A 56,288-nucleotide genomic window follows, 5' to 3' on the forward strand; every position below is an offset into this window, starting at 1 on the left:
GCCGCGACCCGGGGGAGACGACGACGCGCGGCGTGGGCGAGCTGATCGCCTCTGCACTGGACGCCGGTGCGGAGCGGATCGTGGTCGGCTGCGGCGACTCCGGCACGAGCGACGGCGGTGCCGGGGCGCTCGAAGCGCTCGGCGTGCGCATCCTCGACCGAGACGGTGTGCCGATCACCGCGGGCGGGCGGAATCTCCGCGATGCAGTGCACCTCGATCTCGCGGGTCTTCATCCCCGCGTCGGCGAGGTCGAGATCGTGCTCGCCTGCAACATCCACAACGTCCTGTGCGGACCGCGCGGCGTGGCCAGGGTGTTCGGTCCGCAGAAGGGGGCGACGTCCGAGCAGGTCGAGGAGCTCGCGGACGCCCTCGACGTCTGGGCCGGTCTGCTCGAGGAGCAGAGTCCGTTCGGAGCGGCGATGGATGTGCGCACCGGCGGCGGCACCGGCGCCTCTGGCGGGCTCGGGGCGGGTCTCGCCGCCGTGCTCGGTGCGCGTCTCGCCCCGCGTTTCGAGGTGCTCCTCGACAGCGGGCTGCTGCCCGAGCCCCTCGATGAGCTGATGGCGGTGGCCGATCTCGTCATCACCGCCGAAGGGGCGATCGACTTCCAGACGCCTCGGGGCAAGGTGCCGGCCGAGATCGCGATGCGCGCCAGAGTCGCCGGCGTGCCGGTGCTCGGCATCGCGGGATCGCTGGGTGTCGGCGCGCCGACCGTGCATGACATCGGCATCGACGCGATCGCCTCGATCATCACCGTGCCGATGCCCCTCGAACAGGCGGTGGAACACGGTGAGGCACTGCTGCGCGACGCCGCGGAGCGCAGCATGAGGATGGTGCTGCTCGGATCGGCGATGTCCGCACGTGCGGCCTGAACTCCCGGGAGCCGACCCGCGGCCTGGTTCGCCGCTACCCCTCGGTAGGATCGAGGGGTGGCAGTGAACCAAGATCTGGTCGGCCGGGAGTTCCCGCCGACGGCCCCGTACCTCGTCGGCCGCGAGAAGGTGCGCGAGTTCGCTCGTGCCGTCTTCGCCGACGCCCCGCAGCACACCGACCTGAAGGCGGCCCGCGCGGCGGGCTTCTCCGACGTCGTGGCGCCGCCGACCTTCGCGATGGTCATCCAGGACCTCACGCTCCAGCAGCTCCTGGGGCAGGAGGATTCCGGCATCGTGCTCGCGCGCACCATCCACGCCGAGCAGCGCTTCACCTACACGCGCCCCATCGTCGCGGGCGACGAGCTCACCGCGCAGCTGCGCGTCACCGGCATCCGGATGATGGGCGGCAACGCGATGATCACCAGCGAGGCCGAGATCACCGACCCCGCGGGTGCCCACGTCGTCACCGCCACCAGCGTGCTGCTGGTCGGTGCCGAGCCGAGCGCGGATGAAGGAGAGGCCGCCTGATGGGCTACACCGTCGGAGACGTGCTCGCCGAGCGCACCGTGCACCTCACCCGCGAATCGCTGGTGCGTTACGCGGGAGCGTCCGGTGACTTCAACCCGATCCACTACCGCGATGATGTCGCCGCGTCCGTCGGGCTTCCTGGCGTGCTCGCGCACGGCATGCTCACGATGGGCATCGCCTCGTCGGTGGTCGTCGCGGCGCTCGACCCGGCCACCCGCATCCTCGACTACGGCGTGCGCTTCACCAAGCCGGTCGTGGTCGACCCCGACGAGGGCGCTGACATCACCGTCGTCGCCACCGTGGGTGCCGTCGACGACGAGGCCGCGCGCATCGACCTCAAGGTCACGTTCGGCGAGACCACCGTGCTCGTCAAGGCGCAGCTGCGCATCGCTGTCTGATGAGGGCGAGCTGATGCGGGAGATCGAGCCGGTCCGTCTGGCGGAGCTGACCACGCTGCGCACAGGAGCAGCACCGGAGCGGATGTTCGAGGCGACGACGACGGCGGGTCTCGTCGATGCTCTGCGTGAGACGTGGGCGCGCGGCGACGAGTGGTTCGTCCTCGGTGGCGGCTCCAACCTCTTCGTGGGCGACGAGCCGTTCGAGGGCACGGTCATCCGCGTGCGCACCGAGGGCATCGACGAGCTGCCGTCCCCGCACGCCGGCCGCATCCGTCTGCGCGCGCAGGCCGGCCACGGGTGGGACGACCTCGTCGCCTATGCCGTCGCCCACGGGTATGCGGGCCTCGAGGCCATGAGCGGGATCCCCGGCACGGTCGGCGCCGCCCCCGTGCAGAACATCGGGGCGTACGGGCAGGAGATCCAGGAGACGCTGGTCGAGGTCGAGCTGATCGACGAGTCGACCGGCGAGATCTCGACGGTTCCCGCTGCCGAGCTCGGGCTGGGTTTCCGCACCTCGGTGCTCAAGCATCACCATGGCAGTGTGCCGCTGCGCCGTGCCGTGATCCTCTCCGTGACCGTCGACCTGCTGATCGCGGGCGAGCGTGTGGTGCGCGGTGAGCAGCTGCGTCGGGCACTGGGTCTGACCGATGAGACACCGGTTCCGCTCGGCTGGGTGCGCGAGCGCATTCTCTCGACTCGCGCGTCGAAGGGCATGCTGCTCGACGCGGATGACCCCGACACCCACGGCGTCGGCTCCTTCTTCCAGAACGCGATCGTGACGGCGGCGGTCGCCGGCTCGTTGCCCCCGGAGTGCCCGCGCTGGCCGGTCGCCCCCGATCTGGACGCCGTGACCGTGATCCCGCTGGCGTCTTACGACGGACAGGTGCCGTTGTCGAAGCCCGCGGCGGTCTCCGACGTGAAGGTGAGCGCGGCCTGGCTGATCGAGCAGGCGGGCATCCGCAAGGGGTTCAAGCTCCCGCGCTCCCGCGCATCCGTGTCGACGAAGCATGCGCTCGCGCTGACCAACCGTGGCGGGGCGACCGCGGGTGAGGTCGCCGAGCTCGCCCGGTTCATCCAGAGCAGGGTGCACGCCGAGTTCGGTCTCGTGCTGCAGCCGGAGCCGGTTCTCGTCGGCGTCGAACTCTGAGGCGTCGAACTCCAAGGCGTCGAACCGCAGGACACGTCGGCCGTCGCGGCTACACTCGCGGCATGAGCGGATTGATCCCGTACCTGCTGTTCCCCGGCAACGCCGCGGAGGCGCTGCGTCATTATCGATCGGTGTTCGGCGGTGAGCTCCAGCTGCTCGACTACGCCACCGCGGGGAGGCACGACGGCCCCGGCGATGCGATCGCGCACGGGCAGCTGAGCGGACTGGTCGAGATCGCCGGAGCGGATGCCGGAGCCGATGACGATGCCGTGCAGATGGGCGGCATGTTCCTCTCGTTGCTCGGCACGGCCGACGCCCTCACTCTGACCGGCTGGTACGACGAGCTCGCCGCCGGCGGCCGCGTGATCGACGCACTGCAGAAGCGACCCTGGGGTGACTTCGACGGCACGCTCGTCGACCGTTACGGCGTGCGCTGGCTGATCGGCTTCCGTCCCGAGGACTGAGGTGTCCCGCTGCCGAAGTAGGAACGAGACGACGGCAGGAGGATCAACACGACCGCCGCGGTGGTGACGGCGAGGGCCGCGATGGCGACCCAGAACTCCCAGATCGGGGCTGCTACCGCCGGAACATAGAGCGCGAGCGGGAGCGGGAACAGCAGGGTCGCGTATCGGGCCCACGACTTTCGTCTGATCACGAGCACCGTGATGGTCGCGTAGACGACCACCGGTACGAAGGCGAGCACACTGAGCCACTGACGCGACTCTCCTCCCCAGTACCAGAGGAAGGGAGCGACCGCGAGGGAGAGGAAGAAGACCAGCACGGTCACCGTGATCAGGATGGGGAATGCCACCCGCAGAGTCACTGGCATCCGCTCATACTCCTGCTCGCCGTTCGTCATGCTTCCAGTATCGCTGACCCTCGCCTGAGGGCAGGAGACGTCGTGACGAAGGCCCCTCCCATCTGCAGACGGGAGGGGCCTTCGTCGGGTTCCGCGGGTCAGGCGAACAGACGCTGCAGGCGCTGCACGCCCTCGAGCAGCTGCTCGTCGCCCAGTGCGTATGACATGCGGATGTAGCCGGAGGGACCGAAGGCCTCGCCGGGGACGACCGCGACCTCGGCCTGGTCGAGGATGAGATCGGCGAGTTCGAGCGAGGTGGTCGGGGTCACGCCGCCCCAGGTGCGGCCCAGCAGGCCCTGCACGTCGGGGTACACGTAGAACGCGCCCAGCGGGTTCGGTACGACGAGGCCGTCGATCTTCGACAGCTCCGAGACGATCAGCTGGCGGCGACGGTCGAAGGCCTGGCGCATCTGCTCGGCCTCGTCCTGCGGGCCGGTGAGCGCGGCGATCGCGGCCTTCTGGGCGACGTTGTTCACGTTGCTGGTGAGGTGCGACTGCAGGTTGCCGGCGATCTTGATGGCATCGGCCGGGCCGACCATCCAGCCCACGCGCCAGCCGGTCATGGCGTAGGTCTTCGCGACGCCGTTGACGAGGATCGTCTGGCCGGCGACCTCGGGCACGGCGTCGACGATCGAGGTGGCCTTGACACCCTCGTAGGTGAGGTTCTGGTAGATCTCGTCGCTGATGATCCAGATGCCGTGCTCGAGCGCCCACTCGCCGATGGCCTTGGTCTCCTCGGCGGTGTAGACGGAGCCGGTGGGGTTCGACGGGGAGACGAACACGAGGGCGGTGGTGCGGGCGGTGCGTGCGGCTTCGAGCTGCGCGACCGTGACCTTGTACTCCTGGTCGGCCCCGGCGAAGACCTCGACGGGGGTGCCGTCGGCGAGGCGGATGGCCTCGGGGTACGTGGTCCAGTACGGGGCGGGCAGCAGCACCTCGTCGCCGGGGTTCACCACGGTCTGGAAGGCCTGGTAGACCGACTGCTTGCCGCCGTTGGTGACGATGACCTGGCTCGGAGACACCTCGAGTCCGGAGTCGCGGAGGGTCTTCGCCGCGATCGCCTCGCGCAGCGCCGGGAGGCCGGGAGCGGGCGTGTACCGGTAGCTCGCCGGGTCGGCCAGAGCCTCGGCCGCCGCATCCACGATGAACTGCGGCGTCGCGAAGTCGGGCTCGCCGGCAGCGTACGAGATGACGTCCTTGCCTTCGGCCTTGAGGGCCTTGGCCTTGGCATCGACCTTGAGGGTCGCGGACTCGGCGATGGCGGACAGCTTGCGGGAGAGGGGAGCGCGTTCGGTCACGATTACGAGCGTACTCGGGTCGGTGCGGCAGGAGAGGTGTGGGATGCCGCCAAGATCCGGAGTTCTTTCGGGTTCGGAAGGTCAGTCGGTCGTGAGTCCGTGCGCCTGTGCGACGGCCGGAAGCGTGATGCGTCCGCCCTGCACGTTCAGACCCGCGGCCAGAGCGGCGTCGTCGGCCGCCGCCCGCTCCCAGCCCTTGCCGGCGATCGCCGAGACATAGGGGAGGGTCGCGTTCGTCAGCGCACGGGTCGCGGTCTCGGGAACCGCGCCCGGCATGTTCGCCACGCAGTAGTAGATCGAGTCGTGCACCGCGAATGTGGGGTCGTCGTGGGTGGTCGGGCGCGAGCCCTCGAAGCATCCGCCCTGGTCGATCGCGATGTCGACGAGCACGGACCCCGGCTTCATCGCGGCGACCATGTCGTCGGTCACGAGCTTGGGGGCCGCGGCACCGGGGATGAGCACGGAGCCGATCACGAGGTCGGCGGTCTTGAGCTCTTCGGCGATGTCGTAGCGGCTCGACGCACGGGTCTCGAGGGCGCCGCCGTAGCGGTGTTCGAGCTCGCGCAGACGCGGCAGGGAGACATCGATCACGGTGACCTTCGAACCGAGTCCGAGGGCGTTCGCGGCGGCGTGCTCTCCGGCGACGCCGCCGCCGATCACGACGGTCTTGGCGCGCGGTGTGCCGGCGATGCCGCCGAGCAGCATTCCCCGGCCACCCTGGGAACGCAGCAGCGAGTACGAGCCCATGGTGACCGAGAGGCGTCCGGCGATCTCGCTCATCGGCACGAGCAGCGGCAGGCTGCGGTCGGGCAGCTGCACGGTCTCGTAGGCGACGGCGGTGGTCCCTGCCTCGACGAGGGCCGTCGTCAGCGCGCGGTCGGCAGCGAGATGCAGGTAGGTGAAGAGGGTGAGGTCGTCGCGCAGGAAGCCGTACTCCTGGGCGATCGGCTCCTTGACCTTGATGACCATATCGGCCTCGCCCCACGCGTCGGCGGCGGTGGCGACGATCTCGGCGCCGGCGGCCCGGTAGTCGTCGTCGGTGATGCGCGAGCCGAGCCCGGCCCCGGACTGCACGAGCACCCGGTGGCCCTCGTGCACCAGACGGTCGGCGCCGGCGGGAGTGAGGGAGACGCGGTTCTCGTTGTTCTTGACCTCGGTGGGGACGCCGATCTTCATTGATCCTCCAGGTTCGATGCGGTGCGGCACCCAGGATCGCAGAAACATCGACAGAACAACAGAATCGGTGAAGATGATTCGCGTGATGCGGAAATCCTGAATAATGCTTCGCATGGAGACGACCTCAGAGGCCCCGGAGCCGAACACCGTTCGGGCCCCCGCCCTGGATGCGATCGACGCCAGGATCGTGCAGCTGCTCACGGCCGACGGGCGCATGACGAACGCCGAGCTCGCCGGGCGCCTGGGCGTGGCGCCCTCGACCGCGCACGCGCGACTGCGTGCCCTCGTCGAGCGGGGCGTGATCACCGGCTTCCACGCGAGTGTGGATGAGCGGATGCTGGGCGCCGGACTGCAGGCGATCATCGGTGTCACGCTGCGCCCGAGCGGACGCCGGGAGAGCATCGTGGAGTTCGCCGACCGTGTGCGGGTGCTGCCGCCGGTGATCCAGCTCTTCTTCCTCGGTGGCGACGACGACTTCCTGCTGCACATCGCGGTCGCCGACTCGTCCGAGATGCGCGAGTTCGTGCTGGAGCATCTCTCGGCGCAGAGCAGCGTCGCCTCCACGCGCACGAGCATCGTGTTCGACTACCACCGCAACTCGGTGGCGGCTTCCTTCCGTTGATGTCGCGACGCGGGGTCAGCTCCCGCGGGCGGCGTGGATGATCGTCGCCAGCCGCGCCACAGCCTCCTCGATGAGAGTGTCGTCGAGATCGCCGTAGCCGAGCACCAGGGCCTCCGCCTGCGGATGGACGCACTCGTAGCGGGTCAGGGGACTGAGGGCGAGGCCGATCGCCCTGCCCGTCGCCACGACGTCGGCGGCGACGACCCCGGCGGGCACCGCCAGCACCAGGTGCATTCCCGCGGCGATCCCCGACACGGGCAGCTCGGGCAGTTCGCGCCGCAGTGCGTCGAGCAGGCGCTGCCGGCGGCGGCGGAACCGTGTCCGCGACGACCGCAGATGCCGTTCGAGGTCGCCGCGCGTGATGAACTCCGCGAGCGCGGCCTGATCGACCAGAGAGGGTGGTGTGGCCGACTGCCCAGGAGCGACGCCGGAGGGCAGCAGCATCCACCCGAGTCCGAGCGCGGGCGACACCGACTTCGACAGCGAGCCGATCAGCGCGACCCGCTCGGGGTCGAGGCGCTGCAGGGCGGGGATCGGACGCCGGTCGTAGCGGAACTCGGCGTCGTAGTCGTCTTCGATCAGGAGGCCGTCGTGCTCTCGGGCCCAGCGGATGAGCTCCTCGCGTCGGCCCGGGGTGAGCGCGGCTCCGAGGGGGAACTGGTGTGCCGGCGTGATGAGGGCCGCCCTGGCTCCGGTGCCGGTCGCGATCTCCATCAGCCGCGCCATGTCGATGCCGTCGTCGTCGACCGGCACCGGGATCGGACGAAGGCCGTGCTCTTCGGCGACCGCGCGCAGACGGGGCCAGCTCGGGTCCTCCACGAGGATGTCGCGGTGGCCCCGTCGATGCAGCTCGCGGGAGAGGATGCCCATGCCGTCGGTCGCTCCGTGGGTGATGGTGACGCGCGCGGCGTCGGCGACGGCGTGCCGGGAACGGGAGAGGTAGGCGGCGACGGCGGCGCGTGCGGGGGCATACCCGAGCGGGTGGGAGGCGGCGAGGTCGCGGTCGGGGATCGCGGTGATCGCTGCGCGCAGGGCGGCAGCCCAGCGGGCTCGGGGAGTCGCCCGGAGGTCGGGGATGCCGGGTCGAAGGTCGTACCGCACGGGCGGGGCGACATCGAGGAGTGCAGCGTTGCCGTCCGCACGCTCGGAGAGGCGGGCGGGACGCGTCGGGCCGGGCGCCCGGGCGTGCTGCTTGGCCACCCTCGTCGCGGATCCGGTCCGCGCCTCCAGCACCCCTTCGGCGACCAGCTGTCCGTATGCCTCGGTGACCACCCACCGCGAGACACCGAGAGTCTCGGCCAGGGTGCGGCTGGGCGGCACGGCGGATCCGGGGGAGAGGCGCCCCTCGGCGATCGCTCGACGCAGCGCGGTCTCCACGCGGTCACGCAGGGGCCGTGCGACCGCGGAGCCGCTCTCGACCTCGAGGTCGAGGAGGGTCTCCCACGCAAGAATCGGTCTGGTGTTCTGCATCGTGATTGGAGTGTATCCCCGAGCCGATCTCTCCCTAGCGTGGAGCCATCCTCCGAGAAAGGACCACCATGCAGTACCGCACCCTCTCCGACGGCCGCACCTCGTTCGACGTCTCGACCCTGTGCCTGGGCGCGATGAACTTCGGCACCCGCACCGACGAGGCGACCGCGCGCGGGATCCTCGACCGCTTCGTCGAAGCCGGCGGCACCTTCATCGACACCGCCAACAACTACAGCCTCTGGGCCGGCGGCACCGGTCGCGACAGCGAAGACCTGCTCGGCCGCTGGATGCGCGACCGCGGCAACCGCGACGCCCTCCGCATCGCCACCAAGCTCGGCGCCGCACAGAAGGATCCGTCGAAGCCGCTGTCGAACACCCCGCCGACGAACTTCGAGGGCCTCTCCGCCGAGGTCATCCGGCGGCAGGCCCCGGAGAGCGCCCGGCATCTCGGCATCGATCACATCGACGTCCTGTACGGGCACGTCGACGACATCGAGGTTCCGCTCGCTGAGACGGTCGGGGCCTTCGGCGAGCTTCAACGCGAGGGCCTCGTCGGCATCACCGGCATCTCGAACGTGCCCACCTGGCGTGTCGTGGAAGCACGCGAGGAGGCGCAGCGGCGGGACATCGCGCCCTGCGGTGTGGTGCAGCAGCAGTACAGCTACCCGGCTCCGCGCTTCGGACGGAACAACTTCGTCACCCCAGGCCTGCTCGACTATGCGGCATCCACCGGCACCCCCGAACGGCCGCAGCTCGCCATCACCGTGTACTCGCCGCTGCATCAGGGCGGGATCGTGCGTCTCGACAAGCCGCTGTGGGGCGGCGTCGATCATCCGACCAGCCATACCCGCCGCGCGCTGCTGCACGAGGTCGCGGCGGAGATCGGTGCGACACCGAACCAGGTCGCCCTCGCGTGGCTGCTCGGCGCGGAGGTGCCGGTGATCCCCGTCGTCGGGGTGTCGTCCCTCGCCCAGCTGGAAGAGGCGCTGGGCGCGGCCGATCTGGTGCTCGATGCCGAGGTGCGCGAGCGCCTCGACGCCGAACCGGCCGACGCACGTTGAGTGACCTCGGGGGTCAGGCGCCGTAGGACGCGGGCAGTGCGCAGTAGTCGGCGAACCGCCGCGTCGGGTGCGCGGGGTCGGTCACGTCGACGATCGCACCCGCGACCGTGTGCGGTGGCTCGTCGCCGGCCAGCTGCCACACCGCGTAGTTCCACATGCCCCTGGTGCGCTCGCCGAGCAGAGTCGCCGGTCCGGAGACGAGCAGGATGTCGCCGCTCTTCGGGCCTTCGCGGAACGCGGTGACCACGGAGCGGAGCTCGGCCTCGGCGCCGTCCGGTGAGTGGTCGCGGATGACCGGCTGCCCTGACGCCGTCAGCGCGGCCGCGAGGTCGTCTGCCGCCTGTCGCGAGCGCTCTGCGTCCGCCCCGGCCACCGCGAGCAGTCGTCGGCCGCGCGGGTAGAAGTGCAGGAACTCGGAGGCGATGTCCGCCCAGACGTCGGTCATGCGTCCAGGCTACGCCCGGCGAGGGGCATGGGAGCGGGAAAAAAGGGAGCCCCCGGACCACGGCGGATGCCGCAGTCCCGGGGGCTCCCTCGTCTGCTCAGTCCTCTACTCAGTCCTCTGCTCAGTCCTCATCGATCAGGAACCGGCTGTAGGCGCCCAGTGTGAGGAAGGTGGGGAACTCCTCCTGCAGGGCGACCTCGCGGAAGATCTCCGCCGCGTCGTCATACCGGTCGCCGTGGCTGCGCGTCGCCTGCGCGAGCACCTGGGCCATCAGACCCTCGATGTACTCCGCCGTGATCGGGGTGCCGTCCTGAGTGGTGCGGTCTTGGTGGATCCACTGCCACACCTGCGAGCGGCTGATCTCGGCCGTCGCGGCATCCTCCATCAGGTTGTCGATCGCCACCGCCCCGAGTCCGCGCAGCCAGGCCTCGAGGTAGCGGATGGCGACCGACACGTTGTCGCGCACGCCCTGTGCTGTGATGGGACGGCCGATGTGCAGGTCGAGCAGGTCGCGGGCTTCCACGTGCACGTCATCGCGCTGACGGTCGACCTGGTTGGGGCGGTCGCCCAGCACGGCATCGAACTCCGCCTGCGCCGTGGGGATCAGGTCGGGGTGCGCCACCCAGGTGCCGTCGAAGCCGTCGCCGGCCTCGCGCTTCTTGTCGGCGGTGACCTTCTCGATCGCGCGTGCCGTCACCTCGGGGTCGCGGCGGTTGGGGATGAACGCGCTCATGCCGCCGATCGCGAAGGCGCCCCGCTTGTGGCAGGTCTGCACGAGCAGATCGGTGTACGCCCGCATGAACGGCACCGTCATCGTGACCTCGCTGCGATCGGGAAGCACGAAGCGCGCCCCGCGGCCGCGGTAGTTCTTGATGATCGAGAAGATGTAGTCCCAGCGGCCGGCGTTCAGGCCTGCGCAGTGGTCGCGCAGCTCGTAGAGGATCTCGTCCATCTCGAACGCCGCCGGCAGGGTCTCGATCAGCACGGTCGCACGGATCGTGCCGTGCGGGATGCCGATGTACTCCTCGCTGAACGAGAAGACGTCGTCCCACAGCTTCGCCTCCTCGCTGGACTCCAGCTTGGCGATGTAGAAGTACGGTCCGCGACCGCCGTCGATCAGCGCCTGCGCGTTGTGCAGGAAGTAGAGGCCGAAGTCGACCAGGGAGCCGGATGCCGAGGTGCGACGACCGGCGCGGTCGATGAAGGCGATGTGCTTCTCGGGCAGGTGCCACCCGCGAGGGCGCATCACGATCGTCGGCGTGCGCTCCGCCGTGACGCGGTACTCCTTGCCGGGGCCGGATTCAGAGGCAGGCGATGTGAACGACAGCTCGCCGCGGATGGCGTCACGGAGCGACAGCTGCCCCTCGATGACGTTCTTCCAGGTCGGGCTCGTGGCATCCTCCTGGTCGGCGAGCCACACCCGCGCGCCGGAGTTCAGCGCGTTGATCGTCATCTTCGGGTCGGTCGGTCCGGTGATCTCGACGCGGCGATCCTCGAGACCCGGCCCGGCACCGGCGACCCGCCAGTCGCGATCCTCACGGATGTGGGCGGTGTCGTCGCGGAACTTCGGGTCGTGACCGTTGCCGATCTCGAAGCGACGGCGCATGCGGTCGGCGAGGCGGTCGTGGCGCCGGGAGGCGAACCGGTGGTGCAGCTCGGTGAGGAAGGCGATCGCTTCGGGGGTCAGGATCTCCGCGTAGCGGTCGCGGAGGGGACCGGTGACCTCGATCGCGGGACCCTGCTGGGTCGTCTGGATCGGAGCCGTGGTCGGGGGAGCGGTGGGAGTGGTCATGATCGTGTGTCCTTTGAGTCGTGTCGAGTACTGCGACGAATGCGTCGAGCACCGCGACGAAGAGGGGCCACGCGCCCGGAGGCTCCGCGCGGCGCGCCAGCGCCGTGTGGAGGGGGCGTGGGGATCAGTGGAACTGCGCGGCTTCGGTGGAGCCGGCGAGGGCGAGTGTCGCGCTGTCGGGGTTGAGCGCGGTGGAGATGACGTCGAAGTAGCCGGTGCCCGCCTCGCGCTGGTGCTTGGTGGCGGTGTAGCCGTCTGCTTCTGCGGCGAACTCGGCTTCCTGCAGCTCGACGTACGCGCTCATGGCGCGATCGGCGTAGCCGCGGGCGAGGTCGAACATCGAGTAGTTCAGGGCGTGGAAGCCGGCCAGCGTGATGAACTGGAACTTGTAGCCCAGGTCTGCCAGCTCCTGCTGGAACGTCGCGATCTCGGCGTCCGACAGGTGCTTCTTCCAGTTGAAGCTCGGCGAGCAGTTGTACGCCAGGAGCTTGCCGGGGAACTGCTCGTGGATCGCTGCGGCGAATGACCGGGCGAGCTCGATGTCGGGCTCTCCCGTCTCGACCCACAGCAGGTCGGCATAAGGGGCGAAGGCGAGGCCGCGGCTGATGACCGACTCCAGTCCGGGCCGGATCCGGTAGAACCCCTCGGTGGTGCGCTCGCCGGTGGTGAACTGCTGGTCCCGCTCGTCGACGTCGCTGGTGAGCAGGTCGGCGGCGAGGGCATCGGTACGGGCGATGATGACGGTCGGCACTCCGGCGACGTCGGCCGCGAGGCGGGCCGCGTTCAGGGTGCGGATGTGCTGCTGGGTGGGCACCAGCACCTTGCCGCCGAGGTGACCGCACTTCTTCTCGCTGGCCAGCTGGTCCTCCCAGTGGATACCGGCGGCACCGGACTGGATGAGCGACTGCGCGAGCTCGTAGGCGTTCAGCGGTCCGCCGAAGCCCGCCTCGGCGTCGGCGACGATCGGTGCGAGCCAGTCCTGCGTGGTCTCGCCCTCAGCGTGCTCGAGCTGGTCCTGGCGGATGAGCGCGTTGTTGATGCGGCGCACGACTGCCGGCACCGAGTTCGCGGGGTACAGAGACTGGTCGGGGTAGGTCTGACCGGCGAGGTTGCCGTCGGCGGCGACCTGCCATCCGGAGAGATAGATGGCCTTGAGTCCCGCCCGCACCTGCTGCACGGCCTGGCCGCCGGTGTAGGCGCCGAGCGCACGGACGTAGTCCTCGGTGTGCAGGAGGTTCCACAGATTGTCGGCACCGCGATGGGCGAGCGTGGCCTCTTCGCGGACCGAACCGCGGATGCGGATGACGTCTTCGGCCGAGTAGGTGCGCTCGACGCCGTCCCAGCGGGGGTCGGTGTCCCAGATCTCCTGGAGCTCGGCGGCCGTCTGAACCTGGTCGCCGGCTCGCAGACCGGCGGGGCGGGGCGTCGGGGTGTGGGCGGTGTTCGTCATGGTGTCTCCTCGGTGGATCCGGCGGCTGTGCCGGTGTGGCGTGGTTCCACTGTGCGTGAAGTTCCAAGGGTTGACCGACCGGATGCGAAGAGAAGATCGATGGAAATTCTGTTTCTGTGACAGAATCGGCCGCATGAGCACCATCGACGCTGCAGAAGAGACCGACGCCCTCACGATCGGCCGCCGCATCCGCCAGCTCCGCACGGCGAAGGGCATGACCCTCGACGACCTCGCCTCCGCCGTCGATCGGGCGCCGAGCCAGATGTCGATGATCGAGACCGGGAAGCGTGAACCCAAGCTCACGCAGCTGCAGGCGATCGCCCGGGCGCTCGGGGTCACGATCGACGCCCTGCTGGAGGGCGAGCCGCTCGATGAGCGCAGCGCGGTCGAGATCGCACTCGAGCGGGCGATGAAGGGGCAGACGTTCCAGGCGCTGGGCATCGAGCCGTTCCGCATCGCGAAGAGTCTGCCGACAGATGCGCTGAAGGCTCTGCTCGCCCTGCACAGCGAGATCGACCGGCTCAAGGATGAGCGGGCCGCGACACCGGAGGAGGCCCGGCGGGCGAACGTCGAGCTGCGGCACCTGATGCGTCGGCAGGACAACCACTTCGCCGACCTCGAGGCGAAGGCCGCCGAGATCCTCTCCGCGGTCGGTCATCCGGGTGGTCCGCTGACCCAGCGCACGGCGTCCGAGATCGCGGCCTACCTGGGCTTCACCCTGCACTACGCGCCCGACCTGCCGCAGACCACCCGGAGCGTCGCCGACCTCGCGAACGGCAGGCTCTACCTGTCGAGCAGCGTGCCCGCGAAGGGCGATGCCCGCACCGCGGTGCTGCAGGCTCTGTCGAGTCGCATCCTCGGGCACTCCGAGCCGCGCAGTTACGCCGAGTTCCTGCGTCAGCGCGTGGAGACGAACTACCTCACCGGTGCGCTCCTCATCCCCGAGGCGCATGTGGTCCCGGCGCTGAAGGATGCCAAGCAGCGCCGGGCGATCTCGATCGAAGACCTGCGTGACGCCTACTCGGTCTCGTATGAGACGGCTGCGCATCGGTTCACGAACCTCGCGACCCGGCACCTCGACATCCCCGTGCACTTCCTCAAGGTGCATGAGTCGGGCACGATCACCAAGGCGTACGAGAACGACGACGTGAACTTCCCCACCGACCGTCTCGGGGCCATCGAGGGGCAGATGTGCTGCCGCCGGTGGACCTCGCGCGTGGTGTTCGATGAAGACGACCGCTTCAACCCGTATTACCAGTACACCGACACCGGGAACGGCACGTACTGGTGCACCGCCCGGGTGGAGTCGTCGAGCGAGGGGCTGCACTCCGTCAGCGTGGGCGTGCGCTTCGACGACACGAAGTGGTTCGTGGGGCGCGACACCTCGCATCGGGGCGTCTCGAAGCACTCGGTCGAGGTGTGCTGCCGCCGGGCGCCGGCCGACCTGGAGGACCGCTGGCGAGACAACTCCTGGCCGAACGTGAAGACCCCGCGCACGCTGCTGGCGACCCTTCCGACCGGGGCCTTCCCCGGCGTCGACACGACCGACGTGTACGAGTTCCTGGAGGCGCACGCACCGCGCTGAGTGTGGACGGGGTGTCGCGTCGACCGACGTCGAGCGCAGGGGGTTGAGCGAACACCGAACGCCTGTTAGGTTTTCGCGTGTGGAGTGGCTCCGGTCAGCGGCGCCCGTTCTCGATGAGGAGACGCGATGAAGCGATGGATGAGCACACTGGCCACGGTCGGACTGGTCGTCTCAGGCCTGGCCCTGGCCGGACCTGCGGCGGCGGGAGGCGGCCGTCAGGGCGACGCCGAGCTCACGCGCTGGGCGCAGGACACCTGGGGCTCCCTCGTGGCGATGACCGATGAGGAGACGGGCCTTCCGGCCGACAACATCACCGGCGACCTGCAGACCCCCAGCGCATACACCTCTCCGACGAACATCGGCGGATACCTGTGGTCGACCGTCACGGCGCGAGACCTCGGCATCATCGGCGCCGACGAGGCGCGCAGCCGCATGTCCGCCACGCTCGACACCCTCGAGGGGCTCGAGCGCAATGACGCGAGCGGCATGTTCTACAACTGGTACTCGCCGACGACGGGGGAGAAGCTGACGACCTGGCCCGACTCCGGCGATCCGGTGTATCCGTTCCTCAGCACGGTCGACAACGGATGGCTCGCCGCCGCCCTGCGCATCGTCCGCGAGGCGGACCCTGCGCTCGCGGTGCAGGCCGACGCCCTCTACGACTCGATGGACTTCGCCTCGTTCTTCGACCCCGCCGGCGCTGCCGGTCTCCCCGCCGGCACGAACCGCGGCGGCTTCTGGGACGAGGTGCCGCCGGAGTGCAGCGTCGCGGCGCCGATGTACAACGGATCGGGCGAGACCGCGTATTACACCTGCCACCACTACGACACGACGGTGAGCGAGAGCCGCATCGCGACCTATCTCGGCATCGCCAACGGGCAGATTCCCGCGACGGCGCTCTACGGCACGCACCGCACGATGCCGCCCGGCTGCGACTGGGCCTGGCAGGAGCAGCTCCCCCAGGGGAAGTACCGCACCTACGACGGCGTCGAGGTGTGGGAAGGCGCGTACAGCTATGACGGTATGTCGTTCGTCCCCAGCTGGGGCGGCAGCATGTTCGAGTCGCTGATGCCCGACCTGCTCGTCCCGGAGTCGAAATGGGGTCCGAAGTCGTGGAAGCTCAATCATCCGATCACGGTCGCCGTGCAGAAGCAGCATGGACTCGACGAGGCCGGATACGGATACTGGGGCTTCTCGCCCGCGAGTGATCCCTTCGGCGGATACGCGGAATACGGCGTCGACATCGCGGGCATGCGGTCCGACGGCTACACGTCCGACGTGGAGAAGACCGACGTCGATGTGGATCGTCCGGGCTGTGCGGCAGGCACGAACCCCGCTCCCGAGTTCGGCGACGGCGTGGTCACGCCGCATGCGGCCTTCCTCGCGCTGCCCTATGACCGCAAGGGCGTGCTGCGCAACCTCGAAGGCATCGAGGGCGACCTCGGCGCCTATGGCCCCGGTGGGTTCTACGACGCGGTCGCCGTGAAGAGCGGCACGATCGCCGAGCGCCATCTCTCGCTCGACCAGTCGATGATCATGGCGGCGATCGGCAACGAACTCACGAAGGATAAGCTCAAGGACTACTTCGTGGATCGCGAGATGGAGAAGCTCCTGCGCCCCGCGATGCGACAGCAGGAATTCAGCTCGTCGTGGGGTGCGGGTGGCAACGGCCACCAGGGCTGAACCGCCGCTTCCCTCGACGAGGGATGGGAGTGGGCAGTGGGAACGGACGGCCAGCCGACAGCGGGTCGTGGCCCCCGTGGCTCCTACGCCACGGGGCAGGCGCGACGGCAGGCGATCGTCGACGAAGCGCTGGTCGTGTTCTCCCGGACCGGATTCCACGGCGGGTCGCTGCGGGAGATCGCGAAGCGCGTCGGCGTGACGCCTGCCGGCCTCCTGCATCACTTCGCCGACAAGGAGGAGCTGTTCGCCGAGGTGCTGCACCAGCGCGACGAGAAGGTACGAGCGGCCGCGGGCGATCCCGCGGAGCACACCCTCCTCGAGCAGGCGAAGAGAGTCGTCGCCCACAATCAGACCTCGCGCGGCCTCACGTCGTTGTACGCGATCGTCTCGGCCGAGGCGACCGATCCGGAGCATCCGTCGCACGCCGAGTTCGCCGCCCGCTACCGGGCCCGAGCTGACGAAGCCGTGGAGATCCTCCGCCGTGGGCAGGAAGCCGGTGAGGTGCGCGACGACATCGACCCCGCGCTCGCCGCGCGCCTGATCAGCGCCGTCATGGACGGGATCCAGCTGCAGTGGCTCCTGGACGAATCCGTCGACATGGTCCCGCTCTTCGACGAGTTCGTGCGCCGCTACCTCTACCCTGCCGACCCTCCCCGGCCCTGACGGCTCCCGCTCCGCCCGCGCTCCCGCTCTGTGTCGCCGGGTGCACGACTTCCTGCCGAGTGCACGGCTTCTCGACGTCGACAAGCCGTGCAATCGGCGAGTTCGCGTGCACTCGACGCTCGTCCGACGCCGCTCCGTGTCATGCGGGTCGTCAAAAGTTAGTTTGATCTTGCTTAGTCAATCTTGACTATGTTACTTTCATCGAGCCATCAACGACGAACGGCCGAGAAGGGACCCTCATGGCTACTTCCTCTGCGGAAACCCGATTCCGCATCACTGCCACCCTGACGTGCGTTCTCGCCGCCACGCTGACGCTCGGAGCATGCTCCGCGCAGACGCCAGGCGGCGATACCGCCCCCACGAGTGCGAGCGACACCGACGCCTGCAAGCGGAATCAGGATGCCGGCACCATCACCTACATCTCCGGCTACGGCTACTCCGCCAGCGCCGGCCAGCTCGACGTGTTCCTCGCCGAGGAGCTGGGCTACTTCGACGACCTGTGCCTCGATGTCGAGATCAACGCCTCCGGGGCGAACGGGCAGCAGCTCGTGGCATCGGGTCAGGCCCAGTTCACCGCTCTCGGTTCTGCATCCGACGTGATGCTGGCGGCGGCGAACAGCAAGAACCTCACGGCGGTCGCCACCTACGGCACGACCCCGCCGTTCTCGATCTTCGGCAACGAGAAGCTCGAGAGCCTGAAGGGCCTCGAGGGCGGATCGCTCGGATACTTCATCAACCTGACGCCGATCGCCTCGGCCATGCTCGACGAGGCCGGCGTCGACGTCTCGAAGGTCGAGATGGTCAAGATGACCAACTACGACCCCACGGTCGTCGTCCGCGAGCAGGTCGACGCGATCGTCGGCTACGCCTCCAACCAGCCGCAGTCGCTCAAGGCTCAGGGCCTGCCGTTCAGCGAGTTCCTCCCCGCCGATCTCGGCGTCGAGGGTACATACAACGTGATGGAGGTGAATTCCCGATTCCTCGACGAGCACCGCGAGGTCGCCGCCGACTTCATGCGGGCGAGCCTCAAGGCGCTGCAGTACTGCCTGGACGAGTCGGATGCCTGCATCGACAAGCTCGCGAAGCTGGCCGAGGACAGCGGTCAGGGCGCAGCGTTCCCCCGCGACCAGCTCGCCCGCACGTGGGAGGTGGAGTCCGCGTGGGTGCGCGAGAGCGCCGGCGGGAACCCCGGCGTGCAGAACGAGTCGATGTGGGAGCCCGAGCACGCCCTCGTGAAGAAGTACGGCGACGTCAAGGAGCTGCCCGCGATCGCCGACATGATGGACGCCGACCTGGTCGCCGACCTCTACGACGGCGACACCCTGATCTGGCAGGAGAAGTGATGACGGTCGCACACGGCGCCGGCGTCGAGGTCAGGAACGTCTCGAAGTCGTTCGGCGTCGACGGCGCGAAGGTCACCGTGCTCGATGATGTGAGCCTGACGATCGGAATGGGCGAGTTCGTGTCGGTGATCGGCCCGAGCGGCTGCGGCAAGTCCACACTGCTCAAGGTCGTCGCCGGCCTTCTCGACGCCGACTCCGGAAGCGTCACGATCGACGGAGAGAGCGTCACGGCGGCTTCGCGCGACAAGAAGATCGGTCTCGTGCCGCAGTCGCCCGCACTGCTGCCGTGGAAGACGGTGCGCGAGAACGTCGAGCTGCCGGTGCGGATCAACGCCAAGGCCAACACCGGGCGAGCGCTGCGCGACCCGGAGGAGCTGTTGTCGACGTTCGGGCTCGGACAGGCGATGAAGAAGTACCCCGGTCAGCTCTCGGGCGGCATGCAGCAGCGCGCCGCGATCGCGAGGGCCTTCGTGTTCGACCCGGCCATCATGCTGATGGACGAGCCGTTCTCGGCGCTCGACGAGATGAACCGCGACCTGCAACGGATCGCGCTGCTGGAGTTCTGGCAGTCAAACCGCAAGGCCGTCATGTTCGTCACGCACTCGGTGCCGGAGGCGATCATGCTCTCCGACCGCATCGTGGTGATGGCCGCGCACCCGGGGCGCATCGCCCAGGTGATCGATGTGAACCTGCCGCGGCCGCGCACCGAAGAGGCCTACGCGACGGACGAGTTCCGCGAACTGGAAGCAGTCGTGCGCGGTGCGCTGCGCGCGCAGACGGAGAAGGCCCATGTCTGAGCTGACGATGAGAGACACGACCGCGACCCTCGCGACCGCCCGCCTGAAGGCCCAGCCACGCCGGGGAGTTCCTTCCTGGCTGCGCTGGGGAGCGTGGGGACCCACGTTGATCACCTTCGTGATCGCCGCGCTGCTCTGGCAGGTGGTGGCCTGGACCAACCCGTACGTGCTCCCGACGCTGGAGGCGATCGGCGCGAGCCTCGTCGACGACGCCGGCATGTACTGGTCGAACTTCCTCGTCACGCTGCTCGAGGTGGTGGTCGGCGCATCGGCCGGCATCCTCGCCGGATTCCTGCTGGCGGTCGTCATGGCGGAGTTCCAGATCATCGAGCGGGCGGTCATGCCGCTGGTCATCATCGTGATGGTGACCCCGATCGTGGCGATCGCCCCGGCACTCGTCGTGGCGTTCGGCTTCGGCATGGTGCCGAAGTTCATCGTGACGGGGCTCGTGGTCTTCTTCCCGATGCTCGTGAACTCGCTGGCGGGTCTGCGCGACGTCGACCAGAAGGCGATGGACGTCTTCAAGACGCTGCACGCCTCGCGATGGGAGATCTTCCGCGAGCTGCGTTTCCCCGGCAGCATGCCCTACGTGTTCGCCGGCCTCCGCATCGCCCTGCCGCTCGCCGTGGTCGGCGCCGCGGTCGCCGAGTTCGTCGCGGCGGGACAGCAGGCCGGTCTCGGTTCGCTCGTCACCACCTCGGCTGCACAGGCGAACCTGGCCGTCACCTGGGCCAGCATCGCCCTGCTGTGCCTGCTCGGGGTGCTCCTGATCATCGTCCTCGCCCTGGTGCGCAAGCGCGTGCTGTGGTGGAGCGACGGCGAGGTCACGGCCAAGGGCTGACGCGGCATCCGCATCCCGGGACGGGCACCCCCCGACCCGTCCCGGGGTTCCTCCGGCGTGCCCGGAATCACTGCAGCAACACCAGAGAACCACCCACAAGGAAGGCACCCGCACATGACCGATCAGAACACCGTCAAGCAGCTGCGCCTCGGCCTCTTCGAGAACGCCCAGGCGAACGACTCCGGCACCGCGACCTGGCGGCACCCCGACAATGGGCGCTATCTGTTCGACAAGCTCGAGTACTGGCGCGACACCGCGCGCATGGTCGAGGACGCCGGGTTCGACTTCCTGTTCCTCGCGGATGCCTGGGGCTGGGCCGACGTCGCGGGCGAGCGTCCGGACATCTGCTCGGTCGAAGGCCTCGACCTCCCGCGTCTCGACCCGGCGATCATCCTCGCCGCCCTCATCCCCGAGACGACGCGCCTGGGACTCGTGGCCACCGGCTCGACGCTGCTCGAGCCCCCCTACTCCTTCGCCCGCCGCATGGCCACGCTCGACATCCTCTCCGGCGGTCGCATCGGCTGGAACGTCGTCACCACCGGTACCGCCGACACGGCGGTGCAGGGCTTCGGCGTGCCGATGGTGGGTCACGACGAGCGCTACCTCATGGCCGACGACTTCATGGAGGTCGTCTACAAGCTGTGGGAGCAGGCGTGGGAGGAGGGCGCACTGGAGCGCGACAAGTCCGGCCGCTTCGCCGACCCGTCCAAGGTGCACCGCATTGCGCACGACGGCCCCTACTTCCGCTCGCACGGCTACGGCAACACCTCGCGCTCGCCGCAGGGTACCCCGGTGCTGTTCCAGGCCGGGGCTTCTCCCGCGGGCCGTGAGTTCGGCGGCAAGCACGGCGAGGCGATCTTCGTCGGCAGCGGCTCCGTCGAGCAGCTGCGTGCGCACTCGTCGGCGATCCGCGAGGAGGCCGTCAAGAACGGCCGCGGAGCCGACGAAGTGAAGATCATGTCGGCCTTCGCTGCGATCGTCGGCAGCACGGAGGAGGAGGCGCGGCGCAAGTACGCCGAGGTCGCCGACGCGCAGAATCCCGACGTCACGGTCGCCTCGTACGCATGGTTCACCGGCCTCGACCTCTCGGCCTATGCGCCGAGCACGCCGATGGCGGAGCTGAGCACCGAGCTGTCGCAGACCCAGGTCGCGCGCTTCGCCGACAAGACCGTCGGCGACGTTCTCGGAGACTGGCACGCGCACGGCGTCGGCGCCCGCCCGATCGTGGGCACCCCCGAGCAGGTGGCCGATCGGATGATCGAGCTCGCCGATGGCGCCGACCTCGACGGATTCCTGTTCGCCCCCGTCATCCCGCCGGCGTCGACGGTGGACTTCATCGAGCACGTGCTGCCGATCCTCAAGGAGCGCGGCGCGATCGTCGAGCCCTCATCGGAGCCGCAGTCGCTGCGCGAACGCCTGATCGGCACGCCGACACCGGCGCTCGCCGACTCGCACACCGGATCGCAGTACCGGCGGATGATGTCGCGTGTCTGACACCCTCACCGGTGTCGCCGTCGTGGGGAGCGCGAACCTCGATCTCGTGGTCGAGGTCTCGCGCCCTCCACGTGTCGGCGAGACCCTGCTCGGTCGGGCCGGCGGCCGCTTCTCCGGGGGCAAGGGGCTGAATCAGGCCGTCGCCTCCGCGCGCAGCGGGGCTCCGACCCGGTTCTGCGCGGTGATCGGAGCGGACGAGGCCGCCGACGTGCTGCAGCAGACGCTGGAGGATGCCGGAGTGGCGGCGGCCCTGCGCCGCAGCGCCGCCGCTCCGACCGGCGTCGCCCACGTGCTGGCGTTCGACGACGGAGACAACAGCATCATCGTCGCGGCCGGTGCGAACGCCGAGCTCGACGCGGATGACGCGGTCGCCGGGATCGCGGGCGCGGCGGTCGTGCTCGCGCAGCTGGAGGTTCCGCTCGCGAGTGTCGCAGCGGCGCTGCGCGCGGGTCGGACGGCCGGAGCCCTGACGATCCTGAACGCTGCGCCCGCACATGCCGGGGCGGTCGAGATGCTCGGCGACGTCGACGTGCTGGTGGTTAACGAGACCGAGTGCACCGAACTCGGCGGCATCGACCGGCTGCACGCCGCCGGTGCCCCGGTCGTGGTTCTCACCCGGGGTGCTGGGGGAGTGGTGCTGCATCGCGCGGGGAGCGATCCTCTGCAGGCCGACGCGTTCCGGATCGATCCGGTGGATACGACCGGCGCCGGCGATGCGTTCTGTGGAGCGTTGGCCGCCGCGCTCGCCCAGGGAGAAGCAATCGAGACGGCGCTGATCCGGGCCTGTGCGGCCGGCGCCGTGGTGGCGCAGCATCGGGGTGCGACGACGTCGGCCCTGTCGCGCGCGTCGATCGACGCGCTCGTCTCGTCGCGCTGACCTCAGGCCGAGGTGCCCGCCTCGGCCGACGCTACGCCCTCGGTCGTCTCGCCGGCGAACGTGTACTCTCCACCACGCAGACGTTCCAGCAGGTCGAGCAGCCACTGCTTCTCGGCCGTGAGGCGGGCTGTGGAGAGGTCGAAGATCTCCCGCACGTACTTGGGTGTCGTCTCGGACCGCAGCGTGTCCTGCACGTCGAAGCCGTTCTGCGTGATGATCGCGTCGCTCTTGATGAGGCGGTGCTCGAGGCCGGCGATCACCTCCTGCCGGCTCAGAACGAACATGAACGAGGCGACGGTCATGATGGCCTGGGTGTCGAAGGCTGCGACGTTCCAGAGGTTCTCGCGCAGCATGCGCTGCAGTTCGACCTCGCCGGCCGGGGTGATGCGGTAGGTCGTCCGCGCCGGGCGCTTGCCCTCGGCCTCGGTGCCGCTCTCGGCGATGTAGCCGTCGACCTCGAGGGCGCGCAGGGCGTTGTAGATCGATCCGGGTTGGATATGCGCCCACTCGTCGACGTGCCAGGTCATGAGTTCGCGACGGAGGAAGTACCCGTGCACGGGCTGGAACTGCTTCACGGCGCCGAGGACGACGAGGCGGGTGGTCGACATGCCCCTCATGCTAACGGCTGGCCTTCGCCTTTCCTGTTGTTTGCATGATCAAAATTGCCTATTATCAAAACTAGTCAAAGTTGACTAACGAAAGGAAGCCGAAATGACGACTGTCGTGACCGACGCGCTGACGAACGATGCGCTCCCGCGCGACCTCGCCCTCCGCCGGGCCTTCTCGGTGTACCCGACCGGCGTCGTGGCCCTGGCTGCGCACGTCGACGACCGTGCCGTCGGAATGGCGGTCAACTCCTTCACCTCGATCTCGCTCGAACCGGCGCTGGTGGCCATCAGTGCCGCCCGTACGTCGAAGACCTGGCCGGTGCTGCGCACCGTGCCCGAGCTCGGCATGAGCGTGCTCGCCGCGCACCACGAGCCCCTCAGTCGCTCGCTCTCGGCGAGGGAAGGCGACCGGTTCGGCGGCCATGAGTGGCGCCGCACCGATGGCGGAGCCGTGTTGATCGCGGACGCAGCGCTCTGGCTCACGTGTCGCCTGCACGGCACGTTCGACGGCGGCGACCACGAGATCGCGCTGTACGAGATCGCCGACATCACGCTGTTCGACGACGTCGAGCCGCTGGTCTTCCATCAGAGCCGCTACCGCTCGATCGCCGCCCCCGAGAGCGCGTGAACGCGTCGCCGCCGGGGACGATCGTCGGACTGGTCGTCCCCGGCGACGGTCGGGGTCGCGAGCTCGGCTTCCCGACGGCGAACCTGGCGCTCGACCACGAAGATCTGCCCGACGACGGGATCTACGCGGCGTGGGTGCGGATCGACGATGACCCGAGGCGCCGTGCGGCGAGTGTCAGCGTCGGGATGAATCCGACCTTCGACGGCGATCGCGAGCGACGCGTCGAGGTGCACCTGCATGATGTGGATCTCGACCTGTACGGTCGCCGATTGGCTGTGGCACTCGTCGCCCGTCTGCGCCCGACCCTGCGCTTCGACGGCGTCGATGCGCTGATCGCGCAGACCGCGGACGACGTCGTCCACTGCCGACTGCTGCTCGCCGGTCGCGCGCAGACCCACAGGCAGCCGGATCCGGACGAATAGTGCTTCAGCGCTGGGCGTCCGACGCGCGTCCGATCACCCGCTCCCACCATCGGCCGTTGACCGCGCTCTCCGCTGTGCGGGCATAGTGGGTGAGGAGGACGGAGTACCAGATCGCGTCGGCGGCCGCTCCGTTGACGATCTCGAACTCTTCCTGCAGCAGTGATTGTCGCTGTTCACGGCTCTCGGCCCTGCGGAGGCGATCCGCCAACGAGTCCTGGGCATTTTCATCATGGACCCATGTCAGGAATGCGGGGTCGATCGCGCGCAGATCTCGAGGGAGCCAATCGCTGGGTCGTCGATGCGCGGCACCTCGCGCGATGCTGATGCGCACGGCCGCGGGTACGGGGCGCAGGTCGTGGATGAGCCGCGTCGCGGACGCCGGAGAGAGCCGAAGGAGAAGCCCGAGGCCGCCGGCATCGGCAGCGGCGGCGACTTCGCGTTCAAGAGCTTCCAGCTGGCTCTGCGACTCGAAGAAGAGGTCGTGCCACTGCTGCAGCGGTTGTACGGCTCTGCCGATACCACGGAACAGCGTAGGTGTCTCCTCGATCCGGACCCGACCATGGTCGATGCGCAGGGCCTCACCGGTTGCCCCGGAATCGCTCAGCGCCCGCTCGAGGAGCAGACGCCGATGCTGTGCCAGCAGGTGCAGGCAGCCGTTCGTCGTGAAGCCGAGCACGTCCGCGGCCCGAGCTGTGGTGAAGCGCGCGTGAACGGCTCGCTGGTATCGGAGGGCTCGCATCGCGCTGCGTGCACGGATGAGTCCTCCGGAGAAGAACGCCGCAGACACGATCAGCAGCGTCGCGATCGACGCGACATCGCCGATCGACGGGGTCGGGAGGTCCGCGTCTCCGAGAAACGAGGCGGTCAGGTGGCGCCCGTCGACCAGCTCCCAGGCCAGCAGGAACAGGAGGACTCCGAAGATCGGTCGGGTGAGGCGCAGGGGCGATCGAGCCAGGGCTCTCAAGCCGCGGAAGAGCGTGAAGAGATTGCGGATTCGAGGAGACGGCTCGAGATCATCGACCTCGCCCGGGCGAAGGGTCTTCGCCTGGTCCTCGACGACCCAGGAGAGGCGCGTGAATGCGCGACGCCACACGAACGCGACGATCTGAATCGCGGCGAACGAGATCCCCGCCGCGACCACGAAGTTCCACGGGCGGGTGAAGCCGAGGAAGTCAGCGACGGCCAGCAGCGGTGCGGACACGGTCGATGCTGCCTCGCTGATCCACTCGATCACGTTGCGAAGCCAGGAGAGCGGAGCCATCTCGCCATTGTGCCGTGATCGCCGGTATGGCGAGGACGGCGACCTGAGCGCATCAATCCCTGGCGGTCTGCAGGATCGTCCAGAGCTCGGCGCGGGCGGGGAAGGTCGACAGGTCGACGTCGAGCAGCGCTCCCGCGTGGGCGATGCGGGAGCGCAGAGTGTGCCGATGCACTCCGAGCGCGACCGCGGCGGATTCCGCTTTCGCGTCATGCTCCAGCCAGGTGCGCAGCGAGCGTTCGAGCTCGGCGCCGGTGCGGGCGTCGTGCTCGCGCACCGGGGCCAGGCGCGATTCGGCGACGAGGCGCGCCTCGTCGGTCGCGAGGGCCGTGAGGATGCTCGACCCGACGGTGTCGGAGTAGCGGGCGATCCCGTGGGTGCCCTGCTGACGCAACGCCGTGAGTGCCTGCGCGTGCGCCCGGGCGAACGAGTCGTACCCTTCGGGATCGGAGACGCCGATGCGGATGCCGAAGCGGGCGGCGACCTCGTCGAGCAGGGCCTCGTCTCCGGCTGAGACGCACATCGTCACCCCGTCCTCGGATTCGGCGAGGAAGATCGAGGTCCCGTGCTCGGCGCGGTGCCGCTCCCACCAGTCGGCGAGCGGCCCTGCCGGCGCGTCGGCGGCGACGGCCACGAGCACGGGTGCGGTGGGCAGGCTGCCCAGCACCCTCCTGGCCAAGGTGGGGTCGTCGGCGAGGAGCGATCTGAGGAGCTGTGCGTGCAGGCGACGACGGCTGCGGGCGAGCTGCTCGCTCTGCTCCATCGCGAGTCCTGCCATGGCGATCACCGAGGTCACGACCGACCGGGCTTCGGGATCGAGCGTATCGACGGCGAGGGCGATGACGCCCCGCAGATGCCCGCCGCGGCCGACCGTGAACAGCATGAACGAATGGTCTTCGATGCTGAGCGACTGCCCCGCCTCGAGTCCACGGGTCAGGATCTCCACCGCGCGATTCCCGAGCTCGTCGAGCACACGGGCCTCCACCGTTTCGCGAGGGTGGGAGAGGGTGAGCGCTCCGGCGGCGTCGAACATCCCGGCCCAGACGCCGATTCGCCGCCCGAGTTCGGCGATCGTCGCATCGAGGCCGTGCGGTCGGAGGGCGGCGAGAGCGAGGGCACGCTGCGTGTCGAGGGCCCAGGACCGTCGGGCATACGCCTGAGCCGCGATCGCCTCGGAGTGCGCGCGGGCGACGGCGATGAACGGGGTGCGGTACGGGACGGCGAACAGCGGCATCCCGTGCGCGGCGCACGCGTCGACGAGCTCTTCGGGGATGCCGGACCGGTGCACCTCGGTTCCGAATCCCAGACCGATCACCCCGCGGTCCGCGAGCCGCCCGACGTACGTGTCGATGCTGACGGCTTCGTCGAACTGGGTTCCGGTGGTCAGCAGCGCCAGGTCTTCGGACAGGAACGGGGTGGGGTCGGCGAGATCGGAGCTGTGCACCCAACGCAGCGGGCGGTCGAGTGCCCCATCGGGGATGTCGCCTTCGCGGGGGATCAGAGAGAGCCCGAGATCGCGACGCTGCAACAGGGCGCGCAGGGTCGGCTGGGCGGTGACGACCACGGTGACCTCCGGCGAGTTGTACGAGCGGGCGATTTGCTTCTCCAGATTGTACAGACCGGTGAGTGCAGCCGGCTCGGTGGCCGCCGTACGCTCGCGAACATGGCACTCCTCGACACCGCAGCCCCCGCAGTCCCTCTCGGCGGACCCGACCTCCCCCAGGAGCGTCGTCTGGTCACGGATCTTCCCGGCCCCCGTTCCGCCGAGATCCTCGCGCGCAAGGCGGATGCCGTGGCAGCGGGCGTCGGACACACCGTTCCGGTCGCCGCTGTCGCCGCCGGTGGTGGCGTCGTCGTGGACGCCGACGGGAACTCGCTCATCGACCTCGGCTCCGGCATCGCCGTTACCACCGTCGGCAACGCGCACCCCAAGGTCGCCGCGGCCGTCGCCGCTCAGGCCGCGCAGTTCACCCACACCTGTTTCATGATCTCGCCCTACGAGTCGTACGTCGGCGTCGCCGAGGCGCTCAACCGCGTGACCCCCGGTGACTTCGCCAAGAAGAGCGCCCTGTTCAACTCGGGCGCCGAGGCGGTCGAGAACGCGATCAAGATCGCCCGCAAGCACACCGGTCGCCAGGCGGTCGTCGCCTTCGACCACGGCTACCATGGCCGCACCAACCTGACCATGGCGCTCACCGCCAAGTCGATGCCCTACAAGAGCGGTTTCGGCCCCTTCGCGCCCGAGGTCTACCGGGCGCCGATGTCGTACCCGTTCCGCGACGGACTCGATGGACGTGAGGCCGCGGCCCGCGTCATCCTCCAGCTCGAGAAGCAGATCGGCGCCGACAACCTGGCCGCGGTCATCATCGAGCCCATCCAGGGCGAGGGCGGCTTCATCGTCCCCGCCGACGGGTTCCTCCCCGCGATCGTCGAGTGGTGCCGCGCGAACGGCGTCGTGTTCATCGCCGACGAGGTGCAGACCGGATTCGCCCGCACCGGGCACATGTTCGCGAGCGAGATCTTCGGCATCGAGCCCGATCTGATCACCACGGCCAAGGGCATCGCCGGCGGCCTCCCGCTCGCTGCGGTCACCGGTCGCTCCGAGATCATGGACGCCTCGCACTCGGGCGGCCTCGGTGGCACCTACGGGGGCAACCCCATCGCCTGCGCCGCAGCCCTCGCCTCGATCGACGTGTTCGAGAACGACGGCGTGATCGAGCGGGCGCGCGAGATCGGTACGATCCTCATCGACCGCCTCACCGCGATCCAGCAGAACGACCCGCGCGTCGGCGACGTCCGCGGCCACGGTGCGATGATCGCCGCCGAGTTCGTCGACCCCGAGACCAAGGCGCCGAACGCCGCTCTCACGGCCGCCGTCGCCAAGGCGTGCATCGCGCAGGGTGTCATCGTCCTCACCTGCGGAACCTACGGCAACGTCATCCGCTTCCTCCCTCCGCTCTCGATCGGCGACGACCTGCTGAACGAGGGACTCGACATCGTCGCCGCCGCCCTGGCCGCCGCCGCCGCCGTCAGGCCNNNAGCGCCCCCCCCGACCCCCTGTCCGGTCGCGACCCCAATCGGGGGATTTCGGGTCGCGACCGGCACTACTTCCCCCAACGAAGGAGTTGCAGATGTCTGAGATCACCCGCGACGTACTCATCATCGGCGCCGGAGCCGCAGGGCTCACCGCCGCGAACGACCTGCGCAAGGCCGGCCTGTCGGTCGCCGTGCTGGAGGCCCGCGACCGCGTGGGCGGACGCCTGTGGACCGACGTCATCGACGGCGCCATGCTCGAGATCGGCGGTCAGTGGGTCTCGCCCGATCAGGATGCGCTCAAGGACGCCATCGAAGAGCTGGGCCTCGAGACCTACAGCCGCTACCGCGAAGGCGACAGCGTCTACGTCGGCCCCGACGGGAAGACGCACCGTTTCACGGGGGAGATGTTCCCCGTGTCGCCGGAGACCGAGGCCGTGATCGCCCGGATCACGGGCATCCTCGACGCCCTGGTCGCCGAGATCGACCCCGATCAGCCGTGGGCGCACCCGAACGCCGAGGAGTGGGATTCGATCACCTGGGACGCCTGGCTGCGCTCGCAGACCGATGACGACGAGGCCGTGCGCAACCTGGCCTTCGCCACGGGATCGGCGATGCTCACCAAGCCCACGCACTCGTTCTCGCTGCTGCAGTCGCTGCTGATGGCCGCATCCGCCGGTTCGTACTCGAACCTCGTCGACGCCGACTTCATCCTCGACAAGCGCGTGGTCGGCGGTCTGCAGCAGGTGCCGCTGCGTCTCGCCGAGCGCCTGGGCGACGACGTGCTGCTGAACCAGCCGGTCCGCAGCCTCGAGTGGTCGGACGCGGGGGTCGTCGCCACCACCGACGAGCTCACGGTCCGCGCCCGCCACGCGATCCTCGCGCACGCGCCGGTGCTGTACAGCCGTATCTCCTTCGATCCGCCGCTGCCGCGTCGTCAGCACCAGCTGCACCAGCACCTCTCCATGGGCTTCGTCATCAAGGTGCACGCGGTCTACGATCGTCCGTTCTGGCGCGAGCAGGGTCTCAGCGGCACCGCGTTCAGCCCGTACGAGCTGTCGCACGAGGCGTACGACAACACGAACCACGGCGACGAGCGCGGCACCCTGGTGGGCTTCGTCTCCGATGCCAACGCCGACGGCGTGTTCGAGCTCTCTGCCGAGGAGCGCAAGGAGCGCATCCTCGAGTCGCTCTCGCACTATTACGGCCCAGAGGCCAAGAACCCGGTCGTCTACTACGAGAGCGACTGGGGCAGCGAGGAGTGGACGCGTGGTGCCTATGCCGCGAGCTTCGACATGGGCGGCCTGCACCGTTACGGCGCGGACCTGCGCACGGCGGTCGGCCCGATCCACTTCGCCTGCAGCGACATGGCCGGAGCCGGGTACCAGCACGTCGACGGTGCGATCCGGATGGGACACCTCGTCGCATCCAACATCGTCGATGCGAGCCGCGAGTCCGGCGCTGTCGAGAGCAGCAGCTGATGACCGGCTCGGTCGTCGTGGGGTACACGGCGACGGATGCGGGAGCGGATGCCGCGGCGCTGGGCGCGCGCATCGCCCGCAGCCTGGGCGCGACCCTGCACCTGGTGATCGTGCTGCCGAACGAAGGAACACGCAACGCCGCGGTGCCGCCGGAGCGCGCCTATGAGGAGCACATCCGGTCGCAGGCCAGGAAGTGGCTCGCCGACGCCGTCGTCCGGCTGCCGCAGGAGTTGACCCGCAGCGGTCATGTCCGGTTCTCCGAGTCGTTCGCCGAGGGGCTCATCGCCGCCGGCGAGGAGTTCGGCGCCCGGGTGATCGTGATCGGCGCGGCGGGCGGGGGCATCTTCGGACGCCACCGGCTCGGCAGCGTCGCCTCCGAGCTGCTCCATTCTTCGACCATCCCGGTCGCACTGGCTCCGGTGGGCACCGCCCAGCAGGACGACCACGTCATCCCGCGCGTGACCGTCGCCGTCGGGTCTCGGCCGGGCGCCGACGCGCTGCTCGACGAGGCTGTCGCCCTCGCCGGCGACAGCGGCGTCGACCTGCGTCTCGTCTCCCTCGTACCGTTCGACGTGCCGCCGGGGCTCGATACGGGCGCGATCCGCACGGTCGGTGACGACCACGGACAGGAGGTCCTCGCGATGGCGACCGAGCTTCTCCCGGACGGACGCACCGCCGCCGTCGAGAAGGCTCCGGGCGACACCGTCGAAGATGCGGTCGCGAACCTCTCCTGGCTTCCCGGCGAGGTGGTCCTGGTCGGCTCCAGCAGGCTGGCGCAGCCCCGTCGTCTCTTCCTGGGCTCCACGGCGGCGAAGATGCTGCACGAGCTGCCCGTCCCCATGATCGTCGTCCCGCGCACCCGCAACGAAGCAGGAGAACGCTGATGAGCAGCACCAACCGGGCGACGGAGCCCGAATCCGGTGTCACGACCGGGATCTCCACCAAGGGCCTGAGCGCCGGAACGGTCGGCCTGATCGGCGCGGTCGTGATCGGCATCTCGTGCATCGCACCCGCCTACACCTTCACCGCCGCCGTCGGCCCTGTGGCCTCCACGGTGGGGTCGCAGATCCCCGCGATCATCCTGGTCGGCTTCATCCCGATGCTCCTGGTCGCCTTCGGGTACCGCGAGCTCAACAACCGGATGCCCGACTCCGGCACCTCGTTCACCTGGGCGGCCCGCGCCTTCGGTCCGTGGGTGGGCTGGATGGCGGGCTGGGGCCTGGTCGTCGCCACGATCCTCGTGCTGTCCAACCTCGCGGGCATCGCCGTCGACTTCCTCTTCCTGCTGATCTCGCAGATCACGGGCAACCCCGACATCGCCTCCCTCGCGAGCGTCACCTGGATCAACATCGGCGTGTGCCTGCTGTTCATGCTCGGGGCGACCTGGATCTCGTACCGCGACATGCAGACGACCCAGAAGCTGCAGTACTGGCTCGTCAGCTTCCAGATCCTCGTCCTGCTCTTCTTCGCCGGTGCGGCGATCGTGCAGGCCGTCAACGGCAACGGCTTCGACTACCAGCCCTTCGACCTGAACTGGTTCAACCCGTTCGCGATCTCGTCGTTCAGCGCCGTCGCCGCCGGACTCTCGCTGTCGATCTTCATCTTCTGGGGCTGGGACGTCACCCTCACCATGAACGAGGAGACCAAGGACCCGGAGAAGACCCCGGGTCGCGCGGCCACCGTCACGGTGCTGATGATCGTCTCGCTCTACCTGCTGCTCGCGGTGGCGATGATCATGTTCGCCGGTGTCGGCACCGGTGCGCTGGGTCTCGGCAACGAGGACATCCAGGAGAACGTGTTCTTCCACCTCTCCGGCCCGATCCTCGGCCCGCTCGCCTTCCTGGTGTCGCTCGCGGTGCTGACCAGCTCGGCGTCGTCGCTGCAGTCCACGTTCGTGGGACCGGCGCGCACGCTGCTGGCGATGGGGCACTACGGCGCCCTGCCCAAGTCGTTCGCGAAGGTCAGCCCGCGCTTCTTCACCCCGGGGTACGCGACCATCATCTCCGCCATCGTCGCGTCGGCCTTCTACGCCGTGATGCGCGTCGTGAGCGAGGACACGCTGTGGGACACCATCCTCACGCTCGGCATGATGATCTGCTTCTATTACGGGATCACCGCCTTCGCGTGCGTCTGGTACTTCCGCAAGCAGTGGTTCGACTCGACGAGGAACTTCTTCTTCACGTTCCTCTTCCCGCTCGTGGGCGGTGCGATCCTCGCGGTGCTGTTCTTCACGACGCTGATCGACTCGATGGACCCGGCCTACGGCTCGGGTTCTCAGATCGGCGGCGTCGGCATCGTCTTCATCCTCGGAATGCTGATCATCGGCGTCGGCATCGTCGTCATGGTCTGGAACGCCATCAGACGGCCGGCGTTCTTCCGCGGTCAGACGCTGAGCATCGACGCACCTCCCAGCCGACGCACGCGCTCCTAGCCCTCCTCACAGAAAGAGAATCATGAGCACTCAGACCGAACAGGCGCTCCTGGACAGCATCCCCACCGGCCTCTTCATCGGCGGTGAGTGGATCGACGGCGAGACCGGCGGCACGTTCGACGTGCAGGATCCCGCGACCGGTGCCGTGATCCGCACCATCGCCGACGCGACGCCCGCAGACGGCATCCGCGCCCTCGATGCGGCCGTCGCCGCGCAGGACGCGTGGGCCGCGACGGCTCCGCGCGTGCGCAGTGAGATCCTCCGCCGGGCATTCGACCTCGTGCAGGAGCACAAGGAGGACCTGGCGCTGCTCATGACGCTCGAGATGGGCAAGCCGCTCGCCGAGGCGCGTGGCGAGGTCGGTTACGGCGGTGAGTTCCTGCGCTGGTTCAGCGAGGAGGCCGTGCGCATCAGCGGCCGCTACGGCATCAACCCCGAGGGCACCGGTCACATGGTCGTGTCGCAGCGCCCGGTCGGACCGTCGTTCTTCGTGACGCCGTGGAACTTCCCGTTCGCGATGGCGACACGCAAGATCGCTCCCGCACTCGCGGCCGGCTGCACCGTGGTGATCAAGCCCCCGGCACTCACGCCGCTGACGACGATGTACTTCACGAAGCTGCTCGAAGAGGCCGGCCTTCCCGCCGGTGTCGTCAACGTCGTGCAGACCTCGAAGTCGAGCGCGCTGTCGGCGCCGATCATCGCCGACCCGCGTCTGCGCAAGCTCTCCTTCACGGGCTCGACCGAGGTCGGACGCAAGCTCATCGCCCAGGCGGCGGAGGGCGTGCTGCGCGTGTCGATGGAGCTCGGCGGCAACGCCCCGTTCGTGGTGTTCGACGACGCCGACCTCGACAAGGCCGTGGACGGTGCGCTGGCCGCGAAGTTCCGCAACATCGGACAGGCCTGCACGGCGGCGAACCGTTTCATCGTGCACAAGGACGTCGCGGGCGAATTCGCCAAGCGTGTCACCGAGCGCGTCAACGGCATGAAGATCGGCCGTGGCACCGAAGAGGGCGTGGCGATCGGACCGCTCATCGACGCGGATGCGGTCGCGAAGGCCGGCGAACTCGTCGACGATGCGGTCGGTCGCGGTGCGACGCTGCTCGCAGGTGGCAAGGCTGTGGAGGGCACGGGCACGTTCTACGAGCCGACCGTGCTGACCGATGTCGTCGCGGGAAGCGCGATCCTGCGCGAGGAGATCTTCGGACCGGTGCTCGCGATCGCGACCTTCGAGACCGAGGAAGAGGCCGTGCGCCTGGCGAACGACACCGAGTACGGACTCGTGTCGTACGTCTTCACTGAGAACCTGCAGCGCGGTCAGCGGATGATCGACGGGCTCGAGACCGGCATGATGGGTCTCAACGTGGGCGTTGTCTCGAACGCGGCCGCACCCTTCGGCGGCGTCAAGCAGTCCGGCGTCGGCCGCGAGGGCGGCTTCGAGGGCATCCACGAGTACCTGTCCACCAAGTACACGCTGATCCCGGTCTCCTGATTTCCGATGCGGGGCCCGCGCGTCGGGCCCCGCACCACCACACGAGAGGACATGTCATGACCGACTACGCCGTCATCAACCCCGCCACCGGAGAGACGCTGGCGTCCTTCGACACGTTCACGGATGCCCAGATCGATGAGGCGGTCGCCGCCGCCGACGAGGCCCACCGCGAGTGGTCGCGCTCGTCGACGGTCGCCGAGCGCGCGGCCCTCGTCCGGCGTGCCGCCGAGCTGCACCGCGAACGCCGCGAAGAGCTCGCCGACATCTTCGTGCGTGAGATGGGCAAGCCCCGCGAGGCCGCCCTCGGCGAGGTCGACTTCGCCGCCGACATCGCCGAGTACTACGCCGACCAGGCGGAGTCGATCATGGCCGACCAGCCGATCGCGATCCTGGGGGAGGGGTCGGCCATCATCCGCCGTTCCTCGCTCGGCCCGCTCGTCGGCATCATGCCGTGGAACTTCCCGGCGTACCAGATCGTGCGCTTCGCCGCTCCCAACCTGATCGTGGGCAACACGATCCTGCTCAAGCCCGCCCCGCAGTGCCCGGAGTCGTCGACCGCGATCGAGAAGATCTATCACGATGCCGGATTCCCGAAGGGCGCCTACCAGAACGTCCTCGCGACGAACGAGCAGATCGCGACGATGATCGCCGACCCGCGCGTGCAGGGCGTCTCGCTCACCGGATCCGAGCGCGCCGGTGCCGCGGTCGCCGAGATCGCCGGACGCAACCTCAAGAAGGTCGCACTCGAGCTCGGCGGCTCCGACCCGTTCATCGTGCTCTCCACCGACGACCTCGACGCCACGGTGCAGGCCGGCGTCGATGCGCGCCTCGACAACAACGGGCAGGCCTGCAACGGCGCGAAGCGCTTCATCATCGTCGACAGCCTGTACGACGCCTTCGTCGAGAAGTTCACGGCGGCGATGGCGGCCGTCGAGGCGACCGATCCCATGCTCGACGACACGGTCCTCGGTCCGGTGTCGTCCGAGACGGCTGCGGTCAACCTGCAGAAGCAGATCGACCAGGCGGTCGAGCAGGGAGCGACGCTCCTCACCGGCGGCACCCGTGACGGCGCGTTCTTCGCTCCGACCGTGCTGGCTGACGTGACGCCCGAGATGAACGTCTACCGCGAGGAGCTCTTCGGCCCCGCCGCCGTCGTCTATCGCGTGGCGGATGAGGACGCGGCGGTCGAGCTCGCGAACGACACCACCTTCGGTCTCGGCTCCTACGTCTTCACGACGGATGCCGCGCAGGCCGAGCGCGTCGCCGACAAGATCGAGGCGGGCATGGTCTACGTCAACCTCGTGCTCGCCGACAGCCCCGAGCTGCCGTTCGGCGGCGTCAAGCGCAGCGGCACGGCCCGCGAACTGGGTCACCTGGCCGCGGACGAGTTCGTCAACAAGAAGCTCATCCGCATCGGCTGAGCGCACGACGAACGGCCCCTCGCAGAACGCGGGGGGCCGTTGTCGCATCCACCACCGAATGCGGGACGGATGCCCTGTCGGTGGGGACATCGAGTGGGAGACAATGGCGGCATGAGCGCGCACACCGACCCCATCGAGATGCTGACCACCGACCGGAGCCGGGAGCTGCTCGGCACGCAGGAACTGGGAAGACTCGTCACCCACGTCGGGGACACGATCGACATCTTCCCGGTGAACTACGTGGTCGACGGCGACGGCATCCTGTTCCGCACGGCGCCAGGCAGCAAGCTGTTCGAGCTGACGGTGAACACCGACGTGCTCTTCGAGGTCGACGATCATACCGACACGGACGCCTGGAGCGTCATCGTCCGCGGGCACGCGACCGCTCTGGAGGCGGATGCGGACGTGCACCGCGCGGATGCCGCGGGCCTTCGCCCCTGGATCCCCACCCTCAAGCGCGTCTACGTGCGCATCGACCCGACGTCGGTCTCCGGGCGGGCGTTCCGTCGCAGTGCAGAGCCGGACCGGGATGGTGCTCAGGAGTACTGAGCGCCACTCGTCGCCCTCAGGCGGAGAAGAGCTTCAACTCCTCGGGAGTGAAGTAGTTCTGGGTCACGTCCGTGATGCGCACGAGGTACTTTCCCCGCTTCCCGTCGATCGAGACGACGGTTCCGACATTGCCGGTCATCGTCGGTCCGGTGATCTGCACGGTGTCTCCGATGGCGAAGTCGCTCATTCTGCATCCTCTCGTCGTGCCGTGACCCCGGATGCGCCGGCGAGCGTCTCGGCTTCTTCTGATGCTTCGAGGCTAGATCGCGCGTCGAAGCGGCGACAGTGTCGGATGTCGGCAGTTCGAGTGACATCTGTCACGGTCGTCCGACGAGCCTCAGCCCCGTGCCTCGGGCGTAGGGTCGAAGCATGGCAAACGTCGCTGAGAACATCGTCAAGACTCTGCACGCCAACGGGATCGACCGTGTCTACGGCATTCCCGGGGACTCGCTGAACGGCTTCACGGATGCGCTGCGCAAAGACGGCACGATCCGATGGGTGCATGTGCGGCACGAGGAATCCGCCGCGTTCGCCGCCGCCGCCGATGCCGCAACCACCGGCGAGCTCGCCGTCGTCGCCGGATCCTGCGGGCCCGGGAACCTGCATCTGATCAACGGCCTCTACGACGCCAACCGCTCACGCGTTCCCGTGCTCGCGATCGCCGCCCACATCCCCACCACCGAGATCGGAACCGGATACTTCCAGGAGACGCATCCGCAGGAGCTCTTCCGCGAGTGCAGCGTCTACGTCGAGTACGTCGCCGATCCGAAGCAGATGCCGCGCCTGATGGAGATCGCCATGCGTGCTGCCATCGAAGAGCGCGGGGTCGCGGTGCTCGTGATCCCCGGTGACGTCGCCCTGGCAGACATCGCCGACGACCGTGCCGTCGTGATCGAGCGCACCCGCCCGGTGGTCGTGCCCAATCCGGCGGAGCTCGAGAAGGCGGCGACGCTGTTGAACGCCGCGAAGAAGGTCACGATCCTCGCCGGAGCCGGCGTCGAGGGCGCGCACGACGAGGTCATCGCGCTCGCCGACACACTGGGTGCTCCCATCGTGCATGCGCTCCGCGGCAAGGAGTTCATCGAGTACGACAACCCCTTCGACGTGGGGATGACGGGGCTTCTCGGCTTCGCTTCGGGCTTCCGGGCCATGGAGGCCGCCGACGCGCTGCTGGTGCTGGGCAGCGACTTCCCGTACGAGCAGTTCTACCCCGACAACGCGACGACGATCCAGGTCGACATCCGTGGTGCCCAGCTCGGCAAGCGGCATCCGCTCGATCTGGGGCTGGTCGGCGATGTGCGTGCCACGGCGGACGCACTGCTGCCTCGACTGGCGCGCAAGGACGACCGTACGCACCTCGACGATGCCACCGCGCACTACCGCAAGACTCGCAAGAAGCTCGACGAGCTGGCGGTGCCGGCCAAGGGCAAGCGTCCCATCCACCCGCAGTACCTCGCCCGTCTCCTGGACGAATACGCGGCCGACGCTGCGATCTTCACGGCCGACGTGGGGTCGCCGACCGTGTGGGCGGCGCGATACCTCTCGATGACCGAGAACCGGCGACTGATCGGCTCGTTCACGCACGGCTCCATGGCCAATGCGCTGATGCACGGCATCGGGGCCCAGGTCGCACACCCCGACCGTCAGGTCGTGGCGCTCGCGGGTGACGGCGGCCTCTCGATGATGCTCGGCGAGCTGCTGACCCTGACGCAGAACAAGCTGCCCGTGAAGACCGTCGTGGTCAACAACTCATCGTTGAACTTCGTCGAGCTCGAGATGAAGGCCGCCGGCTTCGTGACGTACGGGACGGGGCTGGACAACCCCAGCTTCGCTGCGATCGCCGAGGCGATGGGGATCTTCGCACGCCGGGTGGAGCGGAGCGAGGACCTCCCCGACGCCGTCCGCGAAGTGCTGGCCCATGACGGTCCCGCTCTGCTCGACGTGGTCACCGAACGGCAGGAGCTCTCCATGCCGCCCGCGATCGAGGCGGCGCAGGTCAAGGGCTTCGCGCTCTACGCGATCCGCACGGTCATGTCCGGGCGCGGCGACGAACTCCTTGATCTCGCGAAGGCCAACTGGCGCCAGCTCTTCTGAGACGGCGCCCCAGCGACGGCGCCGTCTCGCCCGCCCGGCGCTCAGCTCTCCAGGCGCGCGCGGATCTCGGCGGCTTCGCCGTGACGGCCGAGCGCCTCGAGCACGTTGCCGAGCTCGAGGGCCGACACCTGCAACAGCGGCGGGTGTCCGACCGCGTGCTCGATGGCGCTGCGGTAGACCGGGACCGCGTCTGCTGAGCGCTCGTTGCCGGCGAGCACCCGCGCCGCGAACAGCTCCGAGCCTCCGGTCGAGCCCAGGTCTCCGAGCGCTGCGAAGCCGTCGGCCGCGGTGAGAGCAGCCGAGACGGCTTCATCGACACGGCCGAGCTCGGCCAGCGCCCGTGCGCGCGAGTCGGTCACATCGGCGAGCAGCCACTCGGCCTCGTGCTGCTGCGCGAGGGCGGCGACCTCGTCGAAGAGCCCGAACGCCCGCTCATCGCCGCGTCCGCCGTAGGCCTGGCCGAGACTGTGCAGAACCTCGGTGAGCGCGCCGACGGCTTCGGGCGCGCGCCGTACGATCTCGGCGGCGGACTCGAGCAGGGCGATCGCATCGTCGTGCTCGTCGAAGCGCGCGAGGATCTTGGCCTGCTCCGTCATCGACATCGCCTGGTCCGCGTGCTCCTCGGCCTGCCCGAACAGTTCGGAGGCATAGCCGTGCGCACCGACCGACTGACCGAACTCGCCCGCGGCGCTCAGGGCGCGCGCGAGCATCGACACGGTCATGGCGCGCGAGCCGGCGGGGACGTCGGCCTCCTCCTCGCGCTGCAGCACGTCGCCGAACAGCTCTGCGGCTTCTTCTGCATCGCCGACACGCAGCATCGCGCGCGCGAGACGGAAGTCGAGTCCGGTCGTGTCCGCTCCGGCTTCGTCTCCCAGGCGCGCGGCGAGGCGGTAGCGCGAGACGGCTTTCTCCGGCTCGTCCGCGTCCTCCCAGAGGGCTCCGGCAAGCAGGTGCGCGTCACCGAGCGCGCGGGTCGCTCCCAGTTCGGCGAGCAGGCGGCAGGCCTCGTCGGCATCGGCCGCGCCCTCCAGGTATGTGTTCCCGCCGCCGCGCACGCGTGCGCGGGTCTGCAGCGCCTGGGCCCGGTGGCCCGCGCTGAGGTCGTCCTGAGCGAGGAAGCGGTCGAGCAGCGCGCTCCCCGCTTCGAGGTCGCCCTTGCTCAGCACGGCCGAGATGGCCAGCAGCGTCGTGGTGTTCGTCAGACGGGTGTCCTCGGCCTCGGCGAACGACCGCGCCGCCACCTCGGCGTGATCGAGCGCGGCGTCGGGTTCGCCGGACTGCAGGTGCAGGGCGGCGCGGCTGATCGCGAGGTCGCCGCGCGTCCAGGCGGGGAGATGCTCGGAGGCGCCGATCTCCTCCTCGAGGGCGGCGGTCGTCTCCGGGGTGTTCAGCCCGAACGTCGCGAGGCCGAGACGTTCCTCGAGATCGGCCTGCACATCGCGACCGGCCGCACGCAGTGCGGCGACACGCTCCGGGAGGAGCTGCAGAGCCTCGTCGGCGCGATCGAGGGCGATCAGGATGCCCAGGCGCATCGAGAGCAACTGGGCGCGCTTCGCGGGGTCCTCGACCTCGAGAGCCCGGGGCAGGGCCTCGAGCGTCTCGTGCTCGGCGCCGAACTGGGCGAGCTGCATCGCCCGCTCGAACCATCCGTCCGCGTCGACCGGTGTGGTGGTGGGTGCCGCGGCGACGAACGCGTCGGAGCGGATCGGAACGTCGTACCGCTCGTCCGCCAGCGCCCGCATCCGTTCCAGGCTGCGGGCGTGCCCGTCCGTCCCGTCACGCTCGTCGAAGCCCGCTCCGATCCGCTCCGCAGCGGTCCATGCGGCTGCTGCGAGCTCGGCGGCGCTCCAGGTGCCGTCGTGCTCGCCGAAGAACGGGACGAGGGCGGCCGACTCCGCGCCGCGCACGGGAGTGTCGCCGTGTCCGACGGCCGTCACCCGGTCCAGCGCCACGGCGAGGGCCGCGAGAGCCGCGAAGTGGGCGTCGACGTTCAGGCCGTCGTGCGCGAGCCAGGAGATGTGCTTCTCGACCAGTGCGAGCGCGCGCGCCTCGTTGCCGGTGAGGGCTGCGAACACGATGTTGTTGGCGACGATGCGAAGGTTGTCGGGGTTGTCCTTGGCCAGTCGGTAGCTGCGCAGATGCGCGGTCTTCGCCTCGTCGAGGCGTCCGGCACGCAGGTAGGGCAGGAGCACGCGCGAGAGGGCGTGCTCGGGCTCCTCTCCACAGGAGAATCCGCCCTCGATCATCTCCTCGACGAGCACGATCGCCTCGGCGTCGCGGTCGGTGTCGGCGAAGAAGCCCGCGATCTGACTGCGTCCACAGGCGTCGCAGTGGCTGTGGTCGTCGCGCGGCGTCGCCTCCAGCTGCACGCGCAGCGCCTCGGCCTCGTCCATGCGACCGGCGTCCCAGGCGTCCTCGAAGCGCGCGGTGAGCACGCCGCTGACGCCGAGCCCCGCGGCGCGGTAGTGCGACTCCATGTCGTCGAGCACGGCGGCGATCTGCTCCTGCGAGAACGCGGGGGAGGACCGCAGCGACGAGGCCATCCACTTGAACTGCCACATCAGATCGGCTCCGCCGTTGTCGAGATCGGCCGGGAAGCGCTGCGGGTCGGCATCGTGATGGGCGAGGCACCACGCGAACGAGTTGAGCATCACGTCGGTGGCGCCGTTCATGTTCGCCGACGCGGTCTGACGCATCCGAGCCTCGTACTCGAGCCGCTCGTCGCCGATCTCGATCGCCAGGGCGACGGCCTCGGAGACCAGCGCCTGCTCTGCGGGCCCCCAGGGGGTGCGATCGATCTCCTCGATCAGCTGCTGGAAGCGCTTCTTCGGACGTGCCATGGAGGGGACCTTTCGGTGGAGAGTCAGCGGGCGTCGCCGAAGGGGATGGTGTCGCCCTCCAGACCGGCCGAGAGTGAGACGAGGTCGGCGAGGGCGCTGGTCATCAGCGTCCGGTCGGCGTCCGCGAGCGGATGGTGCCCGGCGAGAAGCGCCTGGATGTAGAGGAGCTGCACGGTGCGCGCGAAGACGGCGTCGTCCTGCACACGCACCAGGGCGCGCACGACCCGATTGGACCAGTTCAGGCACAGGCGCGCGCGCAGATCGTCGTCGCGGGCGGATGACAGGGTCTGGTCGATGCGATCCAGCACACCGCCCCAGAGGGCCCCGGTGACGCCCTTGGTGCGTCCGCGGTCGATCGCCCGCAGCACCTCGGGGTCGGCCACGTAGAGCCCGGCCAGATCGGGGCGGTCGATCGACCGGACGACCACGGAGCAGTCGGATGCGGCGAGCACGGCACCGGCGCGCGCTTCGAGGGCGACGGCCGCATCGCGGTCGTCGAGGGGTGGCGGATCGAGACGATCGAGTTCGCCCGTGACATCCACCTTTTCGACGGAGACGTGCGGGTAGAGGTCGGGCAGCATCCGGATCAGATCGGCGTCGTAGAGGTAGCCGCCGTTGACGAGCACCTCATCGGAGGGGGAGATGCCGGCCACCTGGCGGAATTCGTCCACGCTCTGCGCATAGCGGATGTGCGGGTATCTCTCGACGAGGTCGCCGACCCGCACCGTGCCGTGCGTCGTCTCGACCGTCAACCAGCGGGAGATGAAGTGGGCGAGCTCCTCGTCGTGGCGCACCAGGGATTTGAGGCCGACCTCGTGCACGGCGACGAACTGCGCGAGACGATGGGGTTCGCGCAGCCCCAGCTCGAGCACCCAGCGGCGGATGCCGGCGCCCAGCTGCTCGCGCACGCGTTCGAGCGCCGCGTCCTCGACGAGCGATTCCCTGCTCGCGGTGGGAGCGAGGCCGGTGGAATCGATCACGGCGCGCACGAAGAAGGCCCAGTCGGGGAGCACATCGTCGACGCGCTCGGAGAGCAGCATCCGTCCCAGGTACATGCGCGTGGCCTGGCGTGCACCGGGAGGAGGGGCGAACGGCAGTATGTACGCGAGGCCGCGCGTGCCCGTCGCGGGCTCGCTCAGCTCGATGACGTCGAGCGGACTCGCGCCGAGGAGATCCCGACCGTAGCCGACCGCCGCTTCGGGGTCCTGCGCGGCGTCGAGGAACGGAGCGTCTCGGGTGATGTCGATGTCGCCGGCGGCGGCGTCGATCGTGACGCGCACCGGCAGGAACTCCCCGAACGTCGTCGCCAGCTCGTGCACGGCGGCGGGGCGCAGCAGCTCGTCGGCGTCGAAGCGCGGGACGAGGTGCACACTGGTGCCGATCGGCAGCTCCTCGTCGATCTCGGCCACCTGGAACGTGCCGTCGGCACTGCCGGTCCACTCGACCGAGGCGCCGCCGCGGGCGCTGCGCGAGCGGATGACGATCGTGTCGGCGACCATGAAGCAGCTGAGCAGACCGATGCCGAACTGCCCGAGGTAGTCGCTGCGGGGGAGGTCGAAGATGTCCCGCTTGGAGCTGCGGCCGACCGTCGCCAGCAGATCGGCGACCTCCGTGGCGGTCAGCCCCACGCCGTCGTCGCGCAGCACGAACTCGCCGGTCTCGGCGGTCAGCGGAGTGATCCGGATGCGGCCGCCGCCACCGTCGACCTCGCGGCGGGCGGTGATCGCGTCGCGGGCGTTCTGCAAGAGCTCTCGCAGGTACACGCGAGGACTGGAGTAGATGTGCCGGCTGAGCAGATCGACGACTCCGCGCAGATCCACCTGGAACTGCTGCACTTCAGCGCTCACCGGCGCTCCCTCCTCCTGCATACGCTCGCTGAGCCTAACAAGAACACGCCATCGCGATCCCGGTTCGGCGCGACCGGATCGATGCCGTATGCTTGTGGGGCAGTTGTTGTCTGCATTCTTTCGCCATGCCTGGGGTCTTCCGATCGCGGCTACGGTGGCAGAGTGGGGAGAACACCCCGAGACCTCCCGGTCTCTAGGGCGGTAGCTCAATTGGCAGAGCAGCGGTCTCCAAAACCGCAGGTTGCAGGTTCGATTCCTGTCCGCCCTGCGCGTCAGCGCAACGCTGACACACGAAAGGTACATTCAGGATGGATCAGGACGAACCGCGCGGCGAGGTCGTCGCGGCCGGCGCCACCCGCGAGAAGAAGGGCAACCCCTTCTCCCGGTTCTTCGGGAGCATCGCCCTGTTCATCCGCCAGGTCATCGCCGAGCTCCGCAAGGTCGTCACCCCGACTCGCAAGGAGCTGTTCAAGTTCACCGGGGTGGTGCTCGTCTTCGTGATCATCGTCATGGGCATCGTCTACGGCTTGGACTTCGCCTTCGGGCTCTTGGCGCACTGGGTGTTCGGAATCCCTGGCTGATGACCCCCGCGGCTCGCGCCGCAGCTATGGAGAAAACAACGTGTCTGAACGATATTCCGACGACGCCGACTGGGCGACCGCCGCAGAGCAGTCCAGCGAGGAAGACGAGGCCCAGGAGGGCAACGTCCTCGCTGAGGAAGAGCTCTCGGTCACCTCGGCCGAACACGTCGCGGTCCACGTCGAAGATGAGGACGGCGAAGAGGATGACACGGCTGACATCGACATCGACATCGACGACCCGGAGGCGGACGCGATCGTGAACGACGCTCTCAACCTGGACGAAGCGGCTGAGTCTGAGGCTGCCGCTGAGGTCCTCAACGAATCAGTGGCCGAAGAGGTCGCCGAGCAGGAGGCGGAGGCGGCCGACGAGGTCACTCCCTACGACGGTCCCGAGCTCGGCGCCGACGACGCGCAGGCCGACGAGGACTCCTCGACGGACGAAGACGACGAGGACGCCGAGGAAGACCCGTACGAGGCCTTCCGCATGGACCTCCGCATGCTCCCGGGCAAGTGGTACGTCATCCACTCCTACGCCGGTTTCGAGCGCAAGGTGAAGGCCAACATCGAGCAGCGCAAGTCGACGCTCGAGGTCGAGGACGAGATCTACCAGGTCGAGGTCCCGATGGAAGACGTGGTCGAGATCAAGAACGGCCAGCGCAAGATGGTCACCCGCGTGCGCATCCCCGGCTACGTGCTGGTGCGCATGGAGCTCACGGAAGACACCTGGTCGGTCGTGCGGCACACCCCGGGTGTCACCGGCTTCGTGGGCAACGCCCACAACCCGACGCCGCTGCGCTTCGAAGAGGCCTTCAACATGCTGAAGTCGCTCGTCGAGGTCAAGGACGTCCCCACGGCCAAGAACATCGCGTCGAAGGGCGGCGTCGCCGTCGCTCGTCCGCTGCCGGCCGAGGTCGACTTCGAGGTCGGCGAGACCATCACGATCAAGGAGGGCTCGTTCGCGGGTCTTCCCGGTTCGATCAGCGAGATCAAGCCCGAGAGCGGCAAGCTCACGGTCCTCGTCTCCCTCTTCGAGCGCGAGACCCCGGTGGAGCTGTCGTTCGACCAGGTCACCAAGATGGTCTGACACCCCAGCCTCACGAGAACGGCCGTCCCTCTCGGGGCGGCCGTTCTTGCGTCGTGCAGGCGTCCGTTGCGCCGCTGAGCGGCCGTGGCCCGCAGGACTCCTCCTGATCGGGTAGACTTGTGTGGTTTGTGCGACGCTTCGGCGTGCGCGGAGACGACCACGTTCCGGAACCGCCGGATCTGTGGGAGAAGCGGATGCTCCGGCATCCGATTCGATGAAAGGAAAGAGAATGGCACCGAAGAAGAAGGTGACCGGCCTGATCAAGCTTCAGATCAACGCCGGTGCAGCCAACCCGGCGCCGCCGATCGGCCCCGCGCTCGGTCAGCATGGCGTCAACATCATGGAGTTCTGCAAGGCGTACAACGCCGCGACCGAGTCGCAGCGCGGCAACGTCATCCCCGTCGAGATCACCGTCTACGAGGACCGCAGCTTCACCTTCGTCCTGAAGACCCCGCCGGCTGCGGAGCTCATCAAGAAGGCCGCCGGCGTCCCCAAGGGCTCCGCGACCCCGCACACCGTCAAGGTCGCGAAGATCACCAAGGACCAGGTCCGTCAGATCGCCGAGACCAAGCAGGCCGACCTGAACGCGAACGACATCGAGGCCGCGATCTCGATCATCGCCGGCACCGCCCGTTCCATGGGCATCACGGTCGAGGGCTGAGGAGAATAATCATGGCTACCAAGTCCAAGGCTTACAAGGCTGCCGCCGAGAAGATCGAGGCAGACCGTTTCTACACCCCCACCGAGGCCGTCGCCCTCGCGAAGGAGACCGGCTCGACGAAGTTCGACTCGACCGTCGAGGTCGCGCTGAAGCTCGCCGTCGACCCCCGCAAGGCGGACCAGATGGTGCGCGGCACCGTCATCCTGCCCCACGGCACCGGTAAGACCGCCCGCGTCATCGTCTTCGCCACCGGCCCCGCGGCCGAGGCTGCGATCGCCGCAGGTGCCGATGAGGTCGGCGGCGCCGAGCTCATCCAGAAGGTCGCCGATGGCTGGACCAACTTCGACGCCGCTGTCTCCACCCCGGAGCTCATGGGCCAGGTCGGTCGTCTCGGAAAGGTGCTCGGACCGCGTGGTCTGATGCCGAACCCGAAGACCGGTACCGTGACTCCGAACCCGGCCAAGGCCGTCGAGGAGATCAAGGGCGGAAAGATCGAGTTCCGCGTCGACAAGCACGCCAACGTGCACTTCGTCGTCGGCAAGGCATCCTTCACCGCAGAGCAGCTGAACGAGAACATCGGCGCAGCGCTCGAGGAGATCGTCCGCCTCAAGCCGTCGAGCTCGAAGGGCCGTTACATCCAGAAGGGTGCGGTGTCGACCACGTTCGGCCCCGGCATCCCGCTGGACGTCAACTCCATCTGAGTCTGACTCTCTGAAACGCCCCCGGGTTCGCCCGGGGGCGTTTCTGCGTCCTGCTGGCGCGAGAGTGGGGTGGGGCCGCGAGAGGGCAGGCCAGCCCCGCGAAACGCAGCGTCATCGGATGCGGCGAACCGCCGAGCGCCACGTACTGTGGGGGAGTTCCCGCGTCGGTCGCGTAAACTCGCACCGCGCTTCACACCCCAGGAGGGTTCATGTCTCGTCGTCTCATCGCCGTCACCGCACTCGTCGTCGCCGCCGCAGCCCTGACCGCCTGCAGCGGGTCGAGCACGCCCGCGAGCACCTCGGGCAGTGGCGAGAGCTCCGCGAGTTCGGAGTACGGTCTCGCGAAGGACGGCACGCTCACCGTCGGAACCGAGGGCACGTATCGCCCGTTCAGCTTCCACGGCGACAACGGCGCCGGCGAGCTCACCGGATACGACGTGGAGATCATCGAAGCCGTCGCCGACAAGCTCGGCCTCGAGGTGAAGTTCGAAGAGACCCAGTGGGATGCGATCTTCGCGGGCCTCGACGCCGGACGCTTCGACGTGATCGCCAACCAGGTCACGATCAACGACGAGCGTGAGGCGAAGTACCTCTTCAGCACGCCCTACACGGTCTCGCCCGGCGTGATCGTCGTGAACGAGGATGACGACTCGATCTCGTCGTTCGCCGACCTCGAGGGCAAGACCACCGCACAGTCGCTCACGAGCAACTGGAACGACCTCGCCACCGAATCGGGTGCCAAGGTCGAGGGCGTCGAGGGCTGGGCGCAGGCCGTCGAGCTCCTGCGTCAGGGCCGCGTCGATGCGACCATCAACGACAAGCTGACGTTCCTCGACTACGAGACGACCAACAGCCCGACCGGTCTGAAGATCGCCGCCGAGACCGACGATGCCGGCGAGCAGGCCTTCGCGTTCACCAAGGACAAGGAAGCGCTCGTCACGGCGGTCGACGGGGCGCTCGACGAGCTGCGTGCGGACGGAACTCTGGCCGAGATCAGCAAGAAGTACTTCGGCGAAGACGTCTCGCAGTAATCGATGGAGAACCCCTGGCAGCTGTTCCTCGACTCGCTCGGGCCGATCGCCTGGGCGGGGCTGACGGCGACGGTGCCGCTCGCACTGGCATCGTTCGCGCTGGGACTCGTCATCGCCATCGGCATCGCGCTGATGCGGATCTCCGTGAACCCGATCCTCTCTGGCGTCGCGCGGTTCTACATCTCGGTGATCCGGGGGACGCCGCTGCTGGTGCAGCTGTTCGTGATCTTCTACGGCATGCCGTCGATCGGGATCACGATCGATCCATGGCCGAGCGCGATCATCGCGCTGTCGCTCAATGTCGGCGGCTACGGCGCCGAGGTGGTGCGTGCGGCCATCCTCTCCGTCCCGCAGGGGCAGTGGGAGGCCGCGTACACCGTGGGGATGAACCGCACGCGCACGCTCACGCGCATCATCCTGCCGCAGGCGGCGCGGGTGTCGGTGCCGCCGCTGTCGAACACGTTCATCTCCCTCGTGAAGGACACCTCGCTCGCGTCGCTGATCCTCGTGACCGAGCTGTTCAAGGTGGCCCAGCAGATCGCGTCGACGACCTACGAGTTCATGGTGCTCTACCTCGCCGCGGCGCTGGTCTACTGGGTGTTCTGCCTGGTGCTGTCGTTCGGACAGAGCGCCCTCGAGAGGAGGCTCGACAGTCGTGTCGCGCACTGACAACACTTCAGAGGCGCTGCTCACCGCCCGTGGCCTGCACAAGAGCTTCGGTGACAACGAGGTGCTCCGCGGCATCGATCTGACTCTGCACCGTGGCGAGGTCGTCGTGCTCATCGGCCCCAGCGGCTCGGGTAAGACGACCGTGCTCCGTGCGCTCAACGGGCTCGAGACACCGGACGCCGGCACGATCGTGGTCGCGGGCGGGCCGGAGATCGACTTCGCGCCGGAGGCGAGGCCTTCGCCCCGCGTCCGGAAGCAGAAGCGGCTCGCGCTGCGCGACCGCTCGGCGATGGTGTTCCAGCACCACAATCTCTTCCCGCACCTGACGGTGCTCGAGAATGTCATCGAGGGGCCGTGGCGGGTGCAGGGGCGTCCGAAGGCCGAGGTGGTGGCCGAGGCGCTCGCGCTGCTCGACCGGGTCGGTTTGGCCGACAAGGCGGATGCCCGCCCGCACCAACTCTCCGGAGGACAGCAGCAGCGCGTGGGAATCGTGCGCGCGCTCGCGCTCAAACCCGACCTGCTGCTGTTCGACGAGCCGACCAGTGCGCTCGATCCGGAACTCGTCGGCGAAGTGCTGCTCGTGATCAAGGAGCTCGCGGACGAGAACTGGACCATGGCGGTCGTCACCCACGAGCTGAGCTTCGCGCGCGAAGCCGCCGATCACGTGCTGTTCATGGACGGCGGCGTCGTCGTGGAGCAGGGGCCGCCGGCCGAGATCTTCAGCGCGCCGAAGCACGAGCGCACGAAGCGTTTCCTCACCCGCATCATGCGTCCGCTCGACGGCGTCTGATCGCGCTCGGTCCTCGCCCTGCGCGTCGATCGGTGGCAGGATGCCCTCGTGGGAACCATCGACGACTACCTGGCAGAGCTCACCACGGCGGATCGTGAGGCGATCGATCGGGTCTACGCGGTCGCGCGTCAGGAGGCGCCGGAGTCCGAGCAGGGCAAGGGCTACGGCATGCCCGCGCTCGTGCACGGCGGCAAGCCGCTGCTCTCGGTGATGCGCGCCAAGAAGCACATCGGCATCTACCCGTTCAGCCCGGATGCCGTCGCGGCCGTCGCGGACGATCTGGAGGGGCATCCCGGCGTCAGCGTCGACAAAGGCACCATCCGCTTCCAACCCGAGCATCCGATCCCACGCGCCGTGCTCGAGAGCCTCGTCCGCGCTCGGCTCGCGCAGATCGACGGAGCCTGAGGCCGCGTCAGGCACCCAGCACGGGCAGCACGAGGCTGATCGCGATCGCGATCATGATCACGGCGATCACGGCGTCGAGGATGCGCCACGACCGCGGGGTGCGCAACCAGCGCCCCAGATAGCGGGCGCCGAACCCCAGCGCCGTGAACCACAGGATGCTGGCGGCGATCGCCCCGCCCGCGAACAGCCAGCGCTCGTCGCCGTGGGTGGCCGCGATCGATCCGAGCATCAGCACGGTGTCGAGATACACGTGAGGGTTGAGCCACGTGAGTGCGAGGGTGGTGAGGACCACGGGCGCCAGACGCGTGGCGGTGAGCGTGGGGGTCGAGCCGCCCTCGCCCGATGCCGACGCGGGGACGTCGGCGGTGTCGACGTCGAGCTCTTCTCCGCCGCGCCAGGCCCGGCGTGCAGCCAGGATGCCGTAGGCCAGAAGGAACAGTGCGCCCGCCCATCGTGCGACGAACACCAGCCAGGGGGCGGCGGAGATCACGAAACCGAGTCCGGCGACACCGGCCGCGATCAGAGCCGCGTCGGAGAGGGCGCAGATGATCACGACGGCGAGGACGTGCTCGCGGCGGATCCCCTGACGCAGCACGAAGACGTTCTGCGCGCCGATGGCGACGATGAGGGAGAGACCGAGGCCGAGGCCGGCGAGAACCGTGAGCATGGATACAGCCTAGGAACGGCCGGACATCAAGAGAAGCGAAGATTTCTACCGAACCATTAGCATCGCTGATGTGCGAATCGATCCCGAACTCGCGGCCACCCTCGCCGCCATCGTCGACGAGGGGACACTGGATGCCGCCTCGAGGCGACTGCAGATCACTCCTTCCGCGGTGAGTCAGCGGTTGAAGACTCTCGAGCAGCAGCTGGGGCGCATCCTGGTCGTGCGCACCAAGCCCGCACGGCTGACGCAGGCGGGGGAGGCGGTCGTCCGTCTGGCGCGGCAGGTCGCTCTGCTGGAGCATGATGCGCTGGCCGGCGTGGGTATCGACGAGGCCGGCGCCGCGCGCAGGATCAGCATCCCCCTCGCGGTCAACGCCGACTCGATGGCGACCTGGTTCCTCACTCCGCTCGCGCGCCTGTCCGCCGCGCACGACATCGACTTCGACCTGCACCGCGATGACCAGAACTTCACCGCACGTCTCCTGGAATCGGGAACGGTGATGGCTGCCGTCACGAGCGAGGAGTCTCCGGTCTCCGGATGCTCGGTGTCACCGCTCGGGGTGCTGGAATACCGGGCGATGGCCGAGCCGGGTTTCGCGGCGCGCTGGTTCCCGGACGGGCCGACCTCGACCGCGCTGGCCGCAGCCCCGTTCGTCGACTTCGACCGGAGGGACACCCTGCAGCACGAATGGCTTCGGGCGATGGCGGTCGCGCAGGAGGGCGTTCCGCGGCACTACGTTCCCGCATCCCATGACTACGCTCTCGCCGTCACCCTGGGGCTCGGTTGGGGGATGGTGCCGTTGTTGCAGGAGTCGGCTGGGCTCGTGCCTTTGGGGGGACCGACCCTGCGCGTGCAGCTCTATTGGCAGCAGTGGAACCTGCGCTCGGAGTTGCTCGACACGATCGCCGTGGAGGTCGCCACCGAGGCCCGGCGTGTGCTCGGCGGCGCCCCGATCATTCGGCGGCGGACGAACCCGGCGTCACGCCCGAACCGAGGGCGTGCAGCAACCGGGTGAGGTTGCCGATGTCGGTGAGGCTCCACTGCTCGAGCGTGCGCAGCAGCAGGCCCTCCTGCGGCAGTCGAGCCGCTGACAACCGCTCCGTGCCGAGGGGCGTGAGCTCCAGGAGGGACGAACGGCCGTCGGCGGGGTCGGCGGTGCGTTCGATCAGACCGAGTTCCTCCAGCTCGCGCACCGTGCGGCTGACCTGTCCCTTGTCCATGAGCATCCGCTCGGACAGCGTCGACACGGTCACCCGTTCGCATCGGGCGATCGTCGTGAAGATCTTGTAGGCGCCGGGCAGCAGACCGGGGCTCACCCGATGGGCGTTCTCGGTGATGACGCGGCGGAAGTGCGTGATCAGCTCACTGAACTCCGCCTCGAGGGCGCGGACCGCTTCGGCCCGCGCCTCCGGGGTGTCGGCGTCGTTCTCAGCGTCGGGCATCGGAGGCGCCGTCTCCACGGTCACCGGCGCGGTCGACGACCGTCACGGTGCCGGTCGTCGGGGCACCGGAGAGCGCAGTCGCGTCGGCGATCGCCACGTCGACCGCGCCGTCGACGCTGTCGTCGACGGGCTTCTTCTTCGCGGCGTCCGCCTGGGCGCGCTCGGTCGTGGTCATCGTCGTCAGCGGTCGGTTCGGCAGGAACAGGATCGCGATGAGGCTGATCACCGCGAGCGGGATGCCGATCAGGAACGCGTGCGAGATGGCCTGGGCGTAGAAGTCCTCGATGATCGAGCGCACCGGTTCGGGGAGGAGGCGGACCTCCGGCAGCGTTCCGCTGGAGAGCTGTGCGGCGACTTCGGCGCCCTTGTCGCCGAGCTGGGCGATCGCTGCCCCGATGCGCTCCTTGCCGTCGCTGAACAGACCGGTGAGGCTGTTCGCGAGCACGGCGCCCATGACGGAGACGCCGATCGTGCCGCCGAGGCTGCGGAAGAAGGTCACGCCCGAGCTCGCGACGCCCATCTCGCTGGGCTTCGCGACGTTCTGCACGATGAGCACGAGATTCTGCATGGTCATGCCGACGCCCGCGCCCATCACGAACATGTAGATCGAGACGAGGACGAAGTTCGTGTCGTAGTGCAACGTGGACAGCATCACGGAGCCCGCGATCAGCAGCACCGACCCGAGGATCAGGTAGCCCTTCCACTTGCCGAAACGGGTGACGAGCTGGCCGATGACCATCGACGAGATCAGGAGGCCGGCCATCATCGGCAGGGTCATGAGCCCGGCCTCGGTCGGCGTCGCACCGCGGGAGAGCTGCATGTACTGCGCGAGGTACACCGAGGTGCCGAACATCGCGACGCCGATCGAGATCGACGCGAGCACCGAGAGGGTGAAGGTGCGGCCGCGGAACAGCGTGAGCGGGATGAGCGGCTCGCGCACCTTGAGCTCGACGATGATGAAGGCGATGGCCGAGACGATGGCGCCGCCGACCATGAGCACGGTCTCGGTGCTCCACCAGTCGAACGTCGAGCCGGCGTTGGTGATCCAGATGAGGATCAGCGAGACGGCGGCCGACAGCAGCACGATGCCGACGTAGTCGATCGACACCTTGCGGGTGCGCTCGGTGCTGATGTGCAGAGTCTTCTGCAGGATGATCAGTGCGGCCACGGCGAAGGGGAGGGCGACGAAGAAGTTCCAGCGCCAGTTGGCGACGTCGGTGATCCATCCGCCGAGCAGCGGGCCGCCCACGGTGGCGACAGCCATCACGGCACCGAACAGACCCATGTAGCGGCCGCGCTCGCGCGGGCTGATGATGTCGGCCATGATGACCTGGCTGAGAGCGGCGAGCCCACCGCCGCCGATGCCCTGGATGGCGCGGAAGGCGATGAGGGTGTTGGTGTCCTGCGCGAATCCGGCCGCAGCGGTCGCTCCGACGAAGACGATGATCGCGATCTGGATCAGCAGCTTGCGATTGAACAGGTCGGCGAGCTTGCCCCAGATCGGGGTCGAGATCGCGGTGGTGAGGAGCGTCGCCGTGATGACCCAGGTGTAGGCGGCCTGGTCGCCGCCGAGGTCGTGCACGATGACCGGCATCGAGGTGGAGACCACCGTGGTGGCGATCATCGAGACGAACATGCCGAGGAGGAGGCCGGTGAGGGCTTCGAGCACCTGGCGATGCGTCATCTTGACGGGGGAATCCGTGGTCATGCGTGACCTTTCGCAGAAGGGTGGTGGAGATGCTGCGACAGCTCTGGCGCGCACGAGATGGTTGAACTGCGTCAACTATACGCCGATCGTTGATATACGTCAACGATCTTCGAGAGGGATTCGGATCTGCGCGGGATGAGCGAATGTCGTGCGCGAAATCGCCTTGTTCTGCGGATGAGGCGGGGAGAGGATGGCGCAAACGCGCGGATGCGGGGTCGTTGAGGGGCGACCGGACGACAGGCATTCGCGTGGTTCACGAATTCCTGAGGGGGAAGCGACATGGCAACCAAGGCAACCCAGCGCAAGGTCCTGGCGGTACTGGCCGGTGGACTCGTGCTCGGCATCGGCACCGCAGTGACGCTCGCGGTCTGGAACGACTCCGAGTTCGCGAACGGCACGTTCACCGCGGGCGCATTCAATCTGCAGGGGTCCACCGACGGCACCGCGTACGCCGACCACAACTCCGCCGGCACCGCGGCGACTCTCGCCTTCACCCTGCCGGCGGGGCTCGTGGGCAACATGTCGCCGACGAGTTCGGTCTACGCCGGATTCTGGGTGCGCCTCGCAGCCGGCACCACGAGCGGAGCGAACCTCGTCGCCGACGGCACGACGGCCGACCCCGCCGCGAGTTCGAACACCGGTCATCTGTCGTACTCGATCTACCAGCTCGCACCGGGCGCCGCGTGCAACGCGGCGAGTGCCACGGGTACGCCCATCGCGACCGGAGCGACGCTCGATGTGCAGACCGGCGTGACGCAGGTTCCGCTCACGGCCGGCGGCACCTCGGCCGTGCCCGGCACAGCGGTGCAGCTGTGTTTCAAGGTGACGGCGGATGCGTCGCTCACGCCGAGCCTGGTGACCAACGCCACCTGGAAGTTCACGGCCACGTCGACGAACTGAGCATGTGATGGTCACCCGCAGAGATGTGCGGGAGAGGCGGCAGCTGCGCTCCCGTCGGCTGAGAGCCGTCCTCGCGGGCGGGCTCGTGCTCGGCATTGGCGTCGCCGCCACCCTCGCCGCCTGGAACGACTCCGAGTACGGATCCGCCAGCTTCACGGCCGGGAGATTCGACATCGTCGGAGCGGTCGACGGTTCCACGTTCTCGAGTCACGCCACCACGGGCGCGGCGGCGACCCTGAACTTCCAGCTCGCGCCCACCGCGATGGCGCCGGGGAACGCGACGTATGCGCTGTTCAGCGTGAAGACGGCGAACCCCTCGGTGGCGGGAAACCTCCAGCTGACCGCGGGAACACCCGGCGGCACGGGGCTCGCGACGTATCTCACCTACGGTGTGCGCACGATCGCGGGCACCACCTGCAACGCGACCACGTACGCGGCGGGGACGGCCGTCGTCGCGGACGGGTCGGCGCTCACCGCCGGGGGTTCGGGGACGCAGGCGGTGACGGCGAACGGTGCGGCTCAGGTCAACTACTGCTTCGCGGTCACCCTCCCGACGACGGCCCCGAACGCCGCGCAGGGACTCACGATGACGCAGACCTGGCAGCTCCTCGGAACGTCGTCGTAGGCGCGGATGGCAGGGAGGAGGACGAGATGACGACCCCCATGACGCGAAGGAGCCTGCGCGAGAAAGAGACGTCCCTCGCCGCGGTCGAACCCCACGCGACCGCGGCGAGGGTACATACCGGCATGCGGCCGGGGCGTGTGATCGGCGACGCGCTGCTCTGGATGGCCGCGGTCGCCGGTGCGATCTGCATCCTGCTCGTCGTGCTCGCCTTCACGGCGCAGATCACGCTCATCATGTTCCGCACCGGGTCGATGTCCCCGACGATCCCCGCGGGCTCCGTCGCGGTGGTGCAGCGCGTCCCGGCGACGGAGATCGAGGTCGGCGACGTCGTGACCGTCGACCGCGAAGGGGAGCTGCCGGTGACCCACCGCGTCACCACGATCGTCCGGGGAGCGAGCGCGGATGAACGCGTGATCACGATGCGTGGCGACGCGAACGCCGCAGACGATCCCTTCCCCTACCCGGTGACATCGGTGCGGAAGGTGCTGTTCTCCGTTCCCGGTATCGCGCTCGTCGTCGCGGGCATGGGGAACCCGATCGTGCTGGGAGCTCTGACAGTTGCGGCGACGTCGCTGGTCGTCTGGGCGTTCTGGCCGCGCGGGCAGCATCGGTCCGGGCGCGATCCCGACGGGAACGGGCCATGAGGCGCGCGCTCGCCGTCGTCCTGCTCGCCGTCCTCGCGGTCACGATGCCGGTGGTCACGATGCCGACGGCCGCGTGGGGCGCGCCGACGACGCAGATCATCCAGGGGTCGGTCCTGCGCCTCGTCTCGATCGCGGACTGGACGGCAGCCGGCAGCCTGCTGCCGGGACAGCCGGTGGAATGGGACATCGCGGTGAGTGCCGATGCCCCGGATCCGGGGGTCGTGCGGATCGCGGTCAGCGCGACGGGTGATGCACAGCTGCTCCTCGACGTCTCCCTGTGCCTGCAGGAATGGACCGACGCCGGATGTCCCCATGGTGCCGCCACGCTTCGCACGGCGTGGAGCATCCCGCGCGACGGGGTCGAGATCCCGCTCGCACAGGTCGCCGACACCGAGACGGCGCATCTTCGCCTCGCGATCTTCCTGGATCCCTCCGGGGGTGCGGGCGCGGGCAGTACCGATGTGCGCGTGCACGCGCAGGGGGCGGGCGAGACGGTGATCGTGGGGTCGGACGGCGGCCTCGCGACGACGGGGCTGCCACCGGGCATGCCGTGGGCGGTCATGGCCGGCTCGGCGCTGGTGGCGTCGGGCATCGCACTCGCGGGTCGGCCTCGACGCGCGACGTCAGAGACGCGGAGTCGACGATGAGGCGGCCGACGCGCGCACGCATCCTGGCAGGGGCCCTCGGCCTCGTCGTGCTCGTCGGCGTCGCCTCGACGCCCGCTGTGCAGGTCACCGACGCCGCATTCACCGACAGCGAGTATGCGACGCGCACGTTCACCGCAGCGACCCTGGCCACCCCCGTGGTCACCTCGTGCACGGTGACGAGCTTCCTCGGCACGTTCACCGGCTTCACGATCACGTGGACATCGCCCTACCTGACCGTGCAGCAGCGGCTGTCGATCAACAACGTCGTCGTCGACAACAGCAACGTTACGCAGAGCGGATCCGGCCCCTACACCTACTCGTCCACGATCAGCTCCGGATTGCTGAACACGCTGCTGGGGAGTCTTCTCGGATCGTCCAATGCGGTGAAGGTCGAGACGATCTACGCCGGAACGTCGTGGGTCTCACCGGCCGCGACACGCACGCTCTCGGTCGGTGGTCTGCTCGGTCTCGGTGGCAACAACACCTGCACGTGAGGCCCGGCTCGGCCCCGGCGGGGGTCGGATCAGTCGGCGAGGGCCAGCGCGCGGAACGCGTCGCGTTCACGGAGCTGCTCGCGCCGGCTCGCGGCGGCATCCATCACCCGGCTCGGAACCTGCTGGCCGGTGGTGCGTCGGTAGAGCTCATCGATGAGGTCCGTGGCGAGGCCGACGAGCTTCGCGATCTCGCGGTCGTCGCGGTCGATCCACACGCAGCGCGGCTCATCGTGGATCGGGGCGAAGTCGACGTGCTCTTCCCAGACGAACAGGGTCCGCTCGGCGCCGAGCACGTGCTGCTGCCACCACACCTGACGGAGGTAGGTGCGCGGGATGCCCCGGAACGCCTTGTTCGTGGTCTTGATCTCGGCGAGCTTCACGCGTCCGTCGGCGTCGACCGCGATGCCGTCGGGGGTGGCCAGGTGCCGGTGCTCGACCTCGGCGCGGAACAGTGCGGAGGAGGGGAGGATGCCATGGGTGGCCGCGACCCATGCCGCGATCTCGGGCTCGCGTCGTCGACCATGATCGGTGTAGGCGTTGCCGCCGAAGCGGGGTCCGCCGCCGAGCTTGGAGTCGGCCGCGCGGGCGATCGACTTCTCCGAGGTGAGACCTGCCACGTCGGTGGCCGTGATGCCCCGCGAGCGGGCTCGCAACCATGCCACGCGGTCGCGGGAGTCCGCGACGATGCGTGCAGAGAGTTCCGGTGTCACCCTTCGAGCCTAACCCCGCGCGCCGAC

56 protein-coding genes and 1 tRNA gene are annotated in these 56,288 nt (G+C 68.9%); 40 read left to right on the forward strand and 17 right to left on the reverse strand.

Annotation, left to right across the window (positions count from 1 at the left end):
• From B2869_RS01220 to B2869_RS01240, 5 genes are all read left to right on the forward strand, one after another.
• On the forward strand, positions 1-872 hold an 872-nt coding region (locus tag B2869_RS01220), incomplete at its 5' end, for a glycerate kinase (protein WP_292761776.1).
• Between the two features lie 57 nt (positions 873-929).
• On the forward strand, positions 930-1,400 hold the full coding sequence (locus tag B2869_RS01225) for an FAS1-like dehydratase domain-containing protein (RefSeq protein ID WP_017829180.1): 471 nt from the start codon (positions 930-932) through the stop codon (positions 1,398-1,400).
• The gene (locus tag B2869_RS01230; protein ID WP_292761778.1) at positions 1,400-1,798 is read left to right on the forward strand and encodes a MaoC/PaaZ C-terminal domain-containing protein; all 399 of its coding nucleotides are present in this window, start codon (positions 1,400-1,402) and stop codon (positions 1,796-1,798) included. The genes B2869_RS01225 and B2869_RS01230 overlap by 1 nt, the downstream gene beginning before the upstream one ends.
• Positions 1,799-1,811: 13 nt before the next feature.
• Positions 1,812-2,945, forward strand: a complete 1,134-nt coding sequence (locus tag B2869_RS01235) for a UDP-N-acetylmuramate dehydrogenase (protein ID WP_029258933.1) — start codon at positions 1,812-1,814, stop codon at positions 2,943-2,945.
• Between the two features lie 62 nt (positions 2,946-3,007).
• Entirely contained in the window at positions 3,008-3,409 is a 402-nt protein-coding gene (locus B2869_RS01240; protein ID WP_029267361.1) for a VOC family protein, read from the forward strand.
• Here B2869_RS01240 and B2869_RS01245 read toward each other — a convergent pair.
• From B2869_RS01245 to ald, 3 genes are all read right to left on the reverse strand, one after another.
• A complete protein-coding gene (locus B2869_RS01245) occupies positions 3,367-3,804 on the reverse strand; it encodes a hypothetical protein (RefSeq protein ID WP_029267359.1) in 438 nt (145 codons plus the stop codon). The genes B2869_RS01240 and B2869_RS01245 overlap by 43 nt on opposite strands.
• 98 nt (positions 3,805-3,902) lie before the next feature.
• Positions 3,903-5,102, reverse strand: coding sequence for a pyridoxal phosphate-dependent aminotransferase (locus tag B2869_RS01250; RefSeq protein WP_292761784.1), 1,200 nt, complete (start codon positions 5,100-5,102; stop codon positions 3,903-3,905).
• A gap of 81 nt (positions 5,103-5,183) precedes the next feature.
• Positions 5,184-6,278 (reverse strand): alanine dehydrogenase, encoded by a 1,095-nt coding sequence (ald, locus tag B2869_RS01255; RefSeq protein ID WP_029267355.1) that lies wholly within the window; start codon positions 6,276-6,278, stop codon positions 5,184-5,186.
• Positions 6,279-6,381: 103 nt separating this feature from the next.
• Between ald and B2869_RS01260 the strand changes: the two genes are divergently transcribed.
• A complete protein-coding gene (locus B2869_RS01260) occupies positions 6,382-6,900 on the forward strand; it encodes an Lrp/AsnC family transcriptional regulator (RefSeq protein ID WP_292761787.1) in 519 nt (172 codons plus the stop codon).
• Positions 6,901-6,915: 15 nt separating this feature from the next.
• Here B2869_RS01260 and B2869_RS01265 read toward each other — a convergent pair whose 3' ends face one another.
• Positions 6,916-8,370, reverse strand: a complete 1,455-nt coding sequence (locus B2869_RS01265; RefSeq protein ID WP_292761790.1) for a PLP-dependent aminotransferase family protein — start codon at positions 8,368-8,370, stop codon at positions 6,916-6,918.
• A 68-nt stretch (positions 8,371-8,438) separates the two neighbouring features.
• Between B2869_RS01265 and B2869_RS01270 the strand changes: the two genes are divergently transcribed.
• Complete coding sequence (locus B2869_RS01270; protein WP_292761793.1) at positions 8,439-9,431, forward strand: aldo/keto reductase; 993 nt, start codon at positions 8,439-8,441, stop codon at positions 9,429-9,431.
• A gap of 13 nt (positions 9,432-9,444) precedes the next feature.
• Here the strand turns inward: B2869_RS01270 and B2869_RS01275 are convergent, their stop codons facing one another.
• The 3 genes from B2869_RS01275 to aceA all read right to left on the reverse strand — a co-directional run bounded on the left by B2869_RS01275 (position 9,445) and on the right by aceA (position 13,118).
• The gene (locus tag B2869_RS01275) at positions 9,445-9,876 is read right to left on the reverse strand and encodes a hypothetical protein (RefSeq protein WP_292761796.1); all 432 of its coding nucleotides are present in this window, start codon (positions 9,874-9,876) and stop codon (positions 9,445-9,447) included.
• A gap of 121 nt (positions 9,877-9,997) precedes the next feature.
• Positions 9,998-11,668, reverse strand: coding sequence for a malate synthase A (gene aceB, locus B2869_RS01280; protein ID WP_292761799.1), 1,671 nt, complete (start codon positions 11,666-11,668; stop codon positions 9,998-10,000).
• 124 nt (positions 11,669-11,792) lie between these two features.
• Positions 11,793-13,118 carry an isocitrate lyase gene (gene aceA, locus B2869_RS01285; protein ID WP_029258926.1) on the reverse strand — a complete coding sequence of 442 codons (1,326 nt, stop codon included), beginning with the start codon at positions 13,116-13,118 and terminating at the stop codon, positions 11,793-11,795.
• Between the two features lie 133 nt (positions 13,119-13,251).
• Between aceA and B2869_RS01290 the strand changes: the two genes are divergently transcribed.
• The 8 genes from B2869_RS01290 (at position 13,252) to B2869_RS01325 (ending at position 22,401) form a co-directional block, all read left to right on the forward strand.
• Complete coding sequence (locus tag B2869_RS01290) at positions 13,252-14,703, forward strand: XRE family transcriptional regulator (protein WP_292761801.1); 1,452 nt, start codon at positions 13,252-13,254, stop codon at positions 14,701-14,703.
• A gap of 138 nt (positions 14,704-14,841) precedes the next feature.
• Positions 14,842-16,386: a glucoamylase family protein gene (locus tag B2869_RS01295; protein ID WP_373695398.1), complete on the forward strand. Its 1,545-nt coding sequence runs from the start codon at positions 14,842-14,844 to the stop codon at positions 16,384-16,386.
• A gap of 36 nt (positions 16,387-16,422) precedes the next feature.
• Positions 16,423-17,049 (forward strand): TetR/AcrR family transcriptional regulator, encoded by a 627-nt coding sequence (locus B2869_RS01300; protein WP_292761807.1) that lies wholly within the window; start codon positions 16,423-16,425, stop codon positions 17,047-17,049.
• Between the two features lie 239 nt (positions 17,050-17,288).
• The gene (locus B2869_RS01305; RefSeq protein WP_292761810.1) at positions 17,289-18,392 is read left to right on the forward strand and encodes an ABC transporter substrate-binding protein; all 1,104 of its coding nucleotides are present in this window, start codon (positions 17,289-17,291) and stop codon (positions 18,390-18,392) included.
• Positions 18,392-19,189 (forward strand): ABC transporter ATP-binding protein, encoded by a 798-nt coding sequence (locus B2869_RS01310; RefSeq protein WP_136024938.1) that lies wholly within the window; start codon positions 18,392-18,394, stop codon positions 19,187-19,189. Before B2869_RS01305 ends, B2869_RS01310 begins: the two co-directional genes overlap by 1 nt.
• Positions 19,182-20,030 carry an ABC transporter permease gene (locus B2869_RS01315; RefSeq protein WP_292761819.1) on the forward strand — a complete coding sequence of 283 codons (849 nt, stop codon included), beginning with the start codon at positions 19,182-19,184 and terminating at the stop codon, positions 20,028-20,030. Before B2869_RS01310 ends, B2869_RS01315 begins: the two co-directional genes overlap by 8 nt.
• Positions 20,031-20,144: 114 nt before the next feature.
• A complete protein-coding gene (locus tag B2869_RS01320) occupies positions 20,145-21,524 on the forward strand; it encodes an NtaA/DmoA family FMN-dependent monooxygenase (protein ID WP_292761822.1) in 1,380 nt (459 codons plus the stop codon).
• Positions 21,517-22,401, forward strand: a complete 885-nt coding sequence (locus B2869_RS01325) for a ribokinase (RefSeq protein ID WP_292761825.1) — start codon at positions 21,517-21,519, stop codon at positions 22,399-22,401. The genes B2869_RS01320 and B2869_RS01325 overlap by 8 nt, the downstream gene beginning before the upstream one ends.
• A 2-nt stretch (positions 22,402-22,403) precedes the next feature.
• Here the strand turns inward: B2869_RS01325 and B2869_RS01330 are convergent, their stop codons facing one another.
• Positions 22,404-23,009 (reverse strand): PadR family transcriptional regulator, encoded by a 606-nt coding sequence (locus B2869_RS01330; RefSeq protein ID WP_029267343.1) that lies wholly within the window; start codon positions 23,007-23,009, stop codon positions 22,404-22,406.
• Between the two features lie 103 nt (positions 23,010-23,112).
• Between B2869_RS01330 and B2869_RS01335 the strand changes: the two genes are divergently transcribed.
• Together B2869_RS01335 and B2869_RS01340 are read left to right on the forward strand one after the other, a co-directional pair.
• Positions 23,113-23,637 (forward strand): flavin reductase family protein, encoded by a 525-nt coding sequence (locus tag B2869_RS01335; RefSeq protein ID WP_292761829.1) that lies wholly within the window; start codon positions 23,113-23,115, stop codon positions 23,635-23,637.
• Positions 23,634-24,059, forward strand: a complete 426-nt coding sequence (locus tag B2869_RS01340; RefSeq protein WP_292761832.1) for a riboflavin kinase — start codon at positions 23,634-23,636, stop codon at positions 24,057-24,059. Before B2869_RS01335 ends, B2869_RS01340 begins: the two co-directional genes overlap by 4 nt.
• A 4-nt stretch (positions 24,060-24,063) precedes the next feature.
• Here B2869_RS01340 and B2869_RS01345 read toward each other — a convergent pair whose 3' ends face one another.
• Together B2869_RS01345 and B2869_RS01350 are read right to left on the reverse strand one after the other, a co-directional pair.
• Positions 24,064-25,320, reverse strand: coding sequence for a hypothetical protein (locus B2869_RS01345; protein ID WP_292761833.1), 1,257 nt, complete (start codon positions 25,318-25,320; stop codon positions 24,064-24,066).
• A 52-nt stretch (positions 25,321-25,372) separates the two neighbouring features.
• Positions 25,373-26,881 carry a PucR family transcriptional regulator gene (locus B2869_RS01350; RefSeq protein ID WP_292761836.1) on the reverse strand — a complete coding sequence of 503 codons (1,509 nt, stop codon included), beginning with the start codon at positions 26,879-26,881 and terminating at the stop codon, positions 25,373-25,375.
• Between the two features lie 99 nt (positions 26,882-26,980).
• Here B2869_RS01350 and gabT point away from each other — a divergent pair, with 99 nt between their 5' ends.
• The 7 genes from gabT to B2869_RS01385 all read left to right on the forward strand — a co-directional run bounded on the left by gabT (position 26,981) and on the right by B2869_RS01385 (position 35,721).
• Positions 26,981-28,456, forward strand: coding sequence for a 4-aminobutyrate--2-oxoglutarate transaminase (gene gabT / locus B2869_RS01355; protein ID WP_292761839.1), 1,476 nt, complete (start codon positions 26,981-26,983; stop codon positions 28,454-28,456).
• The gene (locus B2869_RS01360; protein WP_021201075.1) at positions 28,449-29,831 is read left to right on the forward strand and encodes a flavin monoamine oxidase family protein; all 1,383 of its coding nucleotides are present in this window, start codon (positions 28,449-28,451) and stop codon (positions 29,829-29,831) included. Before gabT ends, B2869_RS01360 begins: the two co-directional genes overlap by 8 nt.
• Complete coding sequence (locus B2869_RS01365; RefSeq protein ID WP_021201074.1) at positions 29,831-30,715, forward strand: universal stress protein; 885 nt, start codon at positions 29,831-29,833, stop codon at positions 30,713-30,715. The genes B2869_RS01360 and B2869_RS01365 overlap by 1 nt, the downstream gene beginning before the upstream one ends.
• Positions 30,715-32,262 carry an APC family permease gene (locus B2869_RS01370; protein ID WP_029258915.1) on the forward strand — a complete coding sequence of 516 codons (1,548 nt, stop codon included), beginning with the start codon at positions 30,715-30,717 and terminating at the stop codon, positions 32,260-32,262. The genes B2869_RS01365 and B2869_RS01370 overlap by 1 nt, the downstream gene beginning before the upstream one ends.
• A 22-nt stretch (positions 32,263-32,284) precedes the next feature.
• Positions 32,285-33,751 carry an NAD-dependent succinate-semialdehyde dehydrogenase gene (locus B2869_RS01375; RefSeq protein WP_029258914.1) on the forward strand — a complete coding sequence of 489 codons (1,467 nt, stop codon included), beginning with the start codon at positions 32,285-32,287 and terminating at the stop codon, positions 33,749-33,751.
• Between the two features lie 56 nt (positions 33,752-33,807).
• Positions 33,808-35,172, forward strand: a complete 1,365-nt coding sequence (locus B2869_RS01380) for an NAD-dependent succinate-semialdehyde dehydrogenase (protein WP_021201071.1) — start codon at positions 33,808-33,810, stop codon at positions 35,170-35,172.
• Between the two features lie 111 nt (positions 35,173-35,283).
• Entirely contained in the window at positions 35,284-35,721 is a 438-nt protein-coding gene (locus tag B2869_RS01385; protein ID WP_029258912.1) for a pyridoxamine 5'-phosphate oxidase family protein, read from the forward strand.
• Between the two features lie 16 nt (positions 35,722-35,737).
• Here B2869_RS01385 and B2869_RS01390 read toward each other — a convergent pair whose 3' ends face one another.
• Positions 35,738-35,908, reverse strand: a complete 171-nt coding sequence (locus B2869_RS01390) for a hypothetical protein (protein WP_167255625.1) — start codon at positions 35,906-35,908, stop codon at positions 35,738-35,740.
• A gap of 182 nt (positions 35,909-36,090) precedes the next feature.
• Here B2869_RS01390 and poxB point away from each other — a divergent pair, with 182 nt between their 5' ends.
• The gene (gene poxB / locus B2869_RS01395; RefSeq protein ID WP_292761850.1) at positions 36,091-37,815 is read left to right on the forward strand and encodes a ubiquinone-dependent pyruvate dehydrogenase; all 1,725 of its coding nucleotides are present in this window, start codon (positions 36,091-36,093) and stop codon (positions 37,813-37,815) included.
• A 41-nt stretch (positions 37,816-37,856) separates the two neighbouring features.
• Here the strand turns inward: poxB and B2869_RS01400 are convergent, their stop codons facing one another.
• Positions 37,857-40,655 carry a hypothetical protein gene (locus B2869_RS01400; RefSeq protein WP_292761852.1) on the reverse strand — a complete coding sequence of 933 codons (2,799 nt, stop codon included), beginning with the start codon at positions 40,653-40,655 and terminating at the stop codon, positions 37,857-37,859.
• Positions 40,656-40,678: 23 nt separating this feature from the next.
• Entirely contained in the window at positions 40,679-42,523 is a 1,845-nt protein-coding gene (locus B2869_RS01405; protein WP_422655921.1) for an HSP90 family protein, read from the reverse strand.
• Between the two features lie 174 nt (positions 42,524-42,697).
• On the opposite strand from B2869_RS01405, the gene B2869_RS01410 reads away from it, so the two are divergent.
• From B2869_RS01410 to B2869_RS01450, 9 genes are all read left to right on the forward strand, one after another.
• Positions 42,698-42,770, forward strand: a tRNA-Trp gene (locus B2869_RS01410).
• A gap of 40 nt (positions 42,771-42,810) precedes the next feature.
• The gene (secE, locus tag B2869_RS01415; RefSeq protein ID WP_021201065.1) at positions 42,811-43,083 is read left to right on the forward strand and encodes a preprotein translocase subunit SecE; all 273 of its coding nucleotides are present in this window, start codon (positions 42,811-42,813) and stop codon (positions 43,081-43,083) included.
• A 40-nt stretch (positions 43,084-43,123) separates the two neighbouring features.
• The gene (gene nusG, locus B2869_RS01420; RefSeq protein WP_021201064.1) at positions 43,124-44,167 is read left to right on the forward strand and encodes a transcription termination/antitermination protein NusG; all 1,044 of its coding nucleotides are present in this window, start codon (positions 43,124-43,126) and stop codon (positions 44,165-44,167) included.
• Positions 44,168-44,396: 229 nt separating this feature from the next.
• Entirely contained in the window at positions 44,397-44,828 is a 432-nt protein-coding gene (gene rplK / locus B2869_RS01425) for a 50S ribosomal protein L11 (RefSeq protein ID WP_017829145.1), read from the forward strand.
• An 11-nt stretch (positions 44,829-44,839) separates the two neighbouring features.
• Positions 44,840-45,529, forward strand: a complete 690-nt coding sequence (gene rplA / locus B2869_RS01430; protein WP_021201063.1) for a 50S ribosomal protein L1 — start codon at positions 44,840-44,842, stop codon at positions 45,527-45,529.
• A 209-nt stretch (positions 45,530-45,738) separates the two neighbouring features.
• The gene (locus B2869_RS01435; protein WP_292761862.1) at positions 45,739-46,560 is read left to right on the forward strand and encodes an amino acid ABC transporter substrate-binding protein; all 822 of its coding nucleotides are present in this window, start codon (positions 45,739-45,741) and stop codon (positions 46,558-46,560) included.
• A gap of 3 nt (positions 46,561-46,563) precedes the next feature.
• Positions 46,564-47,229, forward strand: coding sequence for an amino acid ABC transporter permease (locus B2869_RS01440; protein ID WP_292761864.1), 666 nt, complete (start codon positions 46,564-46,566; stop codon positions 47,227-47,229).
• Positions 47,216-48,019, forward strand: coding sequence for an amino acid ABC transporter ATP-binding protein (locus tag B2869_RS01445; protein WP_292761866.1), 804 nt, complete (start codon positions 47,216-47,218; stop codon positions 48,017-48,019). The genes B2869_RS01440 and B2869_RS01445 overlap by 14 nt, the downstream gene beginning before the upstream one ends.
• A 48-nt stretch (positions 48,020-48,067) precedes the next feature.
• Positions 48,068-48,424, forward strand: coding sequence for an iron chaperone (locus tag B2869_RS01450; RefSeq protein ID WP_292761868.1), 357 nt, complete (start codon positions 48,068-48,070; stop codon positions 48,422-48,424).
• 7 nt (positions 48,425-48,431) lie between these two features.
• On the opposite strand, the gene B2869_RS01455 is transcribed toward B2869_RS01450, so the two are convergent.
• Positions 48,432-49,091, reverse strand: a complete 660-nt coding sequence (locus tag B2869_RS01455; protein ID WP_292761870.1) for a LysE/ArgO family amino acid transporter — start codon at positions 49,089-49,091, stop codon at positions 48,432-48,434.
• A gap of 70 nt (positions 49,092-49,161) precedes the next feature.
• On the opposite strand from B2869_RS01455, the gene B2869_RS01460 reads away from it, so the two are divergent.
• Positions 49,162-50,106, forward strand: a complete 945-nt coding sequence (locus B2869_RS01460) for a LysR family transcriptional regulator ArgP (protein ID WP_292761872.1) — start codon at positions 49,162-49,164, stop codon at positions 50,104-50,106.
• Here B2869_RS01460 and B2869_RS01465 read toward each other — a convergent pair.
• Complete coding sequence (locus B2869_RS01465; RefSeq protein ID WP_292761874.1) at positions 50,045-50,533, reverse strand: MarR family winged helix-turn-helix transcriptional regulator; 489 nt, start codon at positions 50,531-50,533, stop codon at positions 50,045-50,047. The genes B2869_RS01460 and B2869_RS01465 overlap by 62 nt on opposite strands.
• A complete protein-coding gene (locus tag B2869_RS01470) occupies positions 50,520-52,241 on the reverse strand; it encodes an MDR family MFS transporter (protein WP_292761876.1) in 1,722 nt (573 codons plus the stop codon). The genes B2869_RS01465 and B2869_RS01470 overlap by 14 nt, the downstream gene beginning before the upstream one ends.
• A 279-nt stretch (positions 52,242-52,520) precedes the next feature.
• Here B2869_RS01470 and B2869_RS01475 point away from each other — a divergent pair, with 279 nt between their 5' ends.
• From B2869_RS01475 to B2869_RS01495, 5 genes are read left to right on the forward strand one after another with little or no spacing between them, the layout of a single operon-like run.
• On the forward strand, positions 52,521-53,141 hold the full coding sequence (locus tag B2869_RS01475) for a SipW-dependent-type signal peptide-containing protein (protein ID WP_292761878.1): 621 nt from the start codon (positions 52,521-52,523) through the stop codon (positions 53,139-53,141).
• A gap of 7 nt (positions 53,142-53,148) precedes the next feature.
• Entirely contained in the window at positions 53,149-53,766 is a 618-nt protein-coding gene (locus B2869_RS01480) for a SipW-dependent-type signal peptide-containing protein (RefSeq protein ID WP_292761880.1), read from the forward strand.
• Between the two features lie 26 nt (positions 53,767-53,792).
• Positions 53,793-54,410 (forward strand): signal peptidase I, encoded by a 618-nt coding sequence (locus B2869_RS01485; RefSeq protein ID WP_292761882.1) that lies wholly within the window; start codon positions 53,793-53,795, stop codon positions 54,408-54,410.
• The gene (locus B2869_RS01490; protein ID WP_292761884.1) at positions 54,407-55,057 is read left to right on the forward strand and encodes a hypothetical protein; all 651 of its coding nucleotides are present in this window, start codon (positions 54,407-54,409) and stop codon (positions 55,055-55,057) included. The genes B2869_RS01485 and B2869_RS01490 overlap by 4 nt, the downstream gene beginning before the upstream one ends.
• Positions 55,054-55,551, forward strand: coding sequence for a hypothetical protein (locus B2869_RS01495; RefSeq protein ID WP_167255645.1), 498 nt, complete (start codon positions 55,054-55,056; stop codon positions 55,549-55,551). The genes B2869_RS01490 and B2869_RS01495 overlap by 4 nt, the downstream gene beginning before the upstream one ends.
• 29 nt (positions 55,552-55,580) lie before the next feature.
• On the opposite strand, the gene B2869_RS01500 is transcribed toward B2869_RS01495, so the two are convergent.
• Positions 55,581-56,261 carry a YqaJ viral recombinase family protein gene (locus B2869_RS01500; protein WP_029267314.1) on the reverse strand — a complete coding sequence of 227 codons (681 nt, stop codon included), beginning with the start codon at positions 56,259-56,261 and terminating at the stop codon, positions 55,581-55,583.
• Between the last annotated feature and the right edge of the window lie 27 nt (positions 56,262-56,288).

Origin of the sequence: Microbacterium sp. UBA3486 (genome assembly GCF_002377845.1) — a bacterium.
Classification (GTDB): domain Bacteria; phylum Actinomycetota; class Actinomycetes; order Actinomycetales; family Microbacteriaceae; genus Microbacterium; species Microbacterium maritypicum_A.

Bases quoted from the DNA above. Each gene is read 5' to 3' on its own strand.
- B2869_RS01265 (WP_292761790.1), bottom strand. From the start codon at position 8,370: ATGCAGAACACCAGACCGATTCTTGCGTGGGAGACCCTCCTCGACCTC.
- B2869_RS01390 (WP_167255625.1), bottom strand. From the start codon at position 35,908: ATGAGCGACTTCGCCATCGGAGACACCGTGCAGATCACCGGACCGACG.
- B2869_RS01335 (WP_292761829.1), top strand. From the start codon at position 23,113: ATGACGACTGTCGTGACCGACGCGCTGACGAACGATGCGCTCCCGCGC.
- B2869_RS01245 (WP_029267359.1), bottom strand. From the start codon at position 3,804: ATGACGAACGGCGAGCAGGAGTATGAGCGGATGCCAGTGACTCTGCGG.
- B2869_RS01400 (WP_292761852.1), bottom strand. From the start codon at position 40,655: ATGGCACGTCCGAAGAAGCGCTTCCAGCAGCTGATCGAGGAGATCGAT.
- B2869_RS01475 (WP_292761878.1), top strand. From the start codon at position 52,521: ATGGCAACCAAGGCAACCCAGCGCAAGGTCCTGGCGGTACTGGCCGGT.
- B2869_RS01345 (WP_292761833.1), bottom strand. From the start codon at position 25,320: ATGGCTCCGCTCTCCTGGCTTCGCAACGTGATCGAGTGGATCAGCGAG.
- B2869_RS01495 (WP_167255645.1), top strand. From the start codon at position 55,054: ATGAGGCGGCCGACGCGCGCACGCATCCTGGCAGGGGCCCTCGGCCTC.
- B2869_RS01385 (WP_029258912.1), top strand. From the start codon at position 35,284: ATGAGCGCGCACACCGACCCCATCGAGATGCTGACCACCGACCGGAGC.
- B2869_RS01480 (WP_292761880.1), top strand. From the start codon at position 53,149: ATGGTCACCCGCAGAGATGTGCGGGAGAGGCGGCAGCTGCGCTCCCGT.
- B2869_RS01270 (WP_292761793.1), top strand. From the start codon at position 8,439: ATGCAGTACCGCACCCTCTCCGACGGCCGCACCTCGTTCGACGTCTCG.
- B2869_RS01405 (WP_422655921.1), bottom strand. From the start codon at position 42,523: ATGCAGGAGGAGGGAGCGCCGGTGAGCGCTGAAGTGCAGCAGTTCCAG.
- B2869_RS01275 (WP_292761796.1), bottom strand. From the start codon at position 9,876: ATGACCGACGTCTGGGCGGACATCGCCTCCGAGTTCCTGCACTTCTAC.
- B2869_RS01315 (WP_292761819.1), top strand. From the start codon at position 19,182: ATGTCTGAGCTGACGATGAGAGACACGACCGCGACCCTCGCGACCGCC.
- B2869_RS01455 (WP_292761870.1), bottom strand. From the start codon at position 49,091: ATGCTCACGGTTCTCGCCGGCCTCGGCCTCGGTCTCTCCCTCATCGTC.
- B2869_RS01370 (WP_029258915.1), top strand. From the start codon at position 30,715: ATGAGCAGCACCAACCGGGCGACGGAGCCCGAATCCGGTGTCACGACC.
- B2869_RS01230 (WP_292761778.1), top strand. From the start codon at position 1,400: ATGGGCTACACCGTCGGAGACGTGCTCGCCGAGCGCACCGTGCACCTC.
- B2869_RS01465 (WP_292761874.1), bottom strand. From the start codon at position 50,533: ATGCCCGACGCTGAGAACGACGCCGACACCCCGGAGGCGCGGGCCGAA.
- aceB (WP_292761799.1), bottom strand. From the start codon at position 11,668: ATGACCACTCCCACCGCTCCCCCGACCACGGCTCCGATCCAGACGACC.
- B2869_RS01360 (WP_021201075.1), top strand. From the start codon at position 28,449: ATGTCTGAGATCACCCGCGACGTACTCATCATCGGCGCCGGAGCCGCA.
- B2869_RS01435 (WP_292761862.1), top strand. From the start codon at position 45,739: ATGTCTCGTCGTCTCATCGCCGTCACCGCACTCGTCGTCGCCGCCGCA.
- rplA (WP_021201063.1), top strand. From the start codon at position 44,840: ATGGCTACCAAGTCCAAGGCTTACAAGGCTGCCGCCGAGAAGATCGAG.
- B2869_RS01320 (WP_292761822.1), top strand. From the start codon at position 20,145: ATGACCGATCAGAACACCGTCAAGCAGCTGCGCCTCGGCCTCTTCGAG.
- ald (WP_029267355.1), bottom strand. From the start codon at position 6,278: ATGAAGATCGGCGTCCCCACCGAGGTCAAGAACAACGAGAACCGCGTC.
- rplK (WP_017829145.1), top strand. From the start codon at position 44,397: ATGGCACCGAAGAAGAAGGTGACCGGCCTGATCAAGCTTCAGATCAAC.
- B2869_RS01440 (WP_292761864.1), top strand. From the start codon at position 46,564: ATGGAGAACCCCTGGCAGCTGTTCCTCGACTCGCTCGGGCCGATCGCC.
- B2869_RS01290 (WP_292761801.1), top strand. From the start codon at position 13,252: ATGAGCACCATCGACGCTGCAGAAGAGACCGACGCCCTCACGATCGGC.
- B2869_RS01235 (WP_029258933.1), top strand. From the start codon at position 1,812: ATGCGGGAGATCGAGCCGGTCCGTCTGGCGGAGCTGACCACGCTGCGC.
- B2869_RS01295 (WP_373695398.1), top strand. From the start codon at position 14,842: ATGAGCACACTGGCCACGGTCGGACTGGTCGTCTCAGGCCTGGCCCTG.
- B2869_RS01330 (WP_029267343.1), bottom strand. From the start codon at position 23,009: ATGTCGACCACCCGCCTCGTCGTCCTCGGCGCCGTGAAGCAGTTCCAG.
- B2869_RS01375 (WP_029258914.1), top strand. From the start codon at position 32,285: ATGAGCACTCAGACCGAACAGGCGCTCCTGGACAGCATCCCCACCGGC.
- poxB (WP_292761850.1), top strand. From the start codon at position 36,091: ATGGCAAACGTCGCTGAGAACATCGTCAAGACTCTGCACGCCAACGGG.
- B2869_RS01490 (WP_292761884.1), top strand. From the start codon at position 54,407: ATGAGGCGCGCGCTCGCCGTCGTCCTGCTCGCCGTCCTCGCGGTCACG.
- B2869_RS01305 (WP_292761810.1), top strand. From the start codon at position 17,289: ATGGCTACTTCCTCTGCGGAAACCCGATTCCGCATCACTGCCACCCTG.
- B2869_RS01310 (WP_136024938.1), top strand. From the start codon at position 18,392: ATGACGGTCGCACACGGCGCCGGCGTCGAGGTCAGGAACGTCTCGAAG.
- aceA (WP_029258926.1), bottom strand. From the start codon at position 13,118: ATGACGAACACCGCCCACACCCCGACGCCCCGCCCCGCCGGTCTGCGA.
- B2869_RS01365 (WP_021201074.1), top strand. From the start codon at position 29,831: ATGACCGGCTCGGTCGTCGTGGGGTACACGGCGACGGATGCGGGAGCG.
- B2869_RS01380 (WP_021201071.1), top strand. From the start codon at position 33,808: ATGACCGACTACGCCGTCATCAACCCCGCCACCGGAGAGACGCTGGCG.
- B2869_RS01260 (WP_292761787.1), top strand. From the start codon at position 6,382: ATGCTTCGCATGGAGACGACCTCAGAGGCCCCGGAGCCGAACACCGTT.
- B2869_RS01470 (WP_292761876.1), bottom strand. From the start codon at position 52,241: ATGACCACGGATTCCCCCGTCAAGATGACGCATCGCCAGGTGCTCGAA.
- B2869_RS01485 (WP_292761882.1), top strand. From the start codon at position 53,793: ATGACGACCCCCATGACGCGAAGGAGCCTGCGCGAGAAAGAGACGTCC.
- secE (WP_021201065.1), top strand. From the start codon at position 42,811: ATGGATCAGGACGAACCGCGCGGCGAGGTCGTCGCGGCCGGCGCCACC.
- B2869_RS01240 (WP_029267361.1), top strand. From the start codon at position 3,008: ATGAGCGGATTGATCCCGTACCTGCTGTTCCCCGGCAACGCCGCGGAG.